The organism is Enterobacter cloacae complex sp. P6RS (assembly GCF_014982245.1).
GTDB lineage: Bacteria > Pseudomonadota > Gammaproteobacteria > Enterobacterales > Enterobacteriaceae > Enterobacter > Enterobacter bugandensis.
Genome location: NZ_JADCLB010000018.1, coordinates 174010 through 231680 on the forward strand (window position 1 = coordinate 174010; position 57671 = coordinate 231680).

Below are 57671 nucleotides of genomic sequence, written 5' to 3' on the forward strand. Positions count from 1 at the left end.
ACCAACTGAGCTAATCACCCCCGCTGTGTGGAGTCGCATTATAGGGAGAGTTGAAAATGAGTCAACGCATTTTCTAAAGTTTTTATTCGTTCGTCGTAAAATTAAACAAAACGATCACAAAACGGGCGGTGGCGCATGATTTCTAAACAAAAACAGCAAACTCCGCCACGATAAAGGGATCGACATTGAGGAATCCCCCCACAGTGATAGAATATTGCCCATCGTTTTTTCCCCGGGATTTGCCGATTGCCGGCATCTTTATAACGTAAGGCCATTTCATGAAAATCAAAACTCGCTTCGCGCCGAGCCCGACAGGCTATCTGCACGTCGGTGGTGCTCGTACTGCTCTCTATTCCTGGCTTTTTGCACGCCACAACCAAGGTGAGTTCGTGCTGCGTATAGAAGATACCGATCTTGAGCGCTCCACGCCGGAAGCAATTGAAGCCATTATGGATGGTATGAACTGGCTGAACCTGCAGTGGGACGAAGGCCCGTATTTCCAGACCAAACGTTTTGACCGCTATAACGCTGTTATTGATGAGATGCTGGTCGCGGGCACGGCGTATAAGTGCTACTGCTCCAAAGAGCGTCTGGATGCGCTGCGTGAAGAGCAGATGGCGAACGGTGAAAAACCGCGTTATGACGGCCGCTGCCGCCACGACCACAGCGAGCATGCCGCTGATGAGCCATGCGTGGTGCGTTTTGCTAACCCGCAGGATGGCTCGGTGATTTTCGACGACCAGATCCGTGGCCCGATCGAATTCAGCAACCAGGAGCTGGACGATCTGATCATACGCCGTACCGACGGTTCCCCAACCTATAACTTCTGCGTCGTGGTTGATGACTGGGATATGGAAATTACCCACGTTATCCGTGGTGAAGACCATATCAACAATACCCCACGCCAGATCAACATCCTGAAAGCGCTGAATGCACCTGTTCCGGTCTATGCGCACGTCTCCATGATCAACGGCGACGACGGTAAAAAGCTGTCTAAACGTCACGGTGCGGTCAGCGTCATGCAGTATCGCGACGACGGCTATCTGCCGGAAGCGCTGCTGAACTATCTGGTGCGTCTGGGCTGGGCTCACGGCGACCAGGAGATCTTCAGCCGCGAAGAGATGATCGAACTGTTCTCTCTGAGCTCTGTGAGCAAATCTGCCAGCGCATTCAACACCGACAAGCTGCTGTGGCTCAACCATCACTACATCAATACCATGCCGCCGGAATATGTGGCGACTTACCTGCAGTGGCACATTGAGCAGGCAAACATTGATACCCGCACTGGCCCTGAGCTGGCGGACCTGGTAAAACTGCTCGGCGAGCGCTGCAAAACGCTGAAAGAAATTGCCGAAAGCTGCCGCTACTTCTATGAAGAGTTTGATGAGTTCGACGCCGACGCCGCGAAGAAGCACCTGCGCCCGGTTGCGCGTCAGCCGCTGGAAGTGGTGCGCGACAAGCTGGCTGCGCTCACCGAGTGGACCGCTGAGAATGTGCATCACGCCATTCAGGCGACCGCAGACGAACTGGAAGTGGGCATGGGCAAAGTCGGTATGCCGCTGCGCGTTGCGGTGACCGGCGCGGGTCAGTCTCCGGCGCTGGACGTGACTGTCCATGCCATCGGCAAGTCACGCAGCGTGGCGCGCATCAACAAGGCGCTGGATTTTATTGCAGAACGTGAAAATCAGCAGTAACTAAGCCATCCATAAGAAAAACGGCAGGGTATCCTGCCGTTTTTTTTGCCTTTTATTCGGCAATACCCAGACGAGCAAGAAAACCGCGTATGCCTTCGCGCTTCAGTAAGGTATCCAGACGCTGCTGTTCAAGCTCAGTCATACTCTCCAGCGTTTCGATAATGCCCGGACGCAGACGTGAAGGCTGTTCATTGTAGGATGAGGCCACCTCAGCCAGATGATAAACCGCCTGGCGGTTACGGATAGCCGGGAGGCTCATAATATGCTCCTTCACGCGTGCATCAACGTGAATGAGCCGCGCCCGACCGCCTTTTACGCCATTGAGTCCTTCGGTTTTCCACCCCTGCTGCCGTATCCAGCGATTTACCGTTTGTCTGGCAACACCCAAATTCTCCGCCAGCTCTTCCGTGGTCATTTTGCTACGTAGTCTTTTCATATTAATTCTGGTCGCGAATCCCTAAACGTTGCAACAAACCGGTAATCCCTTCCCGCAATAGCAGCGATGTCATCTGCTTCTGCTCTTCCGGCGTCATTTCATTAGCCAGCGTCAGGAGTAGGGTATGAAGCGAACCGTCAGTGCTGATGCCGTCAGGCATAGCGGATGTTTCCGTTGCCCGGCGTGCGCTGCGGATAAAGTCACGCACCTTTTCGTTCACATGCACCAGGCGCGCTTTACCCCCCTGGACACCGGGCTTGGGCGACGTTATCCAACCCTCTTTGCGTACCCATTTATTGATGGTCTGTCGGCTATAGCCAGTGAGCAGGGCTAACTCTTCCGGCGTCATTCGTTCCTTGATCATGCAATTTCCTGAATATTCGTGGGGTTAATTAACGGCTCATTTTATAGCACCGTTTTACGTGAAAACGTGACAGGCTTAACTCATGACTGCGAGCAGGCTCGCAAAGTGATTCATTTGCATGATTTTTCGGCGATTGAACCGCGGCTATTGATTTTGCCGTTGACACTCCGCGGTGGAATTCATATTATGCCGCCCGTCAACATGACAGCTTTACTATGGGGCTATAGCTCAGCTGGGAGAGCGCCTGCTTTGCACGCAGGAGGTCTGCGGTTCGATCCCGCATAGCTCCACCAAACTCTGAACCCAACAGAGTGTGGTTAGTAAAGTAACATGTGGGGCTATAGCTCAGCTGGGAGAGCGCTTGCATGGCATGCAAGAGGTCAGCGGTTCGATCCCGCTTAGCTCCACCAAAATTTTAAACCCTCGTCAAAAGACGAGGGTTTTTTTTATGTTTTTGTAACACCCCTAAACGTATTTTGTTGCCAAAATGGTTTTTTTCCATATCCCACCTCAACCGAAATCAATAAATCAGTCTATAAATAGACTTCAACTTGATTCGCGTAATTAATAAACCTATTATCCATGCGGTCAATGATATGAATGGATAATAATCTCCCCAGCTTAATGAATAGAAAATCGTATAATAATGTAAAGATATTTATAATTGCTCTGGCGATCTGTCTGATTGCGGTTCCCGTTTCCCGTTATCTCTCCCCGCGTGCAATTGTTAATGAACACGACGTTTATTTAGCGTGGCTCCCGTTAAGCGTTATGCTGGCGATTATGCTGTTATTGGGGCGCCGCGGTATTCTGCCTATTCTGATAAGTTTTATGGTTGCTAATATATTTAACGTTAATTTAGCACCGCTACAATATTCAGTATTACTGTTCTGTCAGACTTTCTCCGTATTCGCTGCCTGCGGTGTTCTGCGCCTTCTGCTGGGCCGGCGCTGGCGCTACTGTATGCCCAACAGGCACATTGGGTTACGCATATTTTGGCTCGGCTTTATGGTGCCGATAGGCATTAAAATGTCGATGTATCTCGCTGGCTATTTCTTTGATTTTCCGGTCACAATCTCAACTTTCTTCGGCGAAGGAACGGTAATTTATAACGTTGTTGATATTCAAAGCCTGATATGCGCGGCGATGATTTTTACCATGATGTTCTATTATCCGTTAAGAATGATTATTAATCCTCGTTATGCCATCAAGTTCTGGCGGCGAAGTGTGAAGCCCGTGTTTTTACACAAGAAATCATTATATATATTCGTCTGGCTGATGCTGTTAATCGCCATCATCGCAATTTTATGTGCGCCTTTTGAGTCGCCTGTTATTGCGGGCTATTTGATGCCGATTATTTTCATTCTCTTTACGTTAGCGATTAGCCGTCTGAGCTACGCGCTTATCTCCCTGCTGTGGGCCACCTCTGCGCTTCTGCTGTTGACCTACAATTACAACTTTCTAAACGGAGTGGAGTCGGGCCATTCGCTCTCCTTTATCCTGTCGGTACTGATCTCTTTTGCTATCTGCCTGCTTTATATGTCGCGTATCTATCAGCGAAGCGAATGGTTGAAGCAGGGCTGGCAGGACAGAGCGCTCACCGATCCGCTGACAGGATTACCCAACATTCGTGCGCTGGAAGATTTTCTCCTCGACCACCCGGATGCCAAAGTGTGTTGCCTGAGAATGGATAATCTGGAGTTTTTGAGCCGCCATTACGGCATTCTCATGCGGGTGCACTGCAAACGAATGATCACGTCCTCTCTCCAGCCGCTGTTGCAAAAAGATGAAACGCTTTTCCAGCTGCCGGGAAGCGAGCTGGTGCTGGTATTGCTTGGGCAGGGAACGGCCGAGCGCCTCCAGCATATGGTTGATCGGCTGAACAGCCGTAAGATTTTCTGGAACAATACCGGGCTGGATATCGAATTTGGCGCGTCCTGGGGAATGGTCGAAAACGGTGAGAAACTGCACCACACGCTGGGGCAACTGAGCTGGCTGGCCGAGCAATCCTGCGGAGCGCACAACGTTCTTGCGCTGACGAATAGCCTGGAAGCTGCATCAGGACAAACAACGGAGCGTGTCCTGATGCTGGCGCGGATTAAGCACGCCCTGGAGGCGGGGCAGTTCCATTTGTATGCGCAGCCGATCCAGAAGGCGGACGGTAGCGGGTACTACGAAATTCTGGCGCGTATGGAGAGCGAGGGCGAGATCATCACCCCTGACCGCTTTATTCCCCTGATTGCCCAGTTCAACCTCAGCCACCGGTTTGATATGTGCGTCATGGAAAAATTACTGCTGTGGCTGCGCGATCACCCCGCGACGCAGGCTGGCGCCCGATTCTCTGTCAATCTGATGCCGCTTACGCTGATGCAAAATGAGGTGGCGACTGAGATTTGTGCGCTCTTTGAACGGTACGGCGTTGCGCCTCAGGCTGTCGTGATTGAGATCACCGAAGAGCAGGCCTTCTCCAATTCCGGCTGCAGCATCCACAACATTCAGCAGCTGCGGGACTACGGTTTCAGGATTGCCATCGATGATTTTGGTACCGGCTACGCCAACTACGAGCGTCTGAGACGCCTGCAGGCAGACATCATTAAAATTGACGGCTGTTTCGTGAAAGATATTTGTACTGATGATATGGACGCAATGATCGTCCAGTCGATATGTAATCTGGCGAAGACGAAATCACTGTGCGTGGTGGCAGAATATGTTGAGACGCCAGCGCAGCGGGAGATGCTGCTACGCTTCGGCGTGGACTATCTCCAGGGCTACCTGATAGGCAAACCCAAACCGCTGGAAGAATTGCGGGCATAAAAAAACCGGGAGCAAGTCTCCCGGTTTTTTTTACGGTAAACGTTACAGAACCAGCGCAGCAATAGAAGCTGACAGGACGCTCACCAGGGTGGAGCCGTAAACCAGTTTCAGGCCAAAGCGAGAAACCACGTTACCCTGTTCTTCGTTCAGGCCTTTAATCGCACCGGCGATAATACCGATGGACGAGAAGTTCGCGAAGGAGACCAGGAATACGGACAGAATGCCTTCCGCACGTGGAGAGAGCGTACTGGCGATTTTCTGCAGATCCATCATCGCAACGAATTCGTTAGAAACCAGTTTGGTCGCCATGATACTGCCCACCTGCAGCGCTTCGTGAGCTGGAACACCCATCACCCATGCGACAGGGTAGAAGATGTAGCCCAGGATGCCCTGGAAGGAGATGCCCAGCACAGCGGCGAACAGGGCGTTCAGTGCGGAGATCAGGGCGATAAAGCCGATCAGCATCGCGGCAACGATAATCGCCACTTTGAAACCGGCCAGGATGTACTCACCCAGCATTTCGAAGAAGCTCTGACCTTCGTGCAGGTTAGACATCTGGATGTTCTCTTCGCTGGCGTCAACGCGATACGGGTTGATCAGCGACAGAACGATAAAGGTGCTGAACATATTCAGAACCAGCGCTGCAACCACATATTTTGGCTCCAGCATGGTCATGTACGCGCCCACGATAGACATGGAAACGGTAGACATTGCGGTTGCCGCCATGGTGTACATGCGGTTACGGGACATTTTGCCGAGGATATCTTTATACGCGATGAAGTTCTCAGACTGACCGAGGATCAGGGAACTTACGGCGTTGAAAGATTCCAGCTTACCCATGCCGTTTACTTTGGATAACAGGAAACCAATGCCACGAATAACGAACGGCAGAACTCGGATGTGCTGCAGAATACCGATCAGCGCGGAGATGAAGACGATTGGGCACAGTACCTTCAGGAAGAAGAATGCCAGACCTTCGTCGTTCATTTTACCGAAGACAAAGTTTGTCCCTTCGTTGGCGAATCCGAGCAGTTTTTCGAACATTTCGGAGAAGCCTTTCACGAAGCCGAGGCCTACGTTGGAGTTCAGGAAGAACCACGCAAGTAAAACTTCAATGACCAGCAGCTGGACAACATAACGAATACGAATTTTTTTGCGGTCTGTGCTGACCAGCAATGCGAGTGCAGTAACGACAACAAGTGCCAGGACAAAATGAAGGACGCGGTCCATATTTGCTCCAAATATGAGGCAGGTTTAATTTTCGTGCACATTCTATGTAACAAGCGAAAAGAAAACGAGATCAGGGACACACTATAGTTACATCCTGTGACGAGTCTCAAAATTAGTGATCCACAATACATTTTTGTTATGTTAGGTAAATGAGTGAAAAGTTAAGTTTGTGTGCTACGCTTCACAAATGACCGCGCATTTTCACATTCTGTGATGTCGCACCACCTGCCCATCTATTGTTCTTAGCTATCAGAGAAATCATTTTAAACTCTCTAAATGATCTTGATAATCATTCTCATTTTGATAGCATTAAACATAGCAAAGGCTATATTTCCAGAGGCAGATAATGACAAACAGTCGCGTAGAGGGTAGCAGTGGTAGAGCCGCGCGCAAGTTGCGGTTCGCATTAATGGGACCTGCTTTTATTGCTGCCATCGGCTATATCGATCCGGGTAATTTTGCGACCAATATTCAGGCCGGGGCCAGTTTCGGCTATAAGCTGCTGTGGGTGGTCGTCTGGGCAAACCTGATGGCGATGCTGATTCAGATGCTCTCTGCAAAACTGGGGATTGCCACGGGTAAAAACCTTGCGGAGCAAATTCGCGACCATTATCCCCGTCCGGCGGTGTGGCTCTACTGGGTTCAGGCGGAAATTATCGCCATGGCAACCGATCTCGCTGAATTTATCGGGGCAGCGATTGGCTTTAAGCTGATTCTGGGCGTGTCGCTGTTACAGGGGGCGGTGCTGACCGGGATTGCCACATTCCTGATCCTGATGCTGCAACGTCGGGGTCAAAAACCGCTGGAGAAGGTCATTGGTGGCCTGCTGCTGTTTGTTGCTGCGGCGTACATCGTCGAGCTGATTTTCTCACAGCCGAATCTGGCGCAGCTCGCGAAAGGCATGGTGATCCCAAGCCTGCCAACTTCGGAAGCGGTTTTCCTGGCCGCTGGGGTCCTTGGGGCGACCATTATGCCGCATGTCATTTATTTGCACTCCTCGTTAACCCAGCATCTGCACGGCGGGACGCGTAAAGAACGCTACTCGGCAACCAAATGGGATGTGGCAATCGCCATGACCATCGCGGGTTTTGTGAATCTGGCGATGATGGCCACCGCAGCCGCCGCTTTCCACTTTAACGGTCATACTGGCGTCGCCGATCTCGACCAGGCTTACCTCACGCTCGAGCCGTTACTGAGCCATGCTGCTGCCACGATATTTGGTCTGAGCCTGGTTGCCGCCGGTCTCTCCTCCACGGTGGTGGGGACGCTGGCAGGGCAGGTGGTAATGCAGGGATTTGTTCGCTTCCATATTCCATTGTGGGTGCGTCGTTTTATCACCATGCTTCCGTCGTTTATCGTGATTATGATGGGGCTCGATCCAACGCGAATTCTGGTGATGAGCCAGGTGCTGCTGAGCTTTGGTATTGCGCTGGCGCTGGTGCCGCTGCTGATTTTCACCAGCAATAAAACTCTGATGGGAGAACTGGTTAATACGACGCTGGTGAAACGGGCCGGGTGGGCCATCGTGGTGGTCGTCGTGGCGCTGAACTTGTGGTTGTTGGTGGGAACCGCGCTGGGTCTTTAACAAAAAAGGAGCCGCAGGGGCTCCTTTTGGATTAGTGATGATGGCCGTGACCATGACCTTTGCCGCGACCCCAGCCGCGACGGTCATCACGATCCCGCCAGCCTTCACGGTAACCGCGCTCATAGGCGTTGTCTTTATACCAGCCGCGGTGTCTGCCGTTGTCATGTTTCCACCAGCGATCGCCGCGCCACTCATAGTGACGATGCCAGTAATCACGGTCGCGCCAGTAGCCACCGTCCCAGTATCTGCTGTAGTCGTCACGATCGCCAATTTGTAATTTTACTGATGGCAACAGGGTGATTTCGCCAGCAGTGGCGACCAGCGGGGCTGAAGCCAGTAATACCGCTGCAAGAATCAGTGACCTGAACATACTCTTTCTCCTTCACGATCGGGGCCTTCGTGGGGCCTGTTAACGCAATATTACGAGTTGGTAAAGGCTCGTTTCATCGCCTCAACTCCGAATTCCCGAGGGAGAGCACTTTTTGCTAAAAGTGGTTTTATTTTGAACTGCTCAGGATCTGGTCGATTAGAGAAAGTTCTTCTGCGGTAAACTGGCGGTTTTCCAGCATACCCACGGCATCATCAATCTGAGCCGTTTTGCTGGCTCCGATCAGCACCGACGTGACCTCCTCATGGCGTAATACCCAGGCAAGCGCCATCTGCGAGAGTTTCTGGCCGCGGCTTTCTGCCAGGGCGTTTAGCTGGCGCACTTTCTCAAGCTTCTCTTCGGTGATCTGTTCCGGGTTAAGGAATTGACTGCCGCTTGCCGCACGGGAATCGGCGGGAATACCGTTAAGATACCGGTTGGTCAACTGTCCCCCTGCCAGCGGCGAGAAGGGAATACAGCCGACCCCTTTTTCCTGCAGAACATCCAGCAAACCCTCTTCCGGCGAACGTTCGAACATCGAGTATTTCGGCTGGTGGATCAGGCAGGGCGTGCCCAGGTCATTCAGGATATCAATCGCTTTTCGCGCCAGCTCGGCAGGATAGTTGGATAACCCGACATACAGGGCTTTGCCCTGGCGCACCAGATGGTCAAGCGCTTTCATGGTTTCCTGCAGCGGCGTTTCCGGGTCAGGACGGTGATGATAGAAGATATCGACATATTCCAGCCCCATGCGCTTCAGGCTTTGATCGAGGCTTGCCAGCAGATATTTACGCGATCCCCAGTCGCCGTAAGGGCCGTCCCACATGGTATATCCCGCTTTCGTGGAGACGATCAGCTCGTCGCGCCAGGGCAGGAAATCCTCCTGCAAAATACGGCCGAAATTACGCTCGGCAGACCCCGGCGGGGGACCATAGTTATTGGCAAGGTCGAAATGCGTAATACCCAGATCGAACGCGCGCTGTAAAAGTTGACGGCTATTTTCGATGAGCGTGGCGTCACCAAAGTTATGCCACAGCCCCAGCGAGACCGCGGGCAACCTGAGTCCGCTTCGCCCACAGCGGCGATACTCCATTGTCTGATAACGATTTTTGTCCGGCTGATAACCCATTCGTATGACCTCTCGTGCTGAAGAGAAAAATCAGTGTATACGTTTACATTAACGTGAAAAAAAGCAGCATAGCTCAGCATTTTTTGTAAAGCATTCTTTCCATAGCCTTCTTATCACCAATTCTGGACAGCCATCACGCTTATTTAATACTCAAAGTGAGGTCAACATCAGAAGGATACCTGTTTATGCGTACCCCGTACTGCGTCGCCGATTACCTGCTGGACCGTCTTACAGATTGTGGAGCCGATCATCTGTTTGGCGTGCCGGGCGACTATAACCTGCAGTTTCTCGACCACGTAATAGACAGCCCGGATATCTGCTGGGTGGGCTGTGCCAACGAGTTAAACGCCTCTTATGCCGCTGACGGATATGCCCGATGTAAGGGCTTCGCCGCGCTGCTGACGACGTTTGGCGTCGGCGAATTAAGTGCCATGAACGGCATTGCGGGCAGCTATGCCGAGCACGTTCCGGTGCTGCATATTGTTGGCGCGCCGGGGATGGCGTCTCAGCAAAGAGGGGAACTGCTGCACCATACGCTGGGCGATGGTGAGTTCCGTCATTTTTACCATATGAGCGAGCCGATCACCGTTGCACAGGCGATCCTGACCGAACAAAACGCCTGTTATGAAATCGACCGGGTACTGACGACGATGCTCCGGGAACGTCGCCCCGGCTATTTGATGTTACCTGCTGATGTGGCAAAAAAAGCCGCTACGCCGCCTGTAAACGCTCTCACGCTTCGGCATGCCCATGCCGATAGCGCCTGCCTGAAAGCGTTCCGGGATGCTGCGGAGCGTCAACTGGCAGCGAGTAAGCGTACCGCGCTGTTAGCGGATTTTCTTGTCCTGCGCCATGGGCTGAAGCACGCGCTGCAGAAGTGGGTGAAGGATGTGCCGATGGCGCATGCCACGATGCTGATGGGCAAAGGCATATTCGACGAACGTAACGCCGGTTTTAACGGTACCTACAGCGGTTCGGCCAGTGCCGGTCCGGTAAAAGAGGCGATAGAGGGGGCGGATACGGTGCTGTGCATCGGCACGCGTTTTACCGATACTCTGACGGCCGGGTTTACCCATCAGTTAACGCCTGCACAGACGATAGAAGTCCAGCCTCATGCCGCCCGCGTCGGCGATATCTGGTTTACCGGCATCCCGATGGCCCAGGCCATTGAAGCGCTGCTGGAGCTGTGCAAACAGCATATTCACGATAAGCCTGTTCCGGCATCGCACAGCGCGATGAATTTCACTCAGCCGGACGGCTCACTTACGCAGGAGAATTTCTGGCAAACGCTGCAAACGTTTATTCGCCCGGGAGACATCATCCTGGCCGATCAGGGCACCTCGGCCTTCGGCGCGATTGACCTGCGTTTGCCTGCCGACGTGAATTTTATCGTCCAGCCGCTGTGGGGCTCGATCGGCTACACCCTGGCCGCGGCGTTCGGTGCGCAAACGGCATGCCCGAACCGGCGAGTGATTGTGCTGACGGGGGATGGCGCGGCACAGCTGACCATTCAGGAGCTCGGGTCAATGTTGCGTGATAAACAACATCCCATCATTCTGGTGCTCAACAACGAAGGATACACGGTTGAAAGGGCAATTCACGGGCCGGAACAGCGTTACAATGACATTGCGCTATGGAACTGGACGCAAATCCCGCAGGCCCTGAGCCTCGATCCTCAGGCCCAGTGCTGGCAAGTCAGTGAAGCGGAGCAGCTGGCGGACGTGCTGGAAAAAGTGGCGCACCACGAGCGGCTCTCGCTGATTGAGGTGATGCTGCCAAAAGCCGATATCCCACCGCTGCTGGGGGCGCTCACCAAAGCGCTGGAAGCGCGCAATAGCGCCTGATTATTTGTCGTTTCGCCAGGCCATCATCATCGGTTTGCCCGCCAGCAGGAGCCAGGCGGGCAACATCACGATGCAGAGCAGCGGGAACAGCGTCGAATCCGGCACCACCACCGCCGCCATAAACAGGCTCAGCCATGCATCGCGCGTCACCACCAGTACCAGCCCCAGAATAGAGCAGGATACGGTAATCGCCGCCGGAACCGCGTCGACATGCTCGTGCAGCATCAGCCCCAGCGCCACGCCGACAAACACCGCCGGGAAGATACGCCCGCCGCGGAAACCGCACGCTGCAGCAACGACAAGCGCCGCCAGCTTGATGACGGCAAACAACAGGTAATCGGACACGCTAAATACCTGGCTGAAGGCCAGCTGCTGCATCTCGTCCAGACCTTTGAACAGGGTCACCGTTCCGCCAATTGCGCCTAAAACACCGAGGATTAGCCCCCCTGTTCCCAGAATCAATACCGGATGTTTGAGTTTATGCACCAGCCGGTGCAGGCGCGGAAGACACCATACCGCCACCATGCCCAGCGCGATGGCGATCGCGACGACGATGGCGCCGCTGAATATATCTGCAATCCGCATCTCTCCGTAGTGCGGCAGAGAGAGGGAAAAATGGGGATGGAAAAACAGGCTTGTCGTCAGCGCGCCGGCAGCCGCGGCCATCAGTGGAGCGAACAGCTTATCCCAGAGCGGGACGTCGTTATCACTGGCCAACGTCTGAGAAAAGATCAGGGCAGCAGCGACAGGCGTGCCAAAAAGCGCCCCGATGGTGCCTGCGGAGGCGAGGATGGTCCAGTCCAGCGCGCCGACGCGAGGCAATATGCGTGAACCAAGAAAAACCGCCAGGCCAATGTTCACGGCCATAATCGGATGCTCAGGTCCCAGACTAACGCCTCCAGCCAGACCGATAATCAGCGCAATGATGAGCCCTGGTAACGCCGAGGGGGCTACCGGGGCACCAATCAGCGGTTCCTGTGCCGGATCGGGGCCGGCATGGCCGGGACTAAAACGGATCACCAGGCCCACTGCAATACCGGTTAACGTCAGCATCCCAACGATCCAGGCAGGAGAATCAGCGGTGACGCCCAGTCCAGCCGGAAGCGCGTTCCATAATAGTGTTTGTAGCACCGACGCGATTTTCATCACGACGATAAGGACCAGGCTTGAGGCCACGCCAATGATCAGCGCCGGAATTGCCAGCAACAGCATGGTTCTGGCTCGCGGGTGGAGCATGATGATTTCCTTGTACAAAATGCAATGACGTTACTTTGCATATTAAGCCTTATGGCAATAGTGCAAAAGGTGCTGAAACGGTAAAGTTATTCTGTGACGAAGATCGATAATCCACGGGCATTCACCTTCCGGTCGTTGTTGTTATCACGCCTTGAATTTACAGTGTCCGAAAGATTTATTCTGACTTTAGCGGAGCAGTAGAAGAATGACAAAGTATGCTTTGGTAGGCGATGTGGGCGGCACGAACGCGCGTCTCGCATTATGCGATGTAAGTAGCGGTGAAATTTCCCGGGCGAAAACCTACTCAGGGCTGGATTACCCAAGCCTTGAGGCCGTTGTTCGCGTCTATCTGGAAGAGCATCAGGTGAGCGTCGAAGACGGCTGCATCGCCATTGCCTGCCCGATAACCGGCGACTGGGTCGCAATGACCAACCATACCTGGGCATTCTCCATCGCAAAGATGAAAAAGAATCTCGGTTTTGCGCATCTGGAAATCATCAATGACTTCACCGCGGTGTCCATGGCGATCCCGATGCTGAAGCCGGAGCACCTGATTCAGTTTGGCGGCGCTGAACCGGTCGAGGGCAAGCCGATTGCGGTTTACGGGGCCGGTACCGGCCTGGGCGTGTCTCACCTGGTGCATGTTGCTCAGCGCTGGGTGAGCCTGCCGGGTGAAGGCGGCCATGTGGACTTTGCGCCAAACAGCGAAGAAGAGGGCATTATCCTCGAAGAGTTACGCGCGGAGATCGGCCACGTTTCCGCCGAGCGCGTCCTGTCAGGACCGGGGCTGGTGAACCTGTATCGTGCGATTGTGAAATCGGACGGTCGTCTGCCGGAAAATCTGCAGCCGAAAGACGTCACTGAACGCGCGCTGGCGGACAGCTGCATCGACTGCCGTCGCGCTCTTTCGCTGTTCTGCGTCATTATGGGACGGTTCGGCGGCAACCTGGCGCTGACGCTGGGCACCTTTGGCGGGGTCTATATTGCGGGCGGGATCGTGCCGCGCTTCCTCGACTTCTTTAAAGCCTCCGGTTTCCGCGGCGGGTTTGAAGATAAAGGGCGTTTCAGAAGCTACGTACAGGACATTCCCGTTTATCTCATCGTGCATGATAACCCAGGCCTGCTGGGTTCGGGTGCCCATCTGCGTCAGGTTCTCGGTCAAATTCTCTGATGTATCATTACCCTCTCCCGCGGGAGAGGGCTCTTTCGTTACAGGTGCATCAGCTGGCGGAATTCTTTCACTTTGCTGCGGCTCACTGGCACCTGAAAATCCAAATCCTTAAGGCGCAAAATATAGGTGTTGTTAAACCACGGTTCGATCTCGCGGATCTTATTTAAATTGACGCAAAACGAACGGTGGCAGCGGAAAAAGTGGGCTGCCGGAAGCTTGCTGCAGAATTCGGTAATGTTCATCGCCATGACATACGATTCCCGCCGCGTATAGACAAACGTCATCTTTTCGTGCGCTTCGGCGTAGTAGATATCGTTGACCGGGGTCACGATGATGCGCTCATCTTTGACCAGATTAATGGTGTCGTTTTCCCGTATCGTCGGGCTGGCGGTAGCCGGAGCGCTCTGTTGCTGCCATGCGGCCTCCAGCTTTTGCAGCATGCTGACAATTCGCGACTCCTGGTAAGGCTTCAGAATATAGTCAAATGCCTCCAGCTCGAAGGCTTCTACGGCATGCTCTTTCCATGCGGTAACGAACACAATAAACGGCTTATGGGCAAACTGATTGATATTTTGCGCCAGCAGCACGCCGTCCAGCGAGGGAATATTGATATCCAGAAAAATCGCGTCAACCCGGTTATGCTGCAGAAACTTCAGCACGTCCAGACCATCATCAAACGTACCCACAATCTCCATCTGGCTGTGGGTTTTGATAAGCCAGGTTAGTTCCTGTTGAGCCAGGAATTCATCTTCAACGATGATGACTTTCATATTACTCACCCTGAGGTAATAAAGATGTCGCCGCATGAACAGGGGAGCGCTCATTCGGGACGTAAAAAGCGATTTCAGTGCCTGGTTCAAGACGATGAATATGCAGCCCGTCGCCGTAGAGAAGCTTGACTCTGTGGTGCACGTTCAGCAGCCCGATTTTATTCCCGGGCATCTCGTTAGACTCCACGCGCTCAATGACTTTTGGGTCAATCCCGTGGCCGGTATCGCGTACCGCAATTCGTACCCGGTTGCCGCTTTCGGTGATGCTGATGGTGACCACACCTTTGCCTTTACAGGGCTGAATACCGTGAACAATCGCGTTTTCAACCAGCGGCTGGATCAGCAGGCTCGGGATCACGCAGTTGACCTCTTCATCAATATCGTAAATCACCGTGAGCTTGTCGCCAAAGCGCGCCTGCTCAATCGCGATATAGTCTTTGATCTGATAAAGCTCTTTTTTAATGTCGATCTGCTCGTCATCTTTCAGTTCGATGTTGTAGCGCAGATAGCGCGACAGGTTAAAAATCAGCTGGCGCGCGGTGTCCGGATTCAAACGAATGGAAGAGGAGATAGCGTTGAGCGCGTTAAACAGGAAATGGGGATTAATTTTGCTCTGCAGCGCGCGCAGCTCTGCCTTATTTGCCATCTCACGCAGCTGTTCTGCCCGGGAGACCTCAAGCTGAGTAGAGATAATCTGCGACAGGCCAATGGCCATCTCCTGCAGCGTGGAGGTGATCTGATGCGCGTGGCAGTAATAAATTTTCAGCGTGCCCGTTACAACGCCTTTTTCCCATAGCGGGATCACCAGCATCGAGTGAATTTCCGGCGTTCGGTGAGCTTCATCATTGTTTTTAATGATGATTTTTCCGTAGTTAATCGCCTGTCTGGTGGTCGGACTAATGGTGTCATCACTGTCGCGATAGTTGTGTTCTCCAACGCCTACGTAGGCCAGCACGTGGTCGATATTGGTGATGGCGACGGCGTCAGCGTGAATGTCGTGGCGGATAATCTCGCAGACCTGGCGCAGCGACTCCGCGTTAACGTGGCGAAAGAGCGGCAGCGTTTTGTTGGCAATATCCAGCGCCAGCTTGGCCTGACGGGCGGCGCTGGCCTCTTTTTCCCCTTCAACGCTCTGCACCAGCAGCACGATAAAACCGATGCAGACGCTGCCCAGGATCATAGGAATACCGATTTTCGAGACGATATCCAGCCCCAGCGCGGTGGTGGGTGCCCAGACGACGACCAGGATCATGGTCAGCGTTTCGCACACCATGCCCGCAGCAATCCCGGCGCGCCAGCGCTGTTTTTTGGGGATTTTGCGGCCGATCCAGCCGGAAAGCACCCCGGCGATAATGCTGGTGATAAAGCATGGCACTGCCGTTACGCCACCGATATCAATCAGGTAGCGATGGGTCCCGGCAATCACGCCGGTGATGACACCCACCCACGGGCCAAACAAAATTCCGCCGGACATGACGGCGATAATGCGCACGTTAACCAGCGAACCCTCTACCGGCACCCCGGACCAGGTGCTAAACAGTGCGAACAGAGAAAAGATGGCGGTAACGGCCAGCAGCTCTTTCGGCGAGTGTGCGGATTTATGCAAAAGCTCGCGAAACAGGCGAATGCGAATCAGGAAGAACAGGCAAATCAGCATTAATGCCGCACGGTCAAAAACCGCCAGCAGCATAGTGAATATCTCGTGCACGGAGCAGACCTGGGCAAACGGGAAAGAACCATGATAAAAAACCTGGGGCGTATTGACCAGCTATCCGTCGGGTTTATCAAATGAGGAAAAACCATAGTTTACAAAGGGGATTGTCAGGTGAGGATTGATGCTACCCGATTTTTTCTCAGCGCCAAATCACCAGGTAACTGTTTTGATATCATTGTGTTAAATAACGGCTAACGGAAAGCCAATATCAGAACCCTGCTTTCACTTTCATGTATTGGAGTGTTCCGGTTTTCACGCGGACGCTTTTTTTTCATTTCCCTCTCGACAGCGTGATTTTTTTCAGGTTATTTTCTAAGCACGCCACATCGGTGGCAGCGTCGCTCGGACGGTCCGGGCGCTAACGTTAATCTGAGGAATCTATGGCTGAATTCAGTCCTGAACGCCGTTTTACGCGTATCGATCGTCTCCCCCCTTATGTTTTCAATATCACTGCAGAACTGAAGATGGCTGCGCGTCGGCGCGGCGAAGATATTATCGATTTCAGCATGGGTAACCCTGACGGCCCAACGCCACCGCATATCGTTGAAAAGCTCTGCACGGTTGCCCAGCGCCCGGATACGCACGGCTACTCAACCTCGCGCGGTATTCCCAGGTTACGTCGCGCGATCTCGCGCTGGTATCAGGATCGTTATCAGGTTGATATCGATCCTGAAAGTGAGGCGATTGTCACCATCGGCTCGAAAGAAGGGCTGGCACATCTGATGCTGGCCACGCTGGATCACGGTGATACGGTGCTGGTACCCAATCCTAGTTACCCAATCCATATCTACGGCGCGGTGATTGCCGGGGCGCAGGTGCGCTCTGTTCCGCTGGTGGAAGGTGTCGATTTCTTTAACGAACTGGAACGCGCCATTCGCGAAAGCTACCCGAAACCCAAGATGATGATCCTCGGTTTCCCGTCGAACCCAACGGCGCAGTGCGTGGAGCTTGATTTCTTCGAGAAAGTTGTCGCTCTGGCCAAGCGTTATGACGTGCTGGTGGTTCATGATTTAGCCTACGCCGATATCGTCTATGACGGCTGGAAAGCCCCGTCGATAATGCAGGTTCCGGGCGCGCGTGACGTGGCGGTGGAGTTCTTTACCCTGTCGAAAAGCTACAACATGGCGGGCTGGCGTATTGGCTTTATGGTGGGTAACAAAACGCTGGTAAGTGCACTGGCGCGCATCAAGAGTTACCACGATTACGGTACCTTCACGCCGCTGCAGGTTGCCGCTATTGCCGCTCTGGAGGGCGATCAGCAGTGCGTTCACGACATTGCTGCTCAGTATAAGCGTCGCCGCGACGTACTCGTAAAAGGGTTATATGAGGCTGGCTGGATGGTAGAGATGCCGAAAGCGTCCATGTACGTCTGGGCGAAAATTCCGGAACCGTACGCAGCGATGGGTTCGCTGGAGTTTGCTAAAAAGCTGCTGCAGGACGCGAAGGTGTGTGTGTCCCCGGGCATCGGCTTTGGTGATTATGGCGACACCCACGTGCGCTTTGCTTTAATCGAAAACAGCGACCGTATTCGTCAGGCGGTGAGGGGCATCAAGAGTATGTTCCGGGCCGATGGCCTGCTCTCAGCAAAGAGCGTTGCTGAAAACCCCGTGTCCTCATGACAAAAAAACAGGAGCCAAATGGCTCCTGTTTTTTTGACTGCATGTTCTCACTAGATCATCAGGGCAAAGGTTCCGGCCCAGACTAAAACGATCACCGAAATGCCCATAAAGAAATATTTCACGTTTCATCGCTCCGCGTATCTTGTGGTACGCATTTAAAAACAGAGTCCAACTGATTATAGAGAACTGAAATCCCGGCTAAACAGAAATGAGAATTTTCCCGTTACGCCGATGACTCCCGCTCAGAATTCTGTGCTTTCCTGGTGCCAGACGGCGCTAATGTACGCTTAAAAATGAGGGGTGACAAGAGGGATTTTTTTAAATAATTTCCGCCACTTACGAGTGTCGTGGAACGGCGACAGTTTGATTTCACAGCGCAATAAATTCACTTTGGGCGACGCCATCAAAGACGGTTTTGCAGTGAGATGACAGGTGGTTGAAAAGGCTAGTTTCTTAGCGAAACTAACCTTCATACAGGGCTTAAACATAGAGGGAGGCTTCACCAAGAGGACGCGTTTTGAAACGGCGATGCATCCAGAGATATTGCTCCGGTGCGCGCATGATTTCACTTTCGATGACCTTATTGATAAACGCTGCCGCTTCACACTCGTTTTCCGGATAGTTAGCCATTTCCGGAGAGATATGCAGACGGTAGCCTGACTTATCCGCTTTTCTCACCATCGTCACGGTCAGCATGGAGGCACCTGACAAACGCGAAATGACGAAAGTCCCGTTGGTCGTCGCTACATCCTTCACGGCAAAGAAGGGGGCAAAGCTGCTGCCTTTGCGTCCGTAATCCTGGTCAGGAGCAAACCAGACGGCCTCACCTTTCTTCAGGGCGCCAACCATACCGCGCAGGTTGTTACGGCTGATCATCGCTTTATTGGAACGCATGCGGCCTCGCGTCTGAACCCACTCCATCAGTGCACTGTTGTGCGGTCTGTAGGTTGCCATCATTGGCTGACAAAGGCCCATCACGCGCCCGCCCAGCTCCAGCGACATAAAGTGCACGCCAACAACCATCACGCCGCGTTTTTGCAGCTGAGCGCGTTTAAGGTTGTCCAGTCCTTCTACATCAAACCACTTGCGGACGCGTTCATCCGGCCAGAACCAGGCCATGCCGGTTTCAAGCAGCGCCATGCCGATGGATTTAAAGTTTTCAGAGATCAGTTTCTCGCGTTCTTCAGCATTGTACTGAGGAAAGCAAAGCTCGATGTTTTTACGCGCGATAGATTCGCGACGCTTCAGGAAATAGCGGGATGCGCTGCCCAGTTTCGACCCCAGCATACGCAGCACAGGGTAGGGGAGTTGTACCAGCAGCCAGAGAACGCCAAGACCAAACCATGTAAACCAGTAACGCGGGTGTAAAAACGCGCGTTGAAATTTGGATTGAGACAAAATAGTGAAACCTATGTGAAGCCTGTAAAGGTAGCGCAGCGTGTGCGATACGACGTGCCGATAAGACCGTTCTTCAAGGTGATGGTTGCAGGCTTTACCGAACTTTACGGCGTTACCTGGCCACTGCTGATTTGGGTGGGCGGCGTAATGTAGCACCGTTATACGTTATGTGCTATGACTCGTTTTTGATTAAAAAAGCGACGATCCAGGAGGTGTTTGATTTTACAGATTTTATAAACAGCCGCATTGAGAGCACCCCTCCTCCTTGCGCGGCGAGCAGAAGCCTTTGTGCAAGGATAAAATCAATTCACGAACAAGCACGGTATTAATGATTGACGACTCGTTAAGTATCCGGAAATGAATTTTTTACTACATATAATAAATAAGAATTTTCATAAGGAAAAATCTTATATATTATTCATGCCATCAATAAAATATTCACTTTTCATACTTTTTCGTTTCTTCTTATTTTACGTTCCTCAATAGCTTCTTTCAGTTAATTCATGCTTTTTTGACAAAGTGTCGTGATGCAAATCAAAATAAGTTGTTTTTATTAGTATCTCACTGGTTGCGATCCTTTTAACGATATAAATATTTGGTTTGCGCGAAAAGAGTAGTTTCTTTTTCTGGCTTGGCAGGGCATTACACAATAATAGTTTAGCAGAAAATTCTTAAGAAATTTCTCATTGCGGGTTAATGATCTGCGTATTTGATTTTGTGTCGATCATTATTCTATGATTGCGCATCAAAGCGATACCGTGAAGTTGGCATAGCAAAACCAAAGAGGGATGATGAGATGGCTGACAGTTTTCAGAATGAAGTGCCTAAGGCACGTATTAACCTAAAGCTTGACCTGCATACTGGCGGAGCAAGCAAGAAAATGGAATTACCATTGAAATTGCTTGTTGCGGGTGATTTTAGTAATGGGCAGGACACAGCGCCAATATTTGAGCGCGAAAAGGTTAATGTCACGAAGAACAATTTTGATAGCGTTCTTTCCGAATATTCCCCAAAAGTTAATCTGACCGTTAAAAATACGCTGGCTGATGATGGCGGTGAGGACAACATTCAGCTGACTTTCCAGAGCATGAAAGATTTCACGCCAGAGCAGGTGGCTGCTCAGATACCGCAACTGAAGGCGATGCTGGCGATGCGCAACTTGCTCCGTGATTTGAAAGCCAACCTTTTGGACAACCAGACTTTCCGAAAGGAGCTGGAAAAAATCGTTCTTGACCAGTCGCTTAGCGCTGAGTTGCGAAATGAATTATCCGCACTGGCGTCAAAAAAATCGTAACCATCAGGCTGTTTTAACGGATTAATCAAGGAATGCTCATGTCTGTACAAAATAATATTACTGGCGGTGAAAGCGTGGTGCTGGAGCGCCCAGCAGCGGGTGGGGTTTACGCTTCCCTGTTTGAGAAAATCAATCTGAGCCCGGTGTCTGAGCTGAGCGCGCTGGATATCTGGCAAGATGCGCAGGCGATGTCGGATGCCACCGCCGATGAACGTCTGACTGCAGGTATGCAGGTCTTTCTGGAGTGTCTGACCAAAGCAGGCTCGAAAGTCGAAAAACTGGATAAAAGCCTGATTGATCACCATATCGCTGAGCTTGATTTTCAGATCAGCCGCCAGCTGGACGCTGTAATGCACCATGATGAATTTCAGGCGGTTGAGAGCCTGTGGCGCGGGGTGAAGTCGCTGGTGGATAAAACCGATTTTCGCCAGAACGTGAAAATTGAGCTTCTGAGTATGTCTAAAGAAGACCTGCGCCAGGACTTTGAAGACTGTCCGGAGGTGATCCAGAGTGGTCTGTATAAACACACCTACATCGACGAATATGATACCCCGGGCGGCGAGCCGATTGCGGCGCTGATTTCCGCTTACGAGTTCGATGCTTCAGCTCAGGATGTCGCTCTGCTGCGCAATATCTCTAAAGTCTCTGCTGCGGCACATATGCCGTTTATTGGCTCGGCAGGCCCGAAATTCTTCCTCAAGGATTCAATGGAAGACGTTGCGGCGATTAAAGATATTGGTAACTATTTCGACCGCGCAGAGTACATCAAGTGGAAATCGTTCCGCGATACGGACGACGCGCGCTATATTGGCCTAGTGATGCCGCGCGTGCTGGGACGCTTACCGTATGGCCCGGATACCGTTCCGGTTCGCAGCTTCAATTATGTCGAAGAAGTCAAAGGTCCGGATCACGACAAATACCTGTGGACCAACGCATCGTTTGCTTTTGCGTCCAACATGGTGCGCAGCTTTATCAATAATGGCTGGTGTGTACAAATCCGTGGGCCACAGGCTGGTGGTGCGGTTCAGGACCTGCCTATCCATCTGTACGATCTCGGTACTGGCAATCAGGTAAAAATCCCGAGCGAAGTGATGATTCCTGAAACCCGTGAATTCGAATTCGCGAATCTGGGCTTCATTCCTTTGTCCTACTACAAAAACCGCGACTACGCCTGCTTCTTCTCGGCTAACTCCACGCAGAAACCGGCGCTGTATGACACCGCAGATGCAACGGCGAACAGCCGCATCAATGCGCGTCTTCCGTACATCTTCCTGCTGTCGCGTATCGCCCACTACCTGAAGCTGATTCAGCGCGAAAACATCGGAACCACTAAGGATCGCCGACTGCTTGAGCTGGAACTGAATACCTGGGTCCGCAGCCTGGTGACCGAAATGACCGATCCGGGCGATGAACTTCAGGCGTCTCACCCACTGCGTGACGCGAAAGTGGTGGTGGAAGATATTGAGGATAACCCGGGCTTCTTCCGCGTGAAATTGTACGCTATCCCGCACTTCCAGGTGGAAGGGATGGACGTCAACCTGTCGCTGGTTTCCCAGATGCCGAAAGCAAAATCGTAAGGTAAGGGGTGATCAGGGATGAAAATTTACCGCCCACTTTGGGAGGATGGGGCCGCTCTGGCCCCGCAACAGTTCCAGCAGCAGGTCCGCTGGAGTGAGCACGTTGCCAATATGGTCGCCCGGATGGGTATTTCTCATCCCTGGGGCGTGGTTGCAGCAGAGTTTGATGATGCTGCACTTGCGCTCTCGCGGCTGAATGCCATCCGTCTGGTCATACGTTTCCAGGATGGCACAATCGTTGATACGGACCTGGCGGATAATATTCCGCCGGTTTGTGATTTGTCTGCCGCAAACGGCGCTGAGGCTGTTGAGGTGGTTGCCGCATTGCCACTGCTGAGTGCCAGTGGTGGCAACCTCGATAATGGACAGGACAGTGAACGCCCCCGTCGCTGGAAAGCAGAACGTGTGGTGGTGCAGGAACTTGCTGGTCATGAAAGCGGGGAACTCGCCATTCTACGTAATGCGCTCACCCTGCGTCTGTCCAGCCAGGAAAACACGGCATACCTAACCTGTCCGGTGACCCGTCTGGTACGTAATGCTCAGGGGAAGTGGGGCCGTGATCCTGCTTTCATTCCCCCGATACTTTCCGTTTCTGCAAGTCCGTGGCTGACCACAGAACTGGGGGACCTACTGGTTCGTCTGCAGGTCCGCCGCCGTCGCCTGATGGCCATGCGCCGTGAAAGCAATGAGCGGATGGCAGACTTTGCTGTCGCGGATGTCTCCCTGTTCTGGCTGCTGAATGCCCTGAACAGTGCCGAGCCGGTGCTGATTGAACTGCTTCAGACGCCTGAGCGCCACCCGGAACTGTTGTATCGCGAACTGACCCGTCTGGCCGGCAGCCTGCTGACTTTCTCACTTGAGCACGACGCCAGCGATATTCCTGCTTACCAGCACGATGCACCGGAACGAGTATTCCCGCCGCTGCTGGCACTGCTGGACAAACTACTGGAAGCGAGCCTGCCGTCGCGGGTAATAAGTATCCACCTGGAGCATCAGGACCAGATCTGGAAAGGTGCCCTGCACGACGCACGTCTGCGCGAAGGGGCGGACTTCTATCTCTCAGTACGCTCTTCCATGCCGAACCATGAGCTTCAGACTAAATTCCCGCAGTTGTGTAAAGCGGGCAGCTTCGATGATGTTTCGGATGTGGTGAATGTGGCTCTGAGTGGGATGCTGATTAAGCCTTTGACGCATGTTCCGGCCGCTATCCCGTTGCGCCTTGAGAACCAGTATTTCTCGCTGGATCTGAGCAGTGAGGCGGCTCGCGCAATGCTTGAGATGGGCTGTTGCACCTTCTATACCCCACGCTCGTTGGGGGATGTTGATCTCGAACTCTTTGCGGTGCTGCGTACATGAATAAATCTGAACTCAGTCAGATAGAACATATCTTCTACCCGGGCTGGCTGATGGCCAGCCAACTGCGGAGTTGTCAGGAAGTGCGTGACGGGGAAGGGCTCTATCGCCGTGCCTGCGGTCTGGTTCGGGAGGCGAAAGCTGCGCTCACGGAGGCAGGTTACAGCGACATCAGCCGTGACCATATGGTGTATACCCTTTGTGCACTGCTTGATGAGAGCGTGATGAACCGAGGAACCACCGATGATGGTTACCTGACCTGGCGCCGTGACCCGCTGCAGGCACACTTCTTCGGTACCCTCAATGCTGGTGAAGAGCTGTGGGAACGGATCCGCAACCTGCTGAAAGAAACTGCCCCTGATACCGCCGTCCTGACCTGTATGTACCGGACTCTGCAACTGGGGTTCGTGGGTCAGTATCGCGCTCAGGATGATGAGCGTCGGGAAGATATTGTTCGCGCTCTCGCAGAGCGGGTGCCCGCCTTCACATTGGCACAGGATGCCCCCATTGTTGTGCGCGCATCACGCCTGCGTAGCGGTCGTCGCTGGTACTGGTTGAGCTGGGTAGTGGCCGCCGTCGCTCTGACTGCGCTCTGGTTTTTCCTTTCGTCTTCGCTTACCGGGCTGGTAAGCCAGATTGTCAGGCCGGGGTAAGTGATGCGGGATACGTACCGAAGTCTGTTAACTGCTCTGGGTGCAGTTCTGGCGTTGTGGCTCATTCTGGGATTCTGGCCACTGTCCACGGGCAGCCGTCTGGCACTCGGTCTTCTGGTTGCTCTGGTGGCCGGAGTTATTTTCTGGTGCCTGCGTCGGGATTCTCTGGCGCGGGCAACCGCTGTTCGTGAGATTGTGGATGAAAGCCTGCCGCCGGAAGATTTTCAGGGGGCGGTAATCTTTGTCTGTGGTGATAACGCTCCGCTCTTTATGTCCGGAATCCGTCACCGGGAAACCCGGCAGGGCTGGTATCTGTGGGTAAAGGACGCAGAGCAACTACCGCTCTTTGCGCAGCACCTGAGTTTGGTGCGCCCGGCTCTGGTGTCGCAAATCTCGGTCATGCTGGCGGTGGTGCCTGAGCAGCACAAATCCGGTGATGATTTTACCCAGTCTCTGCGGGGCTGGCAGCGTGCTGTCGTCCAGTGCCGCGCAGCATTTGGCTCCATCCCTCCACTGTGGACCGTAACCTGGGTATCACCACCGTCGGCGTGTGCGGAAGCCGAGCCTGACTGGTTTACCACGGTAAACCAGCGGAGCGGTATTCAGGTATATCAGCCTGGCCAGGGCCATGTGTCACTGACGGAGTGGGCCCGGGAGGCTGGAACAGACGGACGTCTTTCCCGTCTGAGTCAGGGCCTGTGGCTGGACAGTCTGCTTGCCTGGCAGAATAGCGCGGTGAATGACTTGTTGTCGGTACGGCGGGGGGAGTTACCCGTGATGAAGCCCTGTGTGCAGGGCATGTGCATGGTGCGGGTGAACGGCATCGTGGGCAATCTCTGGCAACAGCACATTACCTCCGTGACGGCGCTGCCACCGGATGTGGTCGTGGCCACAGAGCCACTGCCGCTACCAGAACTGCTGTTGCCTGCGCTACCACGCCGACATGGTGTCAGCCGTAGGATGGTGTTCTGGGGTTATGCCGGTCTACTCGGGGGTATTTTCCTTGCGCTGGCGATGCTGGCGTCCTGGGTGAATAACCAGCGCCTCATCCGTAACGTTGGAGATCATCTTGCGTTGTATCACCAACTGAGCGGTAAGCCAGTTGAACCGAAACTGCATGCGCAGCAGCGTCTGCGGGCTGATGGCGCATTACTCGACGACTGGCTGCGTCGTGGGGAACCACTGCGTTATCGCCTGGGGCTGTATCAGGGGCTGCGTCTGGTTCCGCTCGTTGAGGCCGCTCTCAGCGACTGGGCACCTCCGCCACCGCCTCCACCGGTCATTAAGAAAATCATTCAGGGGCCGAAAACCATTCGCCTCGACAGCATGTCGCTGTTCGATTCCGGCAAGTTCGAGCTGAAAGCAGGCTCCACCAAAATGCTGGTGAATTCACTGGTTGGCATCAAAGCGAAGCCAGGTAGGCTGATTGTCGTATCAGGGCATACCGATAACACCGGCAATCCGCAACTGAACCAGACGCTGTCTCTGAAGCGTGCCGAAGCGGTGCGCAGCTGGATGCGTGACACCGGCGACGTGCCGGAAAGCTGTTTTGCGGTGCAGGGCTATGGCGAAAGCCGCCCTGTCGCAACCAACGACACCCCGGAAGGGCGTGCGCTTAACCGCCGTGTCGAAATCAGTCTGGTACCGCAGGCAAGTGCCTGTCAGATACCCGGCAAACACCCGGCGCCATCGCAGGATGATGGCGTCTCAGAAAATAAAACGGAGTAATTAACATGGCAATTCCTGTTTATCTTTGGCTGAAGGACGACGGCGGCGCGGACATCAAAGGGTCTGTGGACGTTCAGGATCGTGAAGGCAGCATCGAAGTGGTCGCTCAGGAACATAATCTGTACATCCCGACCGACAACAACACCGGCAAGCTGACCGGCACCCGCATCCACACGCCGTTCCTGTTCACGAAGGAAATCGATTCCTCCAGCCCGTATCTGTACAAGGCGGTGACCACCGGTCAGACCCTGAAATCCGCTGAGTTCAAGTGGTACAAAATCAACGACGCGGGCCAGGAAGTGGAGTACTTCAACACCAAACTGGAAAACGTGAAGGTAGTGAAGGTGAATCCTGAAATGTATGACATCAAGGATCCATCTAAAGAGAAGCACAACCACCTTGAACGCGTTGAACTGCGTTACGAAAAAATCACCTGGACCTACAAAGACGGCAACATCATTCATTCCGATTCCTGGAACGAACGCGCCACCGCGTAATCCTGATGCGGGCAGGTTTTTCCTGCCCGCAGTTTTTTGCTGAGCGCCTGAGACGCGGGCACTCAGCAAAGAAAAAACAATCTGCCTGCCTGACCTTATGCGCTTTGGTGAACAGCGAGGGGCGGTAGCGTGTCCAGGAACCGACAAAGAGAGAATCTCATGGAAAATCCAGCCATCCTGTTACGTCGTCTGAACCCTTACTGCGCCCGCGCGATGGAAGGAGCGGCATCGCTCTGCCAGACCCGTGCCCATGCCGAAATTCTGCCGGAGCACTGGCTGCTGAAGCTGCTGGAGCAAGGCGAGGGGGATCTCACTGTGCTGGCACGCCGCTACGAGTGGGATATGGATGGCATCTGGCAGGATCTGCTCGGCTGGCTGGATAAACAACCTCGCTCCGTGCGCCATCGGCCCCAGCTCTCAGAAGACATCCAGACCCTGATGCAGCAAGCCTGGCTACTGGCCTCACTCAATGGTGAAGAGCACATTCGCAGCGTCCATCTGCTGATGGCGCTGGTGGAAAAACCAAAACTGGCTCGTTGTGACGGCCTCTGGCCGTTGTTAACGCTTGGCCAGAGCCAGTTGGAGCGCCTGAGACCGTTGCTGGATGCGCAATCGGATGAGCGTCCGGAAATGCAGCGCGAAGCTGAGCTGTCACAGAACCACGGCGGTGAAGTGGAGTTTGTCGGGCGTCCGGCTGGTGAGGAAATGGAAGAGGGGGAACTGAGTCCTGCACTGCAGAACGCGCTGGACAAATTCACCCTTGATGTCACCGCCAAAGCGAAGGAAGGAAAGATCGATCCTGTGTTTGGCCGTGACACAGAAATCCGCCAGATGGTAGACATCCTCTCTCGTCGCCGCAAAAACAACCCGATTCTGGTCGGCGAGCCGGGTGTGGGGAAAACCGCACTGGTTGAAGGTCTGGCATTGCGTATTGCCGAGGGCAATGTGCCTGAATCCCTGAAAACGGTCACTCTGCGTACCCTCGACCTGGGCCTGCTGCAGGCCGGTGCTGGCGTGAAAGGTGAGTTCGAACAGCGGCTGAAAAACGTCATCGACGCGGTGCAGCAATCCCCGTCCCCGGTCCTGCTGTTTATTGATGAAGCGCATACCATCATCGGCGCAGGCAACCAGGCAGGCGGCGCCGATGCAGCGAACCTGCTGAAACCAGCGCTGGCGCGTGGTGAACTGCGTACCATTGCGGCCACCACCTGGAGTGAGTACAAGCAGTATTTTGAACGCGATGCCGCACTGGAGCGCCGCTTCCAGATGGTCAAAGTGGACGAGCCGGATGACGACACCGCCTGTCTGATGCTCCGTGGTCTGAAATCCCGCTACGCCGAGCACCATAATGTGCACATTACCGACGATGCGGTTCGCGCGGCAGTTACGCTTTCTCGCCGCTATCTGACGGGCCGCCAGCTGCCGGACAAGGCGGTTGACCTGCTCGACACCGCCGCAGCGCGCGTCCGCATGAGCCTCGACACCGTGCCGGAGCAGCTGACCTGCATTCGCTCGCAGATCACTTCTCTTGAAATGGAGAAGCAGGCACTGCTGGAAGATATTGCTGTCGGCAATCAGAGCCATGGTGAACGCCTGACCGTCATTGAGCAGGAAGAGAACGATCTTATCGTTGCTCTCGACGAGCTTGAAACTCAATACGGGCAGGAACTGAAACTCACCGAACAACTGCTGGAAAGCCGCCAGGACATCTCCCGTCAGAGCGAGACGCACGCGCTGCAGCAGGAACTGCACGGCATGCAGCACAGCAACCCGCTGCTCTCGCTAGATGTGGATGTGCGCACCGTTGCCAATGTGATTGCTGACTGGACAGGCGTTCCGCTGTCATCGCTAATGAAAGATGAGCAGACCGAACTGCTTACCCTGGAAGATGAAATTGGCAAACGTGTGGTCGGGCAGGATGTGGCGCTCGCGGCCATCGCCCAGCGTCTGCATGCGGCAAAAACGGGTCTCACCTCCGAGAATGGCCCGCAGGGCGTATTCTTGCTGGTGGGCCCGAGTGGGGTGGGAAAAACCGAAACCGCGCTTGCGCTGGCCGATGTCATGTACGGCGGCGAGAAGTCGCTAATTACGATTAACCTCTCAGAATACCAGGAGCCGCATACGGTTTCCCAGCTGAAGGGCTCCCCTCCGGGCTACGTTGGTTATGGCCAGGGGGGGATCCTGACCGAAGCCGTGCGCAAGCGACCGTACAGCGTGGTGCTGCTGGATGAAGTGGAAAAAGCCCACCGCGACGTGATGAACCTGTTCTATCAGGTGTTTGACCGCGGCTTTATGCGTGATGGCGAAGGGCGTGAAATCGACTTCCGCAATACGGTTATCCTGATGACTTCGAACCTCGGCAGCGACCACCTGATGCAGCTGCTGGATGAACAGCCGGAGGCCAGCGAAGGCGATCTTCACGAGCTGCTGCGTCCGATACTGCGAGACCACTTCCAGCCGGCGCTGCTGGCCCGCTTCCAGACCGTGATTTACCGTCCGCTGAAGGACGCGTCCATGCGTACCATCGTGGAGATGAAGCTCGCCCAGGTCAGTAAGCGCCTGAACCGTCACTACGGCCTGACTACGTACATTGATGAGAGCCTGTATGATGCGCTGACCGCCGCTTGTCTGCTGCCGGACACCGGCGCGCGTAACGTGGACAGTTTACTCAACCAGCAGATTCTGCCGGTGCTGAGTCAGCAGCTGTTGACTCATATGGCCGCGAAGCAGAAAACACAGTCGTTACATCTGAGCTGGAGCGAAGAAGAAGGCATCGGCCTGTTATTTGATGAATAATAGAGGTAGATGATATGGATACGGTTGAAGAACTGAACGGAACGTATTTTTTGATGGTATTAACAACCTGACTGCCTGGGAACTGCTTTTCTGGATCATGGTTGATGAAACAGAAAAACAGCTGGGCATATAGGATATCGCAGGCGTTGCGGCTTTAATCCTGGGGGATAATAACATTGATATTCCCGGTAAACCGGAAACGGCAACCCGGGGAACCTCTCCGGCTTCGTTGTTTTTTCGCAGACATATCAGTTATAAATTTCGTAAAAGGATCTTACCGACGCTGACGAAGAAATCATTTTCGTTAAGAGGAATAAAAAGTTTCTGGGTCAATAATCTGGGAGCTTTCGTCGGCAGGTCTGTTCCCGTTCTGGGGTGGGTGATCCTGGCACATGACATCTCCGTTATCAGTTATCGGACCGTTACCAAGTATAATAATATAGCCCGCGAAGAGGATAAAATCTGGTGAGCGAGATAACTGACGACAAAATAAGGGATTTTATTCTTCATGAGCTACCGCTTGTGACCACTCTTTTTCTGAAGAAAGTGCTGGTCGACGATGATGTTGCCCTACAGGAACTTTATGAGGCTGACGACGTGGCGGATATGGCTGAGAAATATTTTTGTTATTTTCAAGTTCAGCCGGATGGGTTCTCTGTCAATAATTATTATCCCTTGCAGGTAAAATCAATATTCGTATGTAAAACGAACATGCAGAAAAAACCGCCGCTGACGATAAATATGTTTATTGAATCCGCCAGAGCAGGACGCTGGTTATATAAATAGTCGCAGTCAGGTAAAAAACATTATCACCACGGAGTCATTATTATGAGTCTGACGGACACGTTGCAAAACACTCTTTCCGGTTTGATTAATACCACCCTGAATCGTTATCAGCTAGATATTCCCTCATGTACCTCGCCGCTGGATGTTGAAGATTTTTGCGGAACAGAGACGTTGAGTCAGCTCTACCGCTATGACATTAGTTTCACCAGTGCCGATAAAAACATTGATGCCCGCCAGCTACTGAGCAAACCGGCGACCCTGACCATGGGGGCGGGTAACCTGTTCTCCCAGGCGGAGCGCAAGGTGGTTCACGGGGTAGTGACCCATTTTGAGCGTATCAGTGGTTCAGCCGACCAGGCAGAATACATGATAACCCTCGAACCTTTTCTGGCGCTGCTGCGTAACCAGTTCCGCACCCACCGCTTTTTCGTCAACAAATCGGTACCGGAAGTGGTGGCCGAAGTCCTTCAGGAGCATGGACTTAAAGGCTGGGAATATGAGTTCACCCTCAAGGCTGACTATCCAAAGCGTGAGCAGATTAACCAGTATCAGGAAAACGACTTTGCCTTTATTGAACGCCTGCTGGCGGAGGTGGGGATTTTCTACTTCTTCACTCTGCAGCCGGACACGCAAACCGAAGTGGTGCACTTCGCGGACAAGCAGAGTGCCTGGACCTTCGGTAAAACGCTGCCACTGAACAGCCCGTCAGGGGCAAATGACAACGGCGCTGATTCAGTGTGGGACGTGCACGTGTGGCATAACGTGGTGGCGCGCTCGGTCACGGCCAGCGACTATAACCACCGTGAAGCGCAGAACATCCTGACGTCCGTGCCGGCGGACATGACCCGCGGCGACGGCGAGGGAAACACCTACGGCGACGTGTACCATTACCGCCCGCGCCACCTTGAGCGTGGCGACAGGATTAATCCGGCGGCGGAAACCGGTAATTTCTGGGCTCGCCTGGAGCACGAGCGTTTTCTGTCGAACCAGACCACCATAACCGGCAGCAGCACTGACCACACCCTCGGCCCGGCACAGGTGCTGACCATCACCGAAACGTCCATCCCCCCGACGCTGCCCCGGGAAACGGAAAATGGCGTTGTGATTATCAGTGCCGGCTACACCGCCAGCCGTAAGAATGCGCTGAAGGTGGAATGGGTGGCCACGCCATACTACGAGAACCGCTGCTGGCGACCGGAAGCCAAAAAGCGCCCGGTGGTGAGTGGTACCCTGATGGCCCGCGTAACCAGTGCCAAAGAAAATGATATCTACGCCTGGCAGGATGCGTCGGGGATGTACCGTGTGAAATTTGATGCCGACCGCGACGACAAGCGCCAGGGCATGGAGAGTATGCCGGTGCGTTTTGCCAAACCCTACGGTGGCGATAAATACGGCTTTCACTTCCCGCTGATACAGGGCACTGAAGTCGCCATTGCATTCCACGAAGGTGACCCGGACCGCCCGTATATAGCGCATGCCCTGCACGACTCCCGCCACACTGACCATGTCACGGAGGCCAACAGCACGCGCAATGTCATCCGTACTGCCGGCCTGAACAAGCTGCGGATGGAGGACAAGCGGGGTGAGGAGCATATCAAGCTCAGTACGGAGTACGGGGGCAAGACGCAGCTTAATTTAGGACACCTGGTCAATGCAGAAAGGGCATTGCGCGGTGAAGGCGCTGAGTTGCGAACGGATGACTGGGTGAGTATCCGGGGTGGAAAAGGAATTTTCATAAGCGCAGATAATCAGCCCAAAGCGCAGGGGAAAATGTTGGATATGAATGCAGCTGTTGCACAGTTACAGGACGCGCTACAGCTGGTGACCTCTCTGGCGCAAAGCGCCAAAGCATCCGGAGCAATGGAAGCCGATACGGGGTCTCAACAACAGCTTGGTAAGGTTCTTGCGCAATTAAAAGGGGCTGGACTACTGGCTTCAGCGCCTGCCGGTATTGGTTTTGTGACACCAAAAAATATCCAGATTTCTGCAGGTCATACGCTGACTGCAACTGCAGGTGAGAATGTAGACATGGGCATAATGAAAAAACTCACTGTAGCAGCGGGTGAAGCCATAAGCTTATTTGCCCAAAAGATGGGGATGAAGATATTCGCTGCAAGAGGCAAAGTAGATATTCAGGCGCAAACCGATGCCATGCGACTTCAGTCTGACAAAGCAATGAACCTCAACAGTGTCAGCAGTGAGATTGTGTTGAACGCGGCTCAGGGGATAACCCTGACTAGTAAAGGTGGTGCCTATATAAAAATCAAAGACGGCGCAGTGGAAATTGGAGCTCCCGGTAAAATAGATCTCAAAAGCGGGTCTATCTTATGGGGGGGAAGTGCGTCGCTTGAACAGGCTCTTTCTCCTGCGACGGTGAGTGATCCCGAGTTTCATAATCCTATGAATGGTGGATTCCAAATAAAAGATCAGGCTAATAATCAGCCTAAACCGTACATTCCTTATCGGATCGAGACAGAGGATGGACAGGTTATTCGCGGCGTCACGGATGAGAATGGCTATACAGAGGCCCATTATGGTGTGGATCCTAAAGCAATTAAATTATTTTTTGAATAATCAGGAGGTATAGTGAGCGAACAAGGAACACCCGTTACGGAACATTCTCTAAGTAAAGTCGAAAAAAATTTTAAAGTTGTTCTGCACAAGTCATGTCAGTGTTATTTTCGCATAGAGACACTTGAGTTAATTTTTATTGATGAGGGTGACGCCGCGGAGATTGAAAAACTGATGAACAAGCTTAGCGAGGCAATAGATAAACAACATAAGGCCAAGATCAATTATTCTCGGGCAATAGAGGATTATGGTAATAATCTGAAAGATATTGCGAATAAAGATAAATTGCCTGGATATGAGGATAAGATCACTACGGCTGAAGCTGCTCTCGACAAAGCAACGAAAAATCTCCAGGCTGAACTAGGTGAATTTGATGAGAGTACGGGTTATAAACCCGTGATTGAGTTGATTCCTATTCAACCCTTAAATAAAGGAATGTTTGGACGTTGCTACTCTTATATAAAACAGTCTGATTATGACGCGTTTAAAAGCAAATTTACTATTGTTTCGGTTGATACATTCAGCGGTGATGCGATCTTTACTAAGGATGATAAAGGCAATATTACCGGAATCAATATCGGTGCGTTAAAAACTAAGCTAGTTGCTGCACAAAATGCCATCAAGCAGATGATGGATAATTCCATGACGGTCAGTGGGGATATTAGCTATGAAGCTACGCTGACAGAATGGGCTAATGCATGGAATAATCAATATAAAGAATATAGTAAAGACGGTAATTATATTGATGTTTCTGCTGGCGCGCAATTCCTGAGGCTTACGGCTAATGCCTCAACGTTGAATACCTGGAACCCGGATACGGGGAATGTACATATTAAAGGCGAGGCGAAAGCGGATTTGACCGTCTTTTGCGGCAAAGTGAATTCAACCATTTATGTTCCAGATAGGGTCGGCTGGGAATTAAAATTTATGGTCAGTGATACCAAGGAAGCGAAAATTGGGATTTTGAGAGCAAAGATTGAGGGGGAGTTGAGGGGGTATGTAGGCGCCTCGGCGCAGGCGGAAGGCAATCTGCAGTTTGTTACGTTTGGTAATAAGCAGTTGCTGATGGGAAACCGAACGCCTGGTTCGCGTTTCGCTACCCGAAAAAAAGAAGGCGTAACCATTAATGACAGCAAAGAGAACCCAAAAGGGCTGGAACTTAAAGGGGAAGCCTTTGGTGGCGCAAAAGTCGGTGGTAGCATGGGAGGGGCCTTGCAATGGTTAAAGCCTTTCGATTCGCTGGTTGACGAACTCCCGAATATGTTGCATACCTTTGGGCTGGATTCTCCGGCGCTAAAAGAAATTCTTCCTCCCATTAGTCAGTCAGAGAAGAAAAAAGGAGCGCATCTGGGGGAATTCCAGGATTTCGCTTCGCTAACTCTTGGGGGCGATGCGGAGTTAGGCATAGGTTTGAGTGGTGAATTTAAAGTCCGTTTCGTAAAAGGTAAGTTCAGATTCCATATTAAAGGTAGCCTCTGTCTGGGCGCAGGTGCGAAAGGCGAGGTAGAAGGTGAAATTACGCCTGAACTGTTTCCTGAGTTTGCTATCTGGGTTATTTATCAGTTATATGGCATTGATTATAAGCATCTGACTATCATTACTAAAGAAGCGTTTATGGCATTGTCTTATATGTTAGTAATGGGTGGGAGGAATATCTATAAACAATATTATAAAGAAACTCGTGCCGAATTTAGAAAAGTAAGAGATGATTTTAATAGTTTTATTGAAGAAGTATCAAATAAAATCATTGATGCTAAGATTCAATCAACTTCTCGAAATAGCTTTGCTGACGTTATTAATGCCGATCCGGGGAGTGTATATCTTTTTTCCCCAGAAGCGAAAGGAATTGCTCTATTCATCCTTACAGGTGACGGTGCTTATGATCGTATAGATATAAATAATCAAGGAGATGGTTTTTTACCTGATACTGGTAAAAACAGAAAAACAGCTGTATTATATATTTTGTCCAGTATTCAGACGAAACGGGAATGGAAGAAAGTGCTGACTCGTATTACAAAGGAAGGAACTATCTTCCCTGGAAATGAAGATGCAATCGTCAAGTTAGCTCAGAAAAATTTATCTGCATTTTTACAGATAGGATTCAACCGAGATAAAGATCTTGATGCAATCATCAATCGGTTAAACATGAGGGATTTTGACGAGGTTATGGACCGTCTGAAAAACAATCCCGCCTACGGATATGCATTCTCACCGAACTGTTCGAAACAGTATTTTTTACACTGTGACGAAAACCCGTTTTATTCCTCGTTATGTCATTTTGTGCCCGTAGATACCCAGTATAAACAAAAGTGGGAGGGAAATGAATAATGTCAAAAAATCGTCTTGGTAAATATAGTCTCATTTTAATGGTTTTTGTCAGTGGTTGTGATAATTCAGCGAGTGCAATAAAGCATACACCGCAAGAGAAAGCAGAAATTCAGCGATATCTAAGCCGTGTTAAAGCGGATTTAGTCTATGTAAAAGGAGGGACTTTTTGGATGGGCGATTTCTGCAAGAAAATGAGAGAAGGCGGCCCATATTGCTCTTCAGAGAAAGACACAAAACCACTTCATGAAGTTGAGCTCAGCAGTTATTCGATCAGTAAGTTTAAAGTCACGCACGAAGACTATAATTTTTATTTAAAAATGGCCGGTTTGCCAAAGCAGAATTTTAAAGAAAAGTTCAAAGCAGAGATGCTGGCAAGTATGAACTATTTTAAAAATAGTCCTGCGTTAATAACCTGGAGTGAGGCTAAAAATTATTGTTCTTGGTTAAAAAATGAGAGTGGATTACCCTATGATCTTCCAACTGAAGCTCAGTGGGAATATGCCGCACGTAGCCGTGGAAGGAGTATTTTAGTGGCAACGGATGATGGGGTTTGGCGAGAAAATGAGAAAAATGGAGAAGGAGAAAACTACGCTACTGATGAAGACCGAAATAAAGTTGAAGAACGGTTTGGAGTAAATGGTTTACTTGTGTTTTTTCCAGTTGATAAATATCCACCAACACCATTCGGTTTATATGGCATGGCAGATAATGGTTACGAATGGGTTAAAGACTGGTACGACCCTAAATATTATCAACACTCTCCAAGGAAAGATCCTCAAGGTCCTGAAAAACCTGTTGTTAAAGATGAGGATACCGGGCAGTACTGGAAGGTGCGGCGCGGTGGAAATCATCCAGATCCTACTGGCGATGTTGGTCTGACTTTTTTCCGCGGTTATAATATTCCAGAAAGTGATTTCCCTGATGGCACAACAGTCCGATGTGTGGTTAATTATGCGGAGCCTGTAAAATGAAAAAAATAACAAAGCAATGGAGTGTTTTATTGATTCTTTTTATTTTCGGTTGTGATGATTCAGCAAACTCAATAAAACATTCCCCGCAAGAGCAAGCAGAGATTCAGCGCTATCTAAGCCGTGTTAAAGCGGATTTAGTCTATGTCCATGGTGGTACCTTCTGGATGGGCGATTTCTGCAAGAAAATGAGGGATGGTGGTCCCTACTGCTCACCAGAGAAAGACACAAAACCACTTCATGAAGTAGAACTCAGTAGTTATTCGATAGGTAAATTTAAAATCACACATGAAGACTATAATTTTTATCTAAAAATGGCAGGTTTGCCAGAGAAGCGTTTCGAAAAAAAATGGAGGAATGATATATTAGCGGAAATGACGCACTTTAATAATAGTCCTGCTATAGTAACCTGGAATGAAGCAAATAACTATTGTAATTGGTTGAAAAATGAAACTGGATTACCCTTTTCCCTCCCCACTGAAGCCCAATGGGAGTATGCCGCCCGGAGCCGAGGGAGGAATGTTTTAGTCGCTACGGATGATGGCGTTTGGCGTGATAATGAGAAAAATGGAGAAGGAGAAAATTACGCTACTGATGAAGATCGAAGTATAATTGAAGAAAAGTTTGGAATAAATGCCTTGTCAGTTTTTTTTCCAGTAGATAAATACCCACCAACTTCATTCGGTTTATATGGCATGGCTGATAATGGTTATGAATGGGTTAAGGATTGGTACGACCCTGAATATTATCAACACTCCCCAAGGAAAGATCCTCAGGGGCCAGAAAAACCTGTTATTAAAGATGAGGATACCGGGCAGTACTGGAAGGTGCGGCGCGGAGGAGATCATCCGGATCCTACTGGCGATGTTGGTCTGACTTTTTTCCGCGGTTATAATATTCCAGATAGTGATTACCCTGATGGCACAACAGTCCGATGCGTGGTTAATAATGCGGAGCCTGTAAATTGAAAAATATAAAAAAGCAATGGAGTATTTTATTGGTTCTTATTATTTGCGGTTGTGATGATTCAACGAACTCAATAAAACACTCCCCGCAAGAACAAGCAGAGATTCAGCGCTATCTAAGCCGTGTTAAAGCGGATTTAGTCTATGTAAAAGGAGGGACTTTCTGGATGGGCGATTTCTGCAAGAAAATGAGGGGGGACGGCCCATACTGCTCTTCAGAAAAAGATACTAAACCACTTCATGAAATTGAATTGAGCAGTTTTTCCATAAGTAAATTTAAAGTTACCCATGAGGACTATAAGTTCTATCTCAAAATTAATAATTTGCCTGCTCAAACATTCGACAAAAAATGGAAGAATGCTACATTGGCAGAAATGAATCATTTCAAAAATAGTCCAGCCATAGTGAATTGGACTGAAGCCAATAATTACTGTGTTTGGTTGGGAAGGGTAACTGGTTTACCCTTTTCACTCCCGACTGAAGCTCAGTGGGAATATTCTGCTCGTAGCCGTGGTCAGTATATTCTTGTAGCAACTGATGATGGTGTGTGGCGAGAAAATAAAAAAAATGGGAAGGGAGTAAATTATGCTACGGATGTGGATCGCCAGGCTGTAGAGGATATGGTCGGGATTAATAGCACATCCGTTCATTTTCCCGTCAATGCATATCCTCCATCGCCTCTTGGACTTTATGGTATGGCCGATAACGGTTATGAGTGGGTGAAGGATTGGTATGATCCTAATTATTATAATGTAGCCGACAAAAAAAATCCGCAAGGGCCTGAGAAACCTGTTATTAAGGATGAGCGAACAGGCCAATACCGAAAAGTATTGCGTGGCGGTAATAACCCAGACCCCACCGGTGATGTAGGATTAACATTTTACCGTGGTTTCAGAATTACAGATAACCCTTATCCTGTTAGCACTACGGTTCGATGTGTAGTTAATGCACCTGACCCAATAAAAGAATGACTGGATCATTTTTACTAATGTTCATTTATAAACACATCAGGTATTTATAAAGATAATAACAGGAGGTGATATGAATAGTGATCGAGTTATTCCTCTTTCGGAATTAAAATGTCGACTTAGGGAATCGAATCAGGATGGCGGTATTCCGTTTTCTTGTAATTGAGCAAGGGGGTAAGCTAATTGCTTCATGGAAGATTGTAGATGCGAAATGGATCGAGTTATTCGGCATTGATGGCCTGAAGAAGCAATACAAATTGACACTGATGTTTAATGAAGCAAAGAACAGAGTGAGTTACAGAGAAAAATCAATCGATATCGGAATTGAACTAAGCATTGAAGTAATGGGTTTAAAAAAGTTCAATGGGGTGGTAGCAAAGAATTTAGTTTTGAAAAATTATGGGGGATAAAAACAGATGGGACTATTGGAGAACAGTATTCTTATAAATTTAGTACATCATATATAAAGAATCCTGTATTTAGTATTGTCAATAGCTCAGGTTGGGAACTCAAAAAAAGCCTGGTGGATAAATACCGCTCCATATTTCTCTGGCTTATCTTTATCGCGATGGTGTTATTCGGGTCTATATGTTTTCTGGTTTAAAGGAATAATTATGCAGGGTGTAATTCGAATTAATGATAAAACGACTCACGGTGGCACTGTAATTGAAGGAAGTTCCGGTGTGAAATTTATGGGGTTAGAGGTTGCTTGTCTAATGGATAAAGTAACCTGCCCTATGCATGGTCAAACGTATATTGCAGAGGGCGATGAAGGTTCAAAAATTAATGGCAAACCTGTTGCATTACATGGCCATCACTGCGGCTGTGGTTGTACGCTAATATCTTCATTACTTGTTGCCGGAAAACGTTAATTATGCCTGTTGATCTTAAACAGATCCCGAAGACAGAGCCATTACCCGTTCCTCCGAGTAAGTCTCGCTGGATTCTAGCGATTGTTATTATCATGATTGCGGGAGCCTTATTGGTGCTTTCTCTTTGGCCAAAAGGGTTGAGTACGCATTCCGCCTGGTTCTGGTTTTGTTCGCTTCTCGTTCCTTTCTCGGTGGGAATGGCCGGTTATATTGCCAGATTAAGGCACTATGAGAACGAACGAGATCGCGTGATGTGGTGGAATCATTTACACCAAAAGCAGCATGATGAACAAGTTTTATTGGGGCAGCAAGCCGTTGGAGTGCTTGGGATGAGCTATACCACGCCTGTTGCCAGTAACAAACTTGCTGCAGCACTTTTGAAGGGATCAAATGCACTTCAGACAAACTATTATCCATCTCTTCAGTCCACGCTGACTTCGGCCTCACTCCATACGGCATCGAATGTACGTAATGAAGCCGAGTATCTGTCCTTTCTGGATGTGGTTCTGACCCGCGTTAGCCAGCATTTACACGGAGAGATAGCAAAATTCACCGGTAACTTCGTTGTTCGCCTTCATCATGATGGCGTGTTGAAAGATGAGCAAATTTTCACTACCTGGCGAAGAGCTTTTCCTGAGTTACATGCTGTTAACGACATTAGCATCAGTACCGAAAACAATGGATTGATGTGGGTAGATGAGTGGCTCGACAAACAGGATGATACGCTGCTCCTTTCCGTTGAAATCAATTTATTTCTACTGGCCCGCGATCGACAGGCGGAATCGGTATCCGCTTTATTGCTGGCTTCTCCTTTGTGCATGGAGCGGCTGCATATAAAACCGCAAGCGTGGATACACCGCCCAGTTGTTGTGGGAGATGTCGAAAATAGTGTTGCGGATACTGCAAATTGGGGAAAAGTAACTTCCGGATTACCCTGGTATTTCTGGCGGGCCCAGGTGAAAAACGATGCACTGGCCGTTGTTCTTCAGATGATGGACAAGTGGGGATTTTTAACTGCTAAAAAAGGAGAGCAGGTTCTGGATGATGCCTTTGGCAGGCCAGCTGCTGCGTTGGGCAATATAACGCTGATTTGCGCTTGCGAACATGCCGTTACTTCGGGTTTGCCTCAGTGGTTACTTGTTGGCGCTCGTACAACCCAAATGGCTATTGTCCGCCCTGCATAATGCTACGCAAAGGATAGTGATGTGAAAAAGAAAAAACGCCTCAGTACCTGGCTAGTCGTACTGCTCATTGCGGCTATAGGCGGCGGACTGATATGGACTGAAAATCCCTTTGTTTCTCTTCGTTCTCCAGAGAAAAAAATGGCGGCTTCCCTGGCTGTCTCGGGCTTATGTTTGTTCATTTTACTCTGTGATGATTTATTTGTCCGATTGTGGCAATGGTTTATTTCTTTAAGCTTTATGAAACAGCTTCGCGAATTAACCGGGAAAGATCATCATACGGAACACATATCGCGTGCGGAGCAAGGAAAATGCAGTGAAGCGATTAATATTCTCCACCTTGCTATGCGCAACCTCTATGGCCGTTGCTGGGGATGCAAAACGCGCATCCTCCTGATAACCGGTACGGCGGCTGAAGTTGAGCAACTGACTCCCGGCCTCACCACCCAGCTATGGCAGGAAGATCGCGGAACATTACTGCTGTGGGGCGGAGACCTCAACACCCCAGCCGACAGCGCCTGGCTGACCGCACTGCGTAAGCTGCGCCGTCGTCCGGTGGATGGTCTGGTGTGGGTCACCTCAGCCTTTGATCAGCTTTCAGCGCCGGGACTGGAGCAGCCGCTACCGGTTCCTACGGAAAGCACCATGGATTCCCTGTCTCACGCCATCAGCGCCCGTATGGATGCGCTTGGCTGGAAACTTCCTCTGTACGTCTGGTCCCTGCATCCGCGCGCCGGTAAGCCGGAAGGCCGCATCGTGCAGGCGACTGGCTGTCTGTTGCCTGCCGGTTGTCGCACCGAAGGGCTGGCAGAGCAACTCTCCGCCCTGACGCCAGATCTGACCTCACTGGGCCTGCAGCAGACCTGCGGTGAAGTGAAACATAACTTCCTGCTGACGCTTGTCGACCAGCTCATTCGTGAGCCACAGAGCGTGACCGCACCGCTGTCGGTGATGCTCAATCCGTACCGCCCGCTGCCGCTGGCCGGTGTGGTGTTCAGTCAGCCTTCAGCCGGTGCAGAACGCGCCGTGCCGCACCACTGGGGCATGGATAAGCGCTGGGATGTTCTGCCTGAATCAGTCCGGACGCTTCCTGCCGGGCTGCGTCCTCGCAAGCCCGGTATTCCATGGCGCAAGGTAATGGCATCTGCAGCTGCGCTCACGATGGTGAGCTGGGCTATTTGGATGAGCATCGCGTATGTCACCAACCGCAGCCAGATTGACGGTGCGAATGCTCAGGCCGAACTTGCTGCTCGACAGAATCAGCCCCTGGAGCAGCGTCTGCACGCGCTGTCTGAACTTCATAAAACGCTGGCCCGTCTGCAGTACCGTTCTGAGCATGGTGTGCCGTGGTACGAAAAGGCCGGGCTGAGCCAGAACAATGCGCTGCTGGCGGCACTCTGGCCACACTATCAGGACAGCGCGTTGCCGCTGTTGCGCGATGCGGCTGCAGACCATCTGCAGAAGCAGGTCAGTGCCTTTAACGCGCTGCCTCCGGATAGCCCGCTGCGCGAGCAGAGGGCAAAAGCGACCTATGACCAGCTGAAACTTTACCTGATGCTGGCGCGTCCTGAGCATATGGATGGTGCCTGGTTTAGCACGGTGCTGCTTCAGGACTGGCCGAAGCGTGACGGCGTGAAAGACGGTATCTGGCTAGGCGTGGCTCCGTCGCTGCTGTCGTTTTATGGTGCACAACTGGTCACACATCCTGAGTGGAAACTGCGAGCTGATGAAAACATGGTCAGCCAGGCGCGTTCCCTGCTGGTTCGCCTGATGGGCGTGCGTAATAGCGAATCGACCCTGTACCAGAAAATGCTTTCACAGGTGGCACATCTGTATGTCGATATGCGTCTCGAGGACATGACCGGCGATACTGATGCTGCCCGCCTGTTCAGCACCACCGAGATCGTGCCAGGCATGTTTACCCGCCAGGCCTGGGAGCAGGCCGTCCAGCCTGCCATCGAAAAGGTGGTGAAGGCGCGCCGGGACGAGCTCGACTGGGTGTTGACGGACAGCAAACGTCCGGTCAGTAAGCAGGATGAAATCTCCCCGGAAACACTTAAAAATCGCCTGACGGAGCGTTATTTTGCCGATTTTGGCGGCGCCTGGCTGGAATTCCTCAACAGCCTGCGCTGGAACCAGGCCACCACGCTGTCGGATTCCATTGACCAGCTGACCCTGATGGCCGACGTGCGCCAGTCACCTCTGGTGGCGCTGATGAATACCCTTAATGTGCAGGGGCGTACCGGACAGACCGGAGAGGCGATTTCGGATTCACTGGTGAAATCAGCGAAAAATCTGCTGGGCGGTGACAATACGGATGTCATTGACCAGAGTGCCGGCGTTCACGGCCCGCTGGATGCAACCTTTGGTCCGGTGCTGGCGCTGATGGATAAAAGCAACACCGTTGCGCAGTCGCTGAGCTTGCAGTCGTACCTGACCCGCGTGACGCAGGTTCGGCTGCGCTTGCAGCAGGTGACTAATGCTGCCGACCCTCAGGCCATGACCCAGACCCTTGCTCAGACCGTATTCCAGGGCAAGGCCGTGGATCTGACTGAAACCCGCGACTACGGCAGCCTGATTGCTGCCGGTCTGGGGCAGGAGTGGAGCGGTTTTGGTCGTTCGGTCTTTGTGATTCCGATGGAACAGGCCTGGCAGCAGGTGCTGGCTCCGGCGGCCGCTAGCCTCAATGCCCAGTGGCAACAGGCGGTAGTGGCTGAGTGGAACAGTGCCTTCGGTGGGCGCTATCCATTTAACAATTCCAGCAGTGATGTATCCCTGCCGCTGCTGGCTAAATACCTTAATGTCGATTCCGGGCGTATTGCGCAGTTCCTGCAAAACCGCCTCAAAGGCGTGTTGCACAAAGAAGGAAACCACTGGGTGCCGGACAGCATCAACTCGCAGGGGCTGGCCTTTAACCCAGAGTTTCTCAATGCCATCAACACCCTGAGTCATATCTCGGATGTCGCCTTCACCGAAGGCAATGCCGGGATGAACTTCGAACTGCGTCCGGGTACTGCCGATGGCGTGATGCAAACCACCATGATTATCGACAACCAGAAGCTGATATACGTTAACCAGATGCCAGTCTGGAAGCGCTTCGCCTGGCCTGCGGATACTGAGGCCCCTGGTGCGAACCTGAGCTGGATAAGCACCCAGGCAGGCACCCGTCAGTATGCGGATATTCCAGGCGCCTGGGGATGGATCCGACTGCTCGACAAAGCTGCCGTCAGTGCTTATCCGGGCGTGGGTAGCAGCTACAGCCTGAGCTGGCTGGCTCAGGACGGTCGTACACTCAATTACACCCTGCGTACCGAAGCGGGAGAGGGCCCGCTGGCGCTGCTGAAGCTGCGTAATTTCCGCCTGCCAGAGACCATCTTCAGCACGACAGGCCTGGAAGCATCAGACCAGGCCGAAAGCGCAAGCAATGATACAGAGGACGTATATTGATGAGCACGCTCAATGTTTTACTCAGCGCCTGCCAGACTGAGCAGGAGCCACTCCTTGCGGCCACCCGTGAGCGGGTTAGGCTCTGGGATAACTGGCTGCAGCCGCTGTCCGGTCCATCACCTCAGGGTGACGACCCGGGTTATGACGATGACTTTCAGCAGATGCGCGAGGAGGTCAATAAACTCTCAGGTGCGGATACCGAACTTATTTGCCAGCTTGCAGAGAAGCTTCTGACCACGACCGCCAAAGATATCCGTGTGGCCACCTACTACTGCTGGGCAAAGCTGCACCGCGAAGGTGAGCAGGGGCTCGCTGAAGGACTTGAACTGCTGTGCGGCCTGCTGGAGCGCTTTGGTACACAACTGCATCCACAGCGTGATCGCAGCCGTAAGGCGGCACTTGAATGGCTGGCGGGATCGCGAATGACTGATTCTCTTTCCCTGTACCCCGAAGTGGTCAGGAACGATGCGATACGTACCACCGGGGCACTGCTGCTGATAGAGCAACTGACGGAAAATGAGCCGGATGAAATTCGACCGGAACTCAATACGCTGTATGGTGCTCTTGAAAGCCGCTTGCAGAAAGCGGGTGGTGTGGATGCGGTCGTGCCGCAGAACGCCAGTGCCTGCGAACCCCCTGCGAGTGCCAGCCACTACGATGCCCCGGTCATCGGACGTATCACCTCCGGACAGGATTTGCTGGCACAGGCCCGCGTGCTCGCTGAATATCTGCGTGAACAGCCGGACGGCTGGCTGTCAGCACACCATCTGATGAAGAGCCTGCGTCACGATACCCTGCGGGCCATCCCGGCCCCGGATGCGCAGGGCCGTACCCGCATCGAACCGCCAAGAGCAGACCAGCGCGCGTTACTTAAACGCCTCTACCTGCAGCAGAACTGGGTAGAGATGCTGGAAACGGCAGATAGCACCTTTTCTCGCGGTGCTAATCACCTGTGGCTGGATTTGCAGTGGTATATCCATCAGGCGCTGACGAAATCCGGTCAGGACACGCTGGCCGGTATTATCGCGGCTGACCTGAAAGGGCTGCTGACCCGTCTGTCCGGGCTCGAAACACTGGCCTTCAGTGACGGCACGCCATTTGCGGATGAAGTAACGCTGAATTGGATCCAGCAAAGCGTGCTGGATTCGACAGGCGGGTGGGGCAATGACACTCCTTCCGCACAGATGTCCCCAGGCAACGATGACATTCTGGCGCTGGAGCCGGAAGCGGTGGCACTGGCCGACAGTGAAGGCCCGGATGCGGCACTGGGCTGGTTGCAGGCCCGTCCTGGCATCACCACCGTACGCCAGCAGTGGCTGCTTCGCCTGCTGATGGGGCGTATCGCTGAGCAGTACGGCAAAAATGAGCTGGCGGTGCATCTGTTTGCGGAGCTGGGCGAGCGAGCCGGTGAAGTCACCCTTACGAACTGGGAGCCTGAGCTATTGTTTGAGGTACAGACCCGTCATCTGAAACTCCTGCGGCTGAAAGCCAGTCGCAGTGAGGCTGATAAGACTCGCCTTACACCGGTAATGGACCAGTTACTTGCCGAGCTGATCGCAGTTGATCCTGCCCGTGCCGCCGTGCTTTGCGGATGATAATTAGTCATACCTTCAGGAAAGAAATCAGAATAAAGGGAAATTAAAAAATGAAACGTCTTAGAATATTTACTTGTTTAGGTGTGATGTTCTTGCTTTCAGGTTGTACAGCACTGCTGTGGGGAGGAAATAAGGTCGCCGAGCCAAAAACAGAGAGACATATTCAGATTCAGGACAGTGTAACTGGTGTATTTCGGTATAAAAACCTTGCTGTTTCTGTTGTTCAGGGAAGCAAAAAAACTACTGTTAACGTTCCCTCTGAAGGTGTTGCCTTTGTAGGTGAAAAATATATATACATTCTGACCCGGGGGGCTGATGAACTTCTGTCCCTTAATAAACTTGCAACTCAAATTCCCCTGATATCAGGTCGGGAAGAGAATACCCTTAAGTTTCGGATAAACAAATCATCAGGCAGCGACAGCGTGCTTCAGTTCAGCGATGCTCTTCCTGTCGAAGTCAATGAATCCTCCAGGATGCTTTCAACAGAAGAGTTAAAGACTATTCAGCATGCAGGCTTCCGGAGCGACGGTGTCCGGTATGTCAGGGACGTATATATCACGGGAGTGATTATTCCCAAAGTGAGCCTTAATTATACTTTTGATAAGACTGAATCTTTGGGGAGAACGTACAGCGTTCAGTTTTATTCGCTGGAGTCTGGAACCGATTTTCACCCCGTAAATCTGGCGACCAATATTGTCGTTACCCCGTTAGCACTCACTGCTGATATTGTTTTTTTCCCGATATCATTAAGTCTGCTTCAGCTCATTAATGGCCCTTCACCATTCGGACATTAATCAAACAGGTGTTTTATGGAAGATTTAACCCTGCGCTATTTTGATGCAGAAATGCGCTACCTGCGTGAAGCCGCAAAAGAGTTCGCGCAGACCCATCCCGATCGTGCAGCGATGCTCGACCTGGATAAAGCTGGCACACCCGATCCGTATGTAGAGCGCCTGTTCGAAGGATTTGCCTTCTCAATGGGGCGGCTTCGCGAAAAGATTGACGACGATCTGCCGGAGCTAACTGAAGGGCTGGTCAGTATGCTCTGGCCACATTACCTACGGACCATTCCGTCACTCTCGGTGGTCGCGTTCACGCCTGCGCTTCAGACCGTTAAGATGGCAGAGGTGATGCCCGCGGGGCTGGAAGTGTACTCCCGCCCGGTGGGGCCGAAAAACACGGTCTGCCGTTACCGCACAACCCGCGATGTGATGCTCAACCCGCTGAATATCTCTCGGGTGACCATGACTACTGAGCCGGACGGGCGCTCGTTACTGAGAATGCGCTTTGCCTGCAGCACGCAGGCGGACTGGTCCCATGCGGACCTCAGTGACCTGAGCCTCTATCTCGGGGCGGATGCACCGGTCAGCAGCCAGCTGCACCTTATGCTGACCAAACGCCAGGCCGCGCTCTATATGCGCCTGCCTGGTCAGACTGACCGTATCCGGCTTGACGGATATTTCTCACCGGGCGGCTTTCGTGACGAAGACTGCCTGTGGCCGAAAGGCGATACCGCGTTCAGCGGCTACCAGCTTCTGTTGGAGTATTTCACCTTCCGCGACAAGTTTATGTTTGTCCACCTTAACGGCCTTGAGGGCATCACGCCGCCAGCGGGGGCCGAGTATTTTGATATTGAAGTGGTGTTCAATACGCCATGGCCATCTGACCTGCCGGTCACTGATGATGCGGTTCGCCTTCACTGCGTGCCGGTGATTAACCTGTTTACGCTGGAGGCTGACCCGCTGACCATTACCGGGCTTGAAAGCGAGTACCTGCTGCGTCCAAAACGTCTGCAGGACGGACATACCGAGATTTATTCGGTGGATTCAGTCACTGGCTCAAACCGCACCAATGACGCGGAGTATGTGCCGTTTAGCAGCTTCAGGCACAAGGGCGGGATGATGCGCCGTCATGCTCCCCCCCGTTATTACCATACCCGCGTGAAGCGCAGCGTGACCGGGCTGTATGACACCTGGCTTATCCTTGGGGGGCATCAGTGGGAAGATGACCGCCTCTTTGAACGTGAAGCCGTGTCGCTGCAAATCACCGGCACCAACGGCCAGCTGCCGCGCCGTGCGCTCCAGAGCACGCTGCTTGACCGCTGTGAGCAGGTGGTGAGTACGCAACTTTCAGTACGTAACCTCTGCAAACCAACGCTGCCAGTCTATCCGCCTTCTGAAGACCGCTTCCACTGGCGGGTTCTGAGTCACCTGGGATCCGGTTTCCTGAACATGATGAGTACCGCCGAAGTGCTGCGCGGCACGCTTGCCCTGTATAACTGGCAGGAAGATGAAATGAACACCCGGCGTCTGGAGGCGATTCAGCATGTAAAACATCATCGCCTTCAACGTTTTGAACAGGGCTATCTGCTGCGGGGGCTGGATATCGAAGTCACCCTCGACAGCAATGGTTTTACCGGTGAGGGTGATATTCACCTGTTCGGTGAAATGCTCAACCGGTTCTTTGCGTTGTATGCCGATATGAACCAGTTCAACCAGCTCACCCTCATTGTTCAGCCAGAAGGAAAATGTATCCGGTGGAAAGAGAATCACAGTCCGCGTCTGCCAGGCTGATAGTGCAACTGGGCGACCGGCTGCCGTACATGAACTTTTATCGTTTTTGCCAGCTGCTGGAGCAGAGCCAGCCGGATAAACCGGTCACCGGTAGCACCTGGCAGGTGCGACATGAGCCGGTACGCTTCCGTCCCCATTCGGGGATGGGGTTCCCGGCCTCTGAAATCAAAGGGGCAGAGCTACCGGAACATCCGCACCTTCCACCCACAATCCGTACCACCTTTATGGGGCTCTACGGCGTGGAGTCTCCGCTGCCGACGCACTATATCGATGACATCGCTCAGCGACGGGAAGGGTACGAAGCTAACGCGGACTTCCTCGATATCTTCAACCACCGGCTGATTGCTCAGTACTACCGTATCTGGCGTAAATATTCATACCCGGCGACTTTCGAAGAAGGCGGTAAGGACAAAACCTCGCAGTACCTGCTGGGACTGGCCGGGCTCGGGATTAACGGCTGCACGGACAGTATCGCGACCCCGGCTTCGCGCTTTCTGGCACTGCTGCCGGTCATGTTACTGCCGGGGCGTACCGCAGAAGGCATGGCCTCGCTGGTGCGCCTGCTGGCACCCAACACGCAGGCGAAAATCTGGCACCATGACAAACGCCGTGTGCCGCTGAAGAAGCCACTGACCATGAGCGTCAGCCAGCCCGTCACCCTGACAAATCGACCGGTGATGGGCAACTATGCCACCGACGTGAACAGCCAGGTGCTGATGCGTCTGACCACCACTGACCCGGCAGAAGTGCAGGGCTGGTTACCGGGCGGGGAGCTTCACGCGGACCTGATGGCGCTCCTGCACGTGTATCTTGGCTCTCGCCTGGAAGTCCGCCTGCAGTTGTGTGTCGATCGTAGCCTGCTGCCTGACGCGACAATGAGCACTCAACCCAAAGCGGGTGCAGTGCAACTGGGCCGCACCGCCGTGATGCGACCGCTGAATGCGGCTAAGACCGCATCACACCCAAAAACAATAACCATCAATCTTGGCCGCTACGAGCGCGTACAGGAAAATTTTCACCGCAGGGAGACTGATGAAGATGGCGATTACCGCTGTTAAATTTCCTCTGGTTACGCTGGCTACAGGCATTACGCTGATGCTGGCAGGCTGTGGACTTACTCAGAGTGTTACGGACGGCACTGTCGCCGTGACTAAATCGATTTTTTATAAGCAGGTGAAGATCCTGCATCTGGATATACGTGCCCGTGAAGCCGTGAACAGCAATGCTGGTGGTGTAGCTCTGTCGACGATTGTGCGTATTTATCAGCTTAAAGATCGCAAAACTTTTGACAGCACGGACTACCCGTCATTGTTTAAAGACGACAGCCAGGCTGTCAAGGCAGACCTGGTGGCGGAGAAAGATATACGGCTGCAACCGGGTGGTGCTGTCATGGTCGATATGCCAATGGAAAAGGATGCGCAGTATGTGGCAGTGGCCGGGATGTTTATGTCACCGGACCAGGAGAACAACACCTGGCGTGTGGTAATGAGCCGCGATGAGCTTGATCCTGAGAAGGCCCGGGTGATTGAAGCGGGCAACAATCGACTGACTCTACAGGCGCTGAAAGATGAGTGAATCATCTCGTCCTTCTCTGTATGAAGTACTTTATGGCAATTTCACCGGCGGTCTCGACCTGCATCAGGTCAGCGAGCAGAACCAGGTCATTTTGTCCGTACTCGATAACATGCAGCGCGTTCTCAACTGTCGCGCCGGCACGCTGGCGCATCTGCCTGACTACGGCCTGCCGGATATGACCAAAATCCTGCAGGGTATGCCGGGAACGGCCCATGAGCTTATGGGCACATTATCTGCCGTCCTGCTCAAATACGAACCGCGCTTGAAAAAAATAACCGTTGTTCTGCTGGAACAAAATATCCCCGGCGAACTGCGTTATGCCATTGACGCTGAACTTAAAGGGATTGGTCTGGTGCGCTACGGGACTGAATTTATGCCCGAAGGGCGGGTCCTGTTAAGGCATCTCAGACAACAACAGTATCTCGACACAACTCTCCGTTTATAAGGTCCGATAACATCATGTCCGTAAAATTACAGTTCCTGAAGAAGTTGCAGGCGCGACAACCTGCACCTGTTCCTGCAATCAGCAAGAGTCAGGCTGATATTGCAGAGTTTCGCCAGCGAATGGCTCAGCTGCAGGATGAAATGGACGCGTGGCTGACGGATACGGGACTGAATGTTGAGCCACTAACGGTATCCGTTCCGGATCTGTTGGTAGAGGGCGGAGCTTTTGAGATTTCCGGTATTGTTCTTCGTTATGACAGTCGGGCGGTAAAGTTTATGCCGATCTTTCTGTATGGACAGGGCGTCGCCGGTTGTGTCGAGGTGACTTTCTGTTCCGGAGAAAATGTTATTTCTCAAGGGCGGCTCTTTATGCGGGTAGGGGGGGGAAGTGACTGGATCTTCACTCCACCAGATACACCATCCCGGTCAGGACAATTATTTGATGAAGGTATTTTTTTCGGTCTGATTTTAGCGCTGTTGCCATAGCGATAACATGATTTCATCAACTGACGAAATCAACTGACACGAATATGCAGGCCCTCCAGAATGACTATAGATATAACGTTAAAAACCGGCGGCGACCCGCGCACGCTTCCGGATTATGCCGCCCTTCGCGATGAACTGAGTAAATTAAGCCATCCCGCTCGACCGGACGTGAACTGGGTATACGTTGAAAAACGCTGCCTTTCATTATTCGAGCAAAACGGTGTTGAGTTGCAGACTGCAGCCTGGTACACCCTCGCCCGTACGCAGCAGTCTGGAGTCGCTGGCCTGAACGAGGGGCTGGCGATCCTGGAGGCTCTGATTAGCCACCAGTGGGAGGTTTTCTGGCCGCATTCGCAACACGTGCGAATGGAAATCCTTAGCAGCCTGAGCCAGCGCCTGCAGCAACTCATGCGTATGCTCACTTTGGATGACAGCAATCTGAGTGAGCTATATAATGCTGAAGCGTTGCTTTCCAGGCTGGGGGCGGTGCTCCAGACCCTTGAGCTTAAACACCTTAGCCAGTTCGAGACATTACGAACGGTGATACATTCTAATGCGGCAAGACTGGAAAAAAATCATGGAATAACAGATTCGCATGAGATGAAGCCCGACAGGGAAGCGCCTTTGGAAAAGGATGAACCGATCCAGGCGGTGAAAAGGGTATATGTTGTCCAGCAGAAAAATGAGCCGAACGGTGAGGAACCTGTGATGCCCTCCCGGATTGCCGGGCAGTGGAAGCCCTTTGTCGCCGGGATGTGTTCTATGCTGGTGGCCTGCGTCGCCGTAGCGTGGGGAGGGGGCTTTCTGTCCAGACCCGATCCCTTAACGACTCAAGCCATTGCCTCGCTGGCGCCGTTACCTGAAGTGCTTACACCTGTTCAGCAAGACGCGTTAACGCAGCGAGGAACGTTACCGTCTACGTTTATCTCAGATACGCAGCAGCAGCTTGCACGGCTGGATAAACTGTCTCCTGACTGGAATATTTCCTACAGCCTACAGCTGTTAAAGCAGCTCCAGACATTACGGCCCGAAGAGGCTAAAGCGCTGATAATACAGTGGCAAAAAAAGTTTAACGCGACGGCGTTGCCCGTAGACGCAATGAACAGCTGGTATCAGGGGATGATGACGCTTCAGCAACTGAGTGATCGGCTGAGTCGTCTGGATGAGCAAAAAGGAAAATATATAACCGTGAGTGAGCTAAAATCCGTGGTTTTTTCGACTATACAGTCATTTAACCATGCGATACCCGCTGAAGAGCAGCTCAGGCGCCTGTCGCAGTACCCTGCAGGAAGTGCGCTCCCTGAAGCAGAAAAGACCCAACTTGAGCTTCACCTAAAGCAACTGGCAACGCGTTATGCTCAAATAAAGCAGGATGCTTCTGCTCAATGAGTTTTTACAGCGAACAGACTAATTTGGGTTAAAAACAGAGGAAGATAAAAGTGTCCCCTGCAGGAATCGAACCTGCAACTAGCCCTTAGGAGGGGCTCGTTATATCCATTTAACTAAGGGGACGAGGCGGCACGAGTATAGCGTTATTTACACTTTGCGTTAAGCGCGTGGCCGCCTGACTGCTCAAAGAGTCACCATTCAGGTTGATTTTTTTGCTGCTTTATCCTTTTCTGCCTGCGCCTTAAGCTCGGCTTTGCGTTTATTCGACATGTCGTTACGGATTTGGGCATGGCTTAACAGCGCGAAGATAAACGTTCCGCCGCAGATATTCCCCGCCAGCGTCGGAATGGCGAACGGCCAGAAAAAATCGCTCCAGTGAAGCGTGCCATTAAAGACCAGGTAGAGTATCTCAACGGTACCGACCACGATATGCGTGGTATCCGCCAGCGCAATCAGCCAGGTCATCAGTATGATCACCACGATTTTAGCGCTACCGGCAGAAGGGAACATCCACACCATTGTGGCGATAATCCACCCAGAGATGATGGCATTAGAAAACATTTCGACCGGCGTGTTTTTCATCACATCCATGCCAATTTTCACAAACGCGTCCCGGGTGGGTTCATCAAATATCGGCATATATTCAAATGCCCAGGCCGCGATGCCCGTGCCGATGATATTTCCCAGCAGAACCACGCTCCAGAGCCTCATCAATAAACCAAAATTGCCGAGGGTAGGGTTTTGCATCACCGGCAGTACGGCGGTCACCGTGTTCTCCGTAAACAGCTGCTGGCGTGCCATGATGACGATAATAAAGCCGAAGGTGTAGCCGAGGTTCTCCAGTAAAAATCCGCCGGGCACGCCCTCCAGCTGCACATGAAATATTCCTTTAGCAAGCAGCGAGGCGCCCATTGACAGTCCAGCCGCGATAGCTGACCAGAAGAGGGCCATGGCATCGCGCTCCATCTCCTTTTCGCCGTCCTGGCGTATATGTTCGTGAATTGCCATCGCGCGGGAGGGGAGGCGATCCTCATCAATCTCTATCTCCTCCCCGCGCGCTTTCTCCTCGCTTTCAATTTCATGTTCCTCATTACTTTCGCCAATTTTGTCTTCACCCACTTCTTTCATATCTGCTCCCGGAGGTTGATCTTTCTTTTAAGCGTAGCGGCTTTTATCGGGATGCCTGTGGGGATGCTCTTAAATTGGCGGGAATGACAACAAAGGTGATACATCTTGTTCAAAGACATTATAAAATTGCCAGCGAAACGAATTCCAAAAGTCAGGCTATGCTGAGATCAGAGTCACGGTGATTACTGCCCGTAACTGTACTCATAGACATCGGTAAACGTGCTGTTACAATCACTTGCACGTTTTCAGACGGAGCGCCAGATGCTCCGTTACGGATGGCAATCAACGATAGCCATACTGAACAGGGAGATATTTATGAAACTTCGGCTGTCGGCGCTTGCGCTGGGCGCGACGATGCTTGTGGGCTGCGCCAGCTCCGGGGAGCAAACGGGACGCTCCGATCCTCTCGAAGGATTTAACCGCTCTATGTATAGCTTCAACTACAACGTGCTGGACCCGTATGTGGTTCGCCCGGTGGCAGTAGCATGGCGTGATTACGTTCCACAGCCCGCGCGTAACGGGTTAAGCAATTTTACCAGCAACCTCGAAGAGCCTGCGGTGATGGTCAACTATTTCCTGCAGGGCGATCCGTATCAGGGGATGGTGCACTTTACGCGCTTCTTCCTGAACTCCCTGCTGGGTATGGGTGGTTTTATCGATGTTGCAGGTATGGCAAACCCGAAACTGCAGCGTGAACAGCCGCACCGTTTCGGCAGTACGCTGGGGCATTATGGTGTCGGTTACGGTCCTTACGTCCATCTGCCGTTCTATGGCAGCTTCACCGTGCGTGATGATGGCGGCGATATGGTCGATACGCTGTATCCGGTTCTGTCGTGGCTGACCTGGCCGCTGTCGGTGGGTAAATGGACGGTGGAAGGGATTGAAACCCGTGCGCAACTGCTCGATTCAGACGGTCTGCTGCGCCAGTCGTCCGATCCGTACATTATGGTGCGTGAAGCGTACTTCCAGAATCATGACTTTATCGCCAACGGCGGCAAGCTGAAGCCGGAAGATAATCCAAACGCGAAGGCAATTGAAAACGAACTCAAAGATATTGATTCGGAATAAATAAAAAAGGTGAGCAACGCTCACCTTTTTTGATCCCTGAGCGATTAGAACGCGTAGTTGAAGTTAGTACCGAACAGCCAGGCTTTACCTTCAGAGGTAAATTCGTACGGGCCTTCCTTGAAGGTCACTTTCTGGCCATGCATATAAGATACGCCCGCATCGACAGAAGCATTCTCGTTGAACGCGTAGGTTGCACCAGCACTCACCCAGAAGCGGTCCTGATCCGGAATGGAGATGGAGCGCTTATCAGCCGGTACCGGGCTGTCATCGAATGCGATACCGGTACGGAATGTCCAGTTGTCATCCATATAATAGGTGGTACCCAACGCAATGCGATAGGCGTCGTGGAAGCTCTCGTCCTTATAGAACAGCGTTTGACCGTTGGTGCCGGTCGCTTTCAGCTCCTGGAACTGGCTCCAGCTGGTATAGGCCAGGCTATAGTGAATAGCCCACTGTGGCGCTACGCGGTTGTAACCGGAGACTTCCCACATTTCTGGCAGATGCAGTGACAGTGAGCCAGGGACAGTTTGACCGGAAGTCCCCCACGGGATAGTGGTACCCGCACCAGGGACCAGGCTGTTGACCGGCGTCAGGATGCCGCTCTTGTAATCACCGTCGAAGTCAATTTTTACTTCGGAACGATAGGTCAGGCCCCAGCGGTTGTTTTTGTCCAGCTCGTACAGAATACCGGCGTTCCAGCCATAGCCCCACTCATCGCCCTTCAGGCTGGCAATTTTGTTGCTGTTTTTCGGCAGGCGAGCCGTTTGTTCACCGGCGTAACGCTCAATTTTTGCATCGGCGTAGACGGCATCAAAGCCCAGACCGAAGCTCCAGCTGTCGTTCAGACGATAAGCACCGCTCAGGTTCAGGTTTAGCGTTGTCAGGTCTGTTTTACCGCCGTATTCGCCTGCCGGGTAGTTGTTATTGAACTCGGTAGCAAGGCCATAGTTAGACGTGACGGATGCGCCCCAGCCAAATTGTTCATTGATTGGTGCAACGAAGTGCAGGTTAGGTACCCACGCCGTTGGCGCAATGTTGTCTGCTTTCAGGCTCGCACCAGAAGGTGACGTGCCGGAAATGTTGACATCAGGATCGATATACACCGCACCAGCAGAGAAGGTCGGGCGATCGAACATCATGATTAATGCAGGGTTACGGCTTGCGTTACCAGCATCATCAGCGATTGCACCTTCCCCTGAATACGCACGGCCAAGGCCAGAGGAAGAAAATTCGTTTAGCTGAAAGCCCGCTGACCAAGCGGAAGTAGAGACGATTGCCACTGCGACTGCCAGCGCAGTCTTGTTGAACAGGGTTTTCTGGCTCATGACCATAACCTCATTGAGTTATTTTTATTCAATAATTGTTACATACCGTAACAGGAGCGCGAAGTGTAGGGTCTGAGGTATGACAGACAAATCAGACCAGTGGCCAGAGTATAGGTCCGACCAGCCTGAATGTTGCAAGTTTGTTTATTAATATTTTCAAACATGTTTCTTGAAACGAGATCTGGTTGGCAAAATTGTGACCATCGCGGCTCACCCAAAAGGGTGGTTTTTGTTTTAGATCATTTTTTAGTGTGATATCGGTCACTTATCCGATTTTGCGCCATTAACGGCTGGAGAGAGCCAGCGCTGGGGCGTAAAATATCAGCATCGTGTTTATCTCGCGCGCTGCGCGAATACAGAGGAAATTGAGCTATGAGTAAATGCAGTGCTGATGAAACCCCGGTTTGCTGCTGTATGGATGTTGGCACCATCATGGACAACACCGATTGCACCGCGTCTTACAGCCGTGTGTTCACCAACCGCGCCGAAGCCGAAGAAACGCTGGCCGCGCTGAGCAAGCGCGCGCGTGATGTGGAGTCCGATCCGTGTGAAATCAAATCTACCTTCACAGAAGTGGACGGCGGCGTGAAGCTGGATATCGATTTTGTGTTTGCCTGCGAAGCTGAAACGCTGATTTTCCAGCTCGGTCTGCGTTAATCCTTTTTGCCCGGCGGCGCTTCGCTTGCACGGGCCTGGGATCGTGTAGGCCGGGTAAGGCACCGTCGCCACCCGGCAACAAACCGCACAATTGCCTCTGCCATGCAGGGGCATTTTCTTTTTCTTCTCTGTGTTTTACCTCGCATTTTTAAGCTTCCCCGATTGGCTGAATGTAAAAAAATGGTTAAGACTGTTATCAGGTCAGACCACTTTATAGTCATGTAAAATTTTTCACAGGGGAAGGTTATGAGTCAGGCATTACCGCTAATCACCCGACAAGGTGACCGCATTGCCATTGTCAGCGGTCTGCGTACGCCGTTTGCACGTCAGGCGACGGCGTTTCACGGTATACCGGCTGTCGATCTGGGGAAAATGGTAGTGGGGGAGATGCTGGCTCGCAGCGAAATTCCGCCTGAGGTCATCGAACAGCTGGTCTTCGGCCAGGTGGTGCAGATGCCTGAAGCCCCTAACATTGCGCGTGAGATTGTTCTCGGTACCGGCATGAACGTTCATACCGATGCCTACAGCGTTAGCCGCGCGTGCGCGACCAGCTTCCAGGCGGTAGCAAACGTGGCGGAAAGTCTGATGGCGGGCACCATTCGCGCCGGGATCGCAGGTGGCGCCGATTCTTCCTCCGTACTGCCGATTGGCGTCAGTAAAAAGCTGGCCCGCATTCTGGTGGATGCCAATAAAGCCCGGACCACCGGTGCGAAGCTCAAACTCTTCTCGCGTTTACGCCTGCGCGATCTCATGCCCGTGCCACCTGCCGTCGCGGAATACTCGACTGGCCTGCGAATGGGCGATACCGCCGAGCAGATGGCCAAAACCTACGGCATCACCCGCGAGCAGCAGGATGCGCTGGCGCATCGCTCGCATCAGCTGGCAGCGAAAGCCTGGTCGGAGGGCAAACTCACCGACGAGGTCATGACCGCCTACACGCCTCCCTATCGAGAGCCTCTTACTGAAGACAACAATATTCGTGGCACCTCGACGCTGGCGGATTACGCCAAACTGCGCCCGGCGTTTGACCGCAAGCACGGCACCGTGACGGCGGCCAACAGTACGCCGCTGACCGATGGTGCTGCTGCGGTGATCCTGATGACGGAGTCGCGTGCAAAAGAGCTGGGCATCACGCCGCTGGGCTATTTGCGCAGCTATGCCTTTACCGCCATTGATGTCTGGCAGGACATGCTGTTAGGTCCGGCGTGGTCCACGCCGCTGGCGCTGGATCGCGCGGGGCTAACCCTGGCGGATTTAACCCTGATTGATATGCACGAAGCCTTTGCCGCGCAAACCCTGGCAAACGTGCAGCTGCTGGCAAGCGAGCGTTTTGCACGCGACGTGCTGGGCCGCGCCCATGCCACCGGCGAAGTGGATCAGAGCAAATTCAACGTGCTGGGTGGGTCGATCGCCTACGGCCATCCGTTTGCGGCCACGGGTGCGCGAATGATCACCCAGACACTACACGAACTCCGTCGCCGCGGCGGCGGGTTTGGTCTCGTCACCGCCTGCGCGGCGGGCGGCCTTGGGGCAGCAATGGTTCTGGAGGCTGAATAATGGATATGCCATCTGCATTTAATCTGACGGTTCGCCTCGATAACGTCGCGGTTATCACTATTGATGTGCCTGATGAAAAGATGAATACCCTGAAGGCTGAATTCGGCACTCAGGTTCGCGCCATGCTCAAGCAGATCCGCGAAAATAAAGCGATTCGTGGTCTGGTCTTTATCTCGGCTAAGCCGGATAACTTTATTGCCGGGGCCGATATCAACATGATCGCCCGAGCGAAAAGCGCGCAGGAAGCTGAAGATCTGGCGCGTCAGGGACAGCAGGTGATGGCTGAAATCAACGCTCTGCCGATTCCGGTTATTGCCGCAATCCACGGTGCCTGCCTGGGCGGCGGGCTGGAGCTGGCGCTGGCCTGTCACAGCCGTATCTGCACTGACGATCCGAAAACCGTTTTAGGGTTGCCAGAAGTGCAGTTAGGCCTGCTGCCGGGATCGGGTGGAACACAGCGTCTGCCGCGTCTGGTTGGGGTTAGCACCGCCCTGGAGATGATCTTAACCGGCAAGCAGC

General features: G+C 52.4%; 48 protein-coding genes, 3 tRNA genes and 1 pseudogene (1 of these 52 running past the window's edge). 39 read left to right on the top strand and 13 right to left on the bottom strand.

What is annotated here, in order from left to right:
- Positions 1 to 278 precede the first annotated feature (278 nt).
- Positions 279 to 1694: a glutamate--tRNA ligase gene (gene gltX / locus INF73_RS12230; RefSeq protein ID WP_045631029.1), complete on the top strand. Its 1416-nt coding sequence runs from the start codon at positions 279 to 281 to the stop codon at positions 1692 to 1694.
- A 52-nt stretch (positions 1695 to 1746) separates the two neighbouring features.
- Here the strand turns inward: gltX and INF73_RS12235 are convergent, their stop codons facing one another.
- The gene (locus tag INF73_RS12235) at positions 1747 to 2130 is read right to left on the bottom strand and encodes a YfeC-like transcriptional regulator (protein WP_032644902.1); all 384 of its coding nucleotides are present in this window, start codon (positions 2128 to 2130) and stop codon (positions 1747 to 1749) included.
- 1 nt (position 2131) lies between these two features.
- Positions 2132 to 2494, bottom strand: coding sequence for a YfeC-like transcriptional regulator (locus INF73_RS12240; protein ID WP_028013988.1), 363 nt, complete (start codon positions 2492 to 2494; stop codon positions 2132 to 2134).
- Between the two features lie 217 nt (positions 2495 to 2711).
- Here INF73_RS12240 and INF73_RS12245 point away from each other — a divergent pair.
- The 3 genes from INF73_RS12245 (at position 2712) to INF73_RS12255 (ending at position 5308) form a co-directional block, all read left to right on the top strand.
- Positions 2712 to 2787 (top strand) — tRNA-Ala (locus INF73_RS12245).
- 41 nt (positions 2788 to 2828) lie between these two features.
- Positions 2829 to 2904, top strand: a tRNA-Ala gene (locus INF73_RS12250).
- Positions 2905 to 3118: 214 nt separating this feature from the next.
- Positions 3119 to 5308, top strand: coding sequence for an EAL domain-containing protein (locus tag INF73_RS12255; RefSeq protein WP_045631031.1), 2190 nt, complete (start codon positions 3119 to 3121; stop codon positions 5306 to 5308).
- A gap of 42 nt (positions 5309 to 5350) precedes the next feature.
- On the opposite strand, the gene INF73_RS12260 is transcribed toward INF73_RS12255, so the two are convergent.
- Complete coding sequence (locus INF73_RS12260) at positions 5351 to 6538, bottom strand: NupC/NupG family nucleoside CNT transporter (RefSeq protein ID WP_008501591.1); 1188 nt, start codon at positions 6536 to 6538, stop codon at positions 5351 to 5353.
- 346 nt (positions 6539 to 6884) lie between these two features.
- On the opposite strand from INF73_RS12260, the gene INF73_RS12265 reads away from it, so the two are divergent.
- A complete protein-coding gene (locus tag INF73_RS12265; protein WP_045631032.1) occupies positions 6885 to 8123 on the top strand; it encodes an Nramp family divalent metal transporter in 1239 nt (412 codons plus the stop codon).
- A 31-nt stretch (positions 8124 to 8154) separates the two neighbouring features.
- Here INF73_RS12265 and INF73_RS12270 read toward each other — a convergent pair whose 3' ends face one another.
- Together INF73_RS12270 and mgrA are read right to left on the bottom strand one after the other, a co-directional pair.
- A complete protein-coding gene (locus INF73_RS12270) occupies positions 8155 to 8493 on the bottom strand; it encodes a DUF2502 domain-containing protein (RefSeq protein WP_193542812.1) in 339 nt (112 codons plus the stop codon).
- A gap of 127 nt (positions 8494 to 8620) precedes the next feature.
- A complete protein-coding gene (gene mgrA / locus INF73_RS12275; protein WP_126345384.1) occupies positions 8621 to 9619 on the bottom strand; it encodes an L-glyceraldehyde 3-phosphate reductase in 999 nt (332 codons plus the stop codon).
- 185 nt (positions 9620 to 9804) lie between these two features.
- On the opposite strand from mgrA, the gene ipdC reads away from it, so the two are divergent.
- Positions 9805 to 11463 (top strand): indolepyruvate decarboxylase, encoded by a 1659-nt coding sequence (ipdC, locus tag INF73_RS12280; RefSeq protein WP_193542814.1) that lies wholly within the window; start codon positions 9805 to 9807, stop codon positions 11461 to 11463.
- Here ipdC and INF73_RS12285 read toward each other — a convergent pair whose 3' ends face one another.
- Positions 11464 to 12699: an ion channel protein gene (locus tag INF73_RS12285; protein ID WP_028013982.1), complete on the bottom strand. Its 1236-nt coding sequence runs from the start codon at positions 12697 to 12699 to the stop codon at positions 11464 to 11466.
- Positions 12700 to 12904: 205 nt separating this feature from the next.
- On the opposite strand from INF73_RS12285, the gene glk reads away from it, so the two are divergent.
- On the top strand, positions 12905 to 13870 hold the full coding sequence (glk, locus tag INF73_RS12290) for a glucokinase (RefSeq protein WP_193542816.1): 966 nt from the start codon (positions 12905 to 12907) through the stop codon (positions 13868 to 13870).
- A gap of 38 nt (positions 13871 to 13908) precedes the next feature.
- On the opposite strand, the gene INF73_RS12295 is transcribed toward glk, so the two are convergent.
- Positions 13909 to 14640 carry a LytTR family DNA-binding domain-containing protein gene (locus INF73_RS12295; protein ID WP_028013980.1) on the bottom strand — a complete coding sequence of 244 codons (732 nt, stop codon included), beginning with the start codon at positions 14638 to 14640 and terminating at the stop codon, positions 13909 to 13911.
- Between the two features lies 1 nt (position 14641).
- Positions 14642 to 16348, bottom strand: a complete 1707-nt coding sequence (locus tag INF73_RS12300; RefSeq protein ID WP_041908832.1) for a sensor histidine kinase — start codon at positions 16346 to 16348, stop codon at positions 14642 to 14644.
- 386 nt (positions 16349 to 16734) lie between these two features.
- Between INF73_RS12300 and alaC the strand changes: the two genes are divergently transcribed.
- Complete coding sequence (gene alaC, locus INF73_RS12305) at positions 16735 to 17973, top strand: alanine transaminase (RefSeq protein WP_193542819.1); 1239 nt, start codon at positions 16735 to 16737, stop codon at positions 17971 to 17973.
- A gap of 50 nt (positions 17974 to 18023) precedes the next feature.
- On the opposite strand, the gene ypdK is transcribed toward alaC, so the two are convergent.
- Positions 18024 to 18095 carry a membrane protein YpdK gene (gene ypdK / locus INF73_RS22280; protein WP_099458937.1) on the bottom strand — a complete coding sequence of 24 codons (72 nt, stop codon included), beginning with the start codon at positions 18093 to 18095 and terminating at the stop codon, positions 18024 to 18026.
- 358 nt (positions 18096 to 18453) lie between these two features.
- Entirely contained in the window at positions 18454 to 19374 is a 921-nt protein-coding gene (lpxP, locus tag INF73_RS12315) for a kdo(2)-lipid IV(A) palmitoleoyltransferase (protein ID WP_193542821.1), read from the bottom strand.
- Between the two features lie 12 nt (positions 19375 to 19386).
- On the opposite strand from lpxP, the gene INF73_RS12320 reads away from it, so the two are divergent.
- The 27 genes and pseudogenes from INF73_RS12320 (at position 19387) to INF73_RS12445 (ending at position 51417) form a co-directional block, all read left to right on the top strand.
- Entirely contained in the window at positions 19387 to 19524 is a 138-nt protein-coding gene (locus INF73_RS12320; RefSeq protein WP_162196518.1) for a hypothetical protein, read from the top strand.
- Positions 19525 to 20167: 643 nt separating this feature from the next.
- A complete protein-coding gene (gene tssB, locus INF73_RS12325; RefSeq protein WP_193541847.1) occupies positions 20168 to 20665 on the top strand; it encodes a type VI secretion system contractile sheath small subunit in 498 nt (165 codons plus the stop codon).
- 32 nt (positions 20666 to 20697) lie between these two features.
- Positions 20698 to 22242, top strand: a complete 1545-nt coding sequence (tssC, locus tag INF73_RS12330; protein WP_193541844.1) for a type VI secretion system contractile sheath large subunit — start codon at positions 20698 to 20700, stop codon at positions 22240 to 22242.
- 18 nt (positions 22243 to 22260) lie between these two features.
- Complete coding sequence (gene tssK / locus INF73_RS12335) at positions 22261 to 23598, top strand: type VI secretion system baseplate subunit TssK (RefSeq protein WP_193541842.1); 1338 nt, start codon at positions 22261 to 22263, stop codon at positions 23596 to 23598.
- Positions 23595 to 24248 carry a type VI secretion system protein TssL, short form gene (tssL, locus tag INF73_RS12340; RefSeq protein ID WP_193541840.1) on the top strand — a complete coding sequence of 218 codons (654 nt, stop codon included), beginning with the start codon at positions 23595 to 23597 and terminating at the stop codon, positions 24246 to 24248. The genes tssK and tssL overlap by 4 nt, the downstream gene beginning before the upstream one ends.
- A 3-nt stretch (positions 24249 to 24251) precedes the next feature.
- The gene (locus INF73_RS12345) at positions 24252 to 25976 is read left to right on the top strand and encodes an OmpA family protein (RefSeq protein ID WP_193541838.1); all 1725 of its coding nucleotides are present in this window, start codon (positions 24252 to 24254) and stop codon (positions 25974 to 25976) included.
- Between the two features lie 5 nt (positions 25977 to 25981).
- Entirely contained in the window at positions 25982 to 26473 is a 492-nt protein-coding gene (hcp, locus tag INF73_RS12350; RefSeq protein WP_023325816.1) for a type VI secretion system effector Hcp, read from the top strand.
- 159 nt (positions 26474 to 26632) lie between these two features.
- Entirely contained in the window at positions 26633 to 29269 is a 2637-nt protein-coding gene (gene tssH, locus INF73_RS12355; RefSeq protein ID WP_193541836.1) for a type VI secretion system ATPase TssH, read from the top strand.
- A gap of 14 nt (positions 29270 to 29283) precedes the next feature.
- Positions 29284 to 29738, top strand: a pseudogene (locus INF73_RS22070) (STM2901 family protein).
- On the top strand, positions 29735 to 30055 hold the full coding sequence (locus INF73_RS12360; RefSeq protein WP_193541834.1) for a DUF1493 family protein: 321 nt from the start codon (positions 29735 to 29737) through the stop codon (positions 30053 to 30055). The pseudogene INF73_RS22070 and the gene INF73_RS12360 overlap by 4 nt, the downstream one beginning before the upstream one ends.
- A gap of 42 nt (positions 30056 to 30097) precedes the next feature.
- On the top strand, positions 30098 to 32629 hold the full coding sequence (locus INF73_RS12365; RefSeq protein ID WP_193541832.1) for a type VI secretion system Vgr family protein: 2532 nt from the start codon (positions 30098 to 30100) through the stop codon (positions 32627 to 32629).
- A gap of 12 nt (positions 32630 to 32641) precedes the next feature.
- Positions 32642 to 34954, top strand: coding sequence for a hypothetical protein (locus INF73_RS12370; RefSeq protein WP_193541830.1), 2313 nt, complete (start codon positions 32642 to 32644; stop codon positions 34952 to 34954).
- Positions 34954 to 35925, top strand: coding sequence for an SUMF1/EgtB/PvdO family nonheme iron enzyme (locus INF73_RS12375; RefSeq protein ID WP_193541828.1), 972 nt, complete (start codon positions 34954 to 34956; stop codon positions 35923 to 35925). Before INF73_RS12370 ends, INF73_RS12375 begins: the two co-directional genes overlap by 1 nt.
- The gene (locus tag INF73_RS12380; protein ID WP_227413042.1) at positions 35922 to 36890 is read left to right on the top strand and encodes an SUMF1/EgtB/PvdO family nonheme iron enzyme; all 969 of its coding nucleotides are present in this window, start codon (positions 35922 to 35924) and stop codon (positions 36888 to 36890) included. Before INF73_RS12375 ends, INF73_RS12380 begins: the two co-directional genes overlap by 4 nt.
- Positions 36887 to 37858 (top strand): SUMF1/EgtB/PvdO family nonheme iron enzyme, encoded by a 972-nt coding sequence (locus INF73_RS12385; RefSeq protein WP_227413041.1) that lies wholly within the window; start codon positions 36887 to 36889, stop codon positions 37856 to 37858. Before INF73_RS12380 ends, INF73_RS12385 begins: the two co-directional genes overlap by 4 nt.
- A 134-nt stretch (positions 37859 to 37992) precedes the next feature.
- Positions 37993 to 38265 carry a hypothetical protein gene (locus INF73_RS12390; RefSeq protein WP_193541820.1) on the top strand — a complete coding sequence of 91 codons (273 nt, stop codon included), beginning with the start codon at positions 37993 to 37995 and terminating at the stop codon, positions 38263 to 38265.
- A gap of 204 nt (positions 38266 to 38469) precedes the next feature.
- Entirely contained in the window at positions 38470 to 38727 is a 258-nt protein-coding gene (locus tag INF73_RS12395; protein WP_193541818.1) for a PAAR domain-containing protein, read from the top strand.
- A 2-nt stretch (positions 38728 to 38729) separates the two neighbouring features.
- Positions 38730 to 39911: a hypothetical protein gene (locus tag INF73_RS12400; protein ID WP_193541816.1), complete on the top strand. Its 1182-nt coding sequence runs from the start codon at positions 38730 to 38732 to the stop codon at positions 39909 to 39911.
- Between the two features lie 237 nt (positions 39912 to 40148).
- On the top strand, positions 40149 to 43355 hold the full coding sequence (locus INF73_RS12405) for an ImcF-related family protein (protein ID WP_227413040.1): 3207 nt from the start codon (positions 40149 to 40151) through the stop codon (positions 43353 to 43355).
- Positions 43355 to 44950, top strand: a complete 1596-nt coding sequence (gene tssA / locus INF73_RS12410; RefSeq protein WP_193541812.1) for a type VI secretion system protein TssA — start codon at positions 43355 to 43357, stop codon at positions 44948 to 44950. Before INF73_RS12405 ends, tssA begins: the two co-directional genes overlap by 1 nt.
- A 50-nt stretch (positions 44951 to 45000) precedes the next feature.
- Positions 45001 to 45744, top strand: coding sequence for a hypothetical protein (locus INF73_RS12415; protein WP_193541805.1), 744 nt, complete (start codon positions 45001 to 45003; stop codon positions 45742 to 45744).
- A 15-nt stretch (positions 45745 to 45759) separates the two neighbouring features.
- Positions 45760 to 47523, top strand: coding sequence for a type VI secretion system baseplate subunit TssF (tssF, locus tag INF73_RS12420; protein ID WP_193541802.1), 1764 nt, complete (start codon positions 45760 to 45762; stop codon positions 47521 to 47523).
- Positions 47478 to 48581 carry a type VI secretion system baseplate subunit TssG gene (gene tssG, locus INF73_RS12425; RefSeq protein ID WP_193541800.1) on the top strand — a complete coding sequence of 368 codons (1104 nt, stop codon included), beginning with the start codon at positions 47478 to 47480 and terminating at the stop codon, positions 48579 to 48581. Before tssF ends, tssG begins: the two co-directional genes overlap by 46 nt.
- Entirely contained in the window at positions 48562 to 49098 is a 537-nt protein-coding gene (tssJ, locus tag INF73_RS12430; RefSeq protein ID WP_193541849.1) for a type VI secretion system lipoprotein TssJ, read from the top strand. The genes tssG and tssJ overlap by 20 nt, the downstream gene beginning before the upstream one ends.
- Positions 49091 to 49543: a type VI secretion system baseplate subunit TssE gene (gene tssE, locus INF73_RS12435; RefSeq protein ID WP_047364134.1), complete on the top strand. Its 453-nt coding sequence runs from the start codon at positions 49091 to 49093 to the stop codon at positions 49541 to 49543. Before tssJ ends, tssE begins: the two co-directional genes overlap by 8 nt.
- 14 nt (positions 49544 to 49557) lie before the next feature.
- Positions 49558 to 50028, top strand: a complete 471-nt coding sequence (locus INF73_RS12440; protein WP_193541799.1) for a hypothetical protein — start codon at positions 49558 to 49560, stop codon at positions 50026 to 50028.
- 60 nt (positions 50029 to 50088) lie between these two features.
- Positions 50089 to 51417 (top strand): VasL domain-containing protein, encoded by a 1329-nt coding sequence (locus tag INF73_RS12445; RefSeq protein ID WP_193541797.1) that lies wholly within the window; start codon positions 50089 to 50091, stop codon positions 51415 to 51417.
- Positions 51418 to 51468: 51 nt separating this feature from the next.
- On the opposite strand, the gene INF73_RS12450 is transcribed toward INF73_RS12445, so the two are convergent.
- A tRNA-Arg gene (locus tag INF73_RS12450) sits at positions 51469 to 51540 on the bottom strand.
- Between the two features lie 75 nt (positions 51541 to 51615).
- Positions 51616 to 52545: a formate/nitrite transporter family protein gene (locus INF73_RS12455; RefSeq protein WP_041908869.1), complete on the bottom strand. Its 930-nt coding sequence runs from the start codon at positions 52543 to 52545 to the stop codon at positions 51616 to 51618.
- 315 nt (positions 52546 to 52860) lie between these two features.
- Between INF73_RS12455 and mlaA the strand changes: the two genes are divergently transcribed.
- On the top strand, positions 52861 to 53613 hold the full coding sequence (mlaA, locus tag INF73_RS12460) for a phospholipid-binding lipoprotein MlaA (protein WP_041908870.1): 753 nt from the start codon (positions 52861 to 52863) through the stop codon (positions 53611 to 53613).
- Between the two features lie 44 nt (positions 53614 to 53657).
- Here mlaA and fadL read toward each other — a convergent pair whose 3' ends face one another.
- Entirely contained in the window at positions 53658 to 54938 is a 1281-nt protein-coding gene (gene fadL, locus INF73_RS12465; RefSeq protein ID WP_041908871.1) for a long-chain fatty acid transporter FadL, read from the bottom strand.
- A 372-nt stretch (positions 54939 to 55310) separates the two neighbouring features.
- Between fadL and INF73_RS12470 the strand changes: the two genes are divergently transcribed.
- The 3 genes from INF73_RS12470 to fadJ all read left to right on the top strand — a co-directional run.
- Positions 55311 to 55595: a YfcZ/YiiS family protein gene (locus tag INF73_RS12470; protein WP_028013973.1), complete on the top strand. Its 285-nt coding sequence runs from the start codon at positions 55311 to 55313 to the stop codon at positions 55593 to 55595.
- 246 nt (positions 55596 to 55841) lie between these two features.
- A complete protein-coding gene (gene fadI / locus INF73_RS12475) occupies positions 55842 to 57152 on the top strand; it encodes an acetyl-CoA C-acyltransferase FadI (RefSeq protein WP_041908875.1) in 1311 nt (436 codons plus the stop codon).
- A protein-coding gene (gene fadJ / locus INF73_RS12480; protein WP_193541795.1) for a fatty acid oxidation complex subunit alpha FadJ crosses the window boundary here: on the top strand, positions 57152 to 57671 show its 5' portion. 1628 nt of this gene lie beyond the right edge of the window; the window shows 520 of its 2148 coding nt (coding positions 1-520); it begins with the start codon at positions 57152 to 57154; its stop codon lies beyond the right edge, outside the window. Before fadI ends, fadJ begins: the two co-directional genes overlap by 1 nt.

Excerpts from the sequence above, each read along its gene's own strand:
- gltX (WP_045631029.1), top strand. The coding sequence starts at position 279 with ATGAAAATCAAAACTCGCTTCGCGCCGAGCCCGACAGGCTATCTGCAC.
- INF73_RS12235 (WP_032644902.1), bottom strand. The coding sequence starts at position 2,130 with ATGAAAAGACTACGTAGCAAAATGACCACGGAAGAGCTGGCGGAGAAT.
- INF73_RS12240 (WP_028013988.1), bottom strand. The coding sequence starts at position 2,494 with ATGATCAAGGAACGAATGACGCCGGAAGAGTTAGCCCTGCTCACTGGC.
- INF73_RS12255 (WP_045631031.1), top strand. The coding sequence starts at position 3,119 with ATGAATAGAAAATCGTATAATAATGTAAAGATATTTATAATTGCTCTG.
- INF73_RS12260 (WP_008501591.1), bottom strand. The coding sequence starts at position 6,538 with ATGGACCGCGTCCTTCATTTTGTCCTGGCACTTGTTGTCGTTACTGCA.
- INF73_RS12265 (WP_045631032.1), top strand. The coding sequence starts at position 6,885 with ATGACAAACAGTCGCGTAGAGGGTAGCAGTGGTAGAGCCGCGCGCAAG.
- INF73_RS12270 (WP_193542812.1), bottom strand. The coding sequence starts at position 8,493 with ATGTTCAGGTCACTGATTCTTGCAGCGGTATTACTGGCTTCAGCCCCG.
- mgrA (WP_126345384.1), bottom strand. The coding sequence starts at position 9,619 with ATGGGTTATCAGCCGGACAAAAATCGTTATCAGACAATGGAGTATCGC.
- ipdC (WP_193542814.1), top strand. The coding sequence starts at position 9,805 with ATGCGTACCCCGTACTGCGTCGCCGATTACCTGCTGGACCGTCTTACA.
- INF73_RS12285 (WP_028013982.1), bottom strand. The coding sequence starts at position 12,699 with ATGCTCCACCCGCGAGCCAGAACCATGCTGTTGCTGGCAATTCCGGCG.
- glk (WP_193542816.1), top strand. The coding sequence starts at position 12,905 with ATGACAAAGTATGCTTTGGTAGGCGATGTGGGCGGCACGAACGCGCGT.
- INF73_RS12295 (WP_028013980.1), bottom strand. The coding sequence starts at position 14,640 with ATGAAAGTCATCATCGTTGAAGATGAATTCCTGGCTCAACAGGAACTA.
- alaC (WP_193542819.1), top strand. The coding sequence starts at position 16,735 with ATGGCTGAATTCAGTCCTGAACGCCGTTTTACGCGTATCGATCGTCTC.
- tssB (WP_193541847.1), top strand. The coding sequence starts at position 20,168 with ATGGCTGACAGTTTTCAGAATGAAGTGCCTAAGGCACGTATTAACCTA.
- tssC (WP_193541844.1), top strand. The coding sequence starts at position 20,698 with ATGCTCATGTCTGTACAAAATAATATTACTGGCGGTGAAAGCGTGGTG.
- tssK (WP_193541842.1), top strand. The coding sequence starts at position 22,261 with ATGAAAATTTACCGCCCACTTTGGGAGGATGGGGCCGCTCTGGCCCCG.
- tssL (WP_193541840.1), top strand. The coding sequence starts at position 23,595 with ATGAATAAATCTGAACTCAGTCAGATAGAACATATCTTCTACCCGGGC.
- INF73_RS12345 (WP_193541838.1), top strand. The coding sequence starts at position 24,252 with ATGCGGGATACGTACCGAAGTCTGTTAACTGCTCTGGGTGCAGTTCTG.
- hcp (WP_023325816.1), top strand. The coding sequence starts at position 25,982 with ATGGCAATTCCTGTTTATCTTTGGCTGAAGGACGACGGCGGCGCGGAC.
- tssH (WP_193541836.1), top strand. The coding sequence starts at position 26,633 with ATGGAAAATCCAGCCATCCTGTTACGTCGTCTGAACCCTTACTGCGCC.
- INF73_RS12365 (WP_193541832.1), top strand. The coding sequence starts at position 30,098 with ATGAGTCTGACGGACACGTTGCAAAACACTCTTTCCGGTTTGATTAAT.
- INF73_RS12375 (WP_193541828.1), top strand. The coding sequence starts at position 34,954 with ATGTCAAAAAATCGTCTTGGTAAATATAGTCTCATTTTAATGGTTTTT.
- INF73_RS12380 (WP_227413042.1), top strand. The coding sequence starts at position 35,922 with ATGAAAAAAATAACAAAGCAATGGAGTGTTTTATTGATTCTTTTTATT.
- INF73_RS12390 (WP_193541820.1), top strand. The coding sequence starts at position 37,993 with ATGGCGGTATTCCGTTTTCTTGTAATTGAGCAAGGGGGTAAGCTAATT.
- INF73_RS12395 (WP_193541818.1), top strand. The coding sequence starts at position 38,470 with ATGCAGGGTGTAATTCGAATTAATGATAAAACGACTCACGGTGGCACT.
- INF73_RS12400 (WP_193541816.1), top strand. The coding sequence starts at position 38,730 with ATGCCTGTTGATCTTAAACAGATCCCGAAGACAGAGCCATTACCCGTT.
- INF73_RS12405 (WP_227413040.1), top strand. The coding sequence starts at position 40,149 with ATGAAACAGCTTCGCGAATTAACCGGGAAAGATCATCATACGGAACAC.
- tssA (WP_193541812.1), top strand. The coding sequence starts at position 43,355 with ATGAGCACGCTCAATGTTTTACTCAGCGCCTGCCAGACTGAGCAGGAG.
- INF73_RS12415 (WP_193541805.1), top strand. The coding sequence starts at position 45,001 with ATGAAACGTCTTAGAATATTTACTTGTTTAGGTGTGATGTTCTTGCTT.
- tssF (WP_193541802.1), top strand. The coding sequence starts at position 45,760 with ATGGAAGATTTAACCCTGCGCTATTTTGATGCAGAAATGCGCTACCTG.
- tssG (WP_193541800.1), top strand. The coding sequence starts at position 47,478 with ATGTATCCGGTGGAAAGAGAATCACAGTCCGCGTCTGCCAGGCTGATA.
- tssJ (WP_193541849.1), top strand. The coding sequence starts at position 48,562 with ATGGCGATTACCGCTGTTAAATTTCCTCTGGTTACGCTGGCTACAGGC.
- tssE (WP_047364134.1), top strand. The coding sequence starts at position 49,091 with ATGAGTGAATCATCTCGTCCTTCTCTGTATGAAGTACTTTATGGCAAT.
- INF73_RS12440 (WP_193541799.1), top strand. The coding sequence starts at position 49,558 with ATGTCCGTAAAATTACAGTTCCTGAAGAAGTTGCAGGCGCGACAACCT.
- INF73_RS12445 (WP_193541797.1), top strand. The coding sequence starts at position 50,089 with ATGACTATAGATATAACGTTAAAAACCGGCGGCGACCCGCGCACGCTT.
- INF73_RS12455 (WP_041908869.1), bottom strand. The coding sequence starts at position 52,545 with ATGAAAGAAGTGGGTGAAGACAAAATTGGCGAAAGTAATGAGGAACAT.
- mlaA (WP_041908870.1), top strand. The coding sequence starts at position 52,861 with ATGAAACTTCGGCTGTCGGCGCTTGCGCTGGGCGCGACGATGCTTGTG.
- fadL (WP_041908871.1), bottom strand. The coding sequence starts at position 54,938 with ATGAGCCAGAAAACCCTGTTCAACAAGACTGCGCTGGCAGTCGCAGTG.
- INF73_RS12470 (WP_028013973.1), top strand. The coding sequence starts at position 55,311 with ATGAGTAAATGCAGTGCTGATGAAACCCCGGTTTGCTGCTGTATGGAT.
- fadI (WP_041908875.1), top strand. The coding sequence starts at position 55,842 with ATGAGTCAGGCATTACCGCTAATCACCCGACAAGGTGACCGCATTGCC.